Origin of the sequence: Pseudoalteromonas sp. SR45-6 (genome assembly GCF_014163545.1) — a bacterium.
Lineage (GTDB): Bacteria > Pseudomonadota > Gammaproteobacteria > Enterobacterales > Alteromonadaceae > Pseudoalteromonas > Pseudoalteromonas rhizosphaerae.
The window spans coordinates 1-47821 of the sequence record NZ_JACJDM010000039.1 but is presented as its reverse complement, the minus strand read 5'-3'; the positions used below and the strand labels follow the sequence as shown (position 1 = coordinate 47821).

The following is a 47821-nucleotide window of genomic DNA, read 5'->3' as shown; positions in this document are numbered from 1 at the left end:
CGCTTACCGCTTACCGCTTACCGCTTACCCATCATAACGTTATGATATAACAAATAAAAACAATGTAACTTTTAATTTTTATGTAACATAAAGTCACTTTTTAAGTAACAAAACCTACCTAATATTATGCTCTCATTACTACAGACATTCTTGACCAAATCGTATCAATGGAACTTAAAAATGAAAATTAATAAAATTGCGACTGCAATTGGTTTAACACTGGCGTTGTCAGCGGGTGCTAATGCAGGTGTGTTACCTGATAACCAAATGAAAAGTGATTGGTATAGCGCTGCACAGGCTAAATTAACCTCTAAAGAAACGATGGCTAATGCAACACCAGCCACTAAAGCAAAGAACGTAATTCTATTTGTTGGTGATGGCATGGGTATATCAACCCTCACCGCAGCACGTATCCTTGCAGGCCAAAAACAAGGCGCTTTAGGAGAAGAGGGCTTTTTGAGCTTTGAAGAATTTCCGTATTCGGCACAAATAAAAACGTATAACGTCGATGCGCAAACACCGGATTCAGCAGGCACCATGACGGCTATTATCTCAGGTGTTAAAACGGATGTTGGTGTTATTGGTGTTAACGAAGACATTGAACGTGGCAAATGTGCAACTGTAGCAGGTAATGAATTAATTACAGCTACAGAGCTTGCAGAAATTAAAGGCCTAGCCACAGGTATTATTTCTACTGCACGGATCACCCACGCAACGCCAGCTGCAACGTATGCAAAATCAGCTGATCGTAATTGGGAAGACATTTCCGACATGCCTGCAGATGCAGTCACTGCAGGTTGTGAAGATATTGCGTCGCAATTAGTTAATTTCGAAAAAAATCTTGAAGCGCGCTTTGCGGGTGTTGATGTTGATGGTCTAGAAGTGGTGATGGGTGGCGGCCGTCGTCATTTCTTACCAAAAGATGCTGCATTTAACTCTAATGATGCTATGAGTGCAGTCGAAGGTGATCGTACTGATGAACGTGATTTAACAGCGCAATGGCAGCAAATGTATAGCGATGGTAAATACATTACTGATCAGGCCGGCTTTGACGCAATAAATGGCGATACCAAACGCGTATTTGGATTATTTAATGAATCGCATATGCAATATGAAGCGGATCGCAGTAATGATATTGCAGGTGAGCCTTCATTAACGCAAATGACGACTAAAGCGATTGATATATTAAAGAATAATGAAAAAGGGTTTTTCCTAACGGTTGAATCGGGTCGTATCGATCACGCCCACCATGCCGGTAATGCTTACAACGCATTAAATGACACAATTGAATTTGCCAATGCGGTAAAAGCAGCAGTAGAAAATACCGATCCGAATGAAACACTTATTTTAGTCACTGCGGATCACAGCCATGTATTTACCATTGCTGGCTATCCAAAACGCGGTAACCCAATTTTGGGTCAAGTTGTAGCAGTAGGTCGCGATACTCCAACCCTTGCAGCTGACGGTATGCCTTATACCACAGTCGGTTACGCAAATGGCTTGGGCTTTAGAGATTTAGGTGATGAAACAGATGCAGACGCTTCATATTTAGCCGCAGCCGTTGCTGGGCGTGTTGAATTAAGTGGTGTTGATACCTTAACACCGGGCTTTCATCAAGAAGCAGCAGTCCCACTTAGCTCGGAAACTCATGCAGGTGAGGATATTTCATTGCATGCTAAGGGCCCTGGGGCACAGTTGGCACAAGGCGTTGTGGAGCAAAATGTTATTTTCCACATTATCAGTCAAGCGCTCGAACTAATAGAAGAATAATGGTGATTACAATGAAAAAACTTAACTTAATATCTCTTGCTGTGGTTGTTGCGTTAGCGGGTTGCTCTGATGATGACGATAAAATTGAGTCAATGACGGTTAAAAATACGCTTGCAGTTGGCTCTGAGCAATGTATCAATGGTGGCATTGAGACCCTAACAGGTGACGACAGCAATCAAAATGGTGAGCTGGATGCAGATGAAGTAACTACAACCACTGTAGTGTGTAACGATGCTGAAACTTCATTGAATCCACAACAGTTAGCGCCGCTTACTACCAATACTTGGTATAAAGAAGCACACACTAAATTAGCTAGTAGCCAAGATAATATTGCTAATATTGTTAAAGAGTCTGGCAAAGCGAAAAACGTCATTTTGTTTGTTGGCGACGGTATGGGGATTTCAACAGTAACAGCTGCGCGTATTTTAGCGGGTCAGTTACAGGGCAAAATGGGTGAAGAACATCAGTTAAGCTTTGAAACACTACCGTTTTCAGGGTTTGCTAAAACTTATAATGTTGATGCACAAACACCTGATTCTGCCGGTACGATGACAGCAATGGCATCAGGCGTAAAAACTGATGTCGGTGTTATTGGTATTGATGAAGCAGTGGTTAATGGTAATTGTTTGTCAGGTAAAGGCCATGAATTAGTAACGTCATTAGAGCTTGCGGAAATTGCAGGTAAATCAACGGGACTTATTTCAACGGCACGTATTACCCATGCCACACCAGCTGCAACGTATGCAAAAGCGGCAAACCGCAATTGGGAAGATGTTTCAGATATGCCTGAGTCGGAAGCGGCTAATTGTGAAGATATTGCATCGCAACTGGTTAACTTTGAAAAGAACTTAGAAGCGCGTTTTGCTGGGATCGATGTTGATGGTCTTGAAGTGGTAATGGGTGGCGGTCGTCGTCATTTCTTACCAAAAGACGCAGCATATAATTCAGCTGATGCAGTAAGCTCGGTAGAAGGCGATCGTACTGATGGCCGTGATTTAACTGCTGAATGGCAAGCTCAGTATCCAAATGGTCAATACGTAATGGATCAAGCAGGTTTTAATGCGATTGATGTGACTAACACTAAACAAATTTTTGGCTTGTTTAATGAATCTCACATGCAATACGAAGCTGACCGTGGCAATGATATTGCAGGTGAACCATCGTTATCAGAGATGACAGCAAAAGCACTGGATGTATTGGATAACAACGAGAAAGGCTTTTTCTTGACGGTTGAAGCTGGACGAATTGACCATGCTCACCATGCGGGCAATGCCTATAACGCTTTAAGTGATACCATTGAGTTATCAAAAGCGGTGCAAGTGGCGCTTGATAAAACCAGCATTGAAGATACGCTGATTATTGTTACTGCCGATCACAGCCATGTATTTACTATCGCAGGCTACCCAAAACGCGGTAATCCAATTTTAGGTAAAGTGGTTGCCGTGGGTGAAACCGAGCCAACACTTGCTGCCGATAATATGCCATACACCACCGTAGGTTATGCTAATGGTGGCGGCTTTAGAGATTTAGGTCAGGAAACGGATGCTGAAGTAGGTTACGACTTTGCCCCAGTAACCGGCCGTGTTGATTTAACCGATGTGGATACGCAAAGTCCAGGTTTCCACCAAGAAGCACTTGTGCCGCTGTCATCTGAAACTCATGCTGGTGAAGATGTTGGTGTTTATGCAATTGGCCCTGGTGCGCATTTAGTAACAGGTACTAACGAGCAGAGCTTTATTTTTCACGTGATGGATTATGCAGCTGACTTAGTAAAACAAGCGGATGCTAAAGTTACAAATTAAGTAATTGTCATGTAATACGCTTTACTAAAGAGCAACTCAAAACTGAGTTGCTCTTTGTCATTAATCTGCAAAATAAACACATTACAGTGACCCACGGTATTAAATCGAAAAGAGAATCCAGTGAAAAAAATTATCCTATCTTTAGCGTTAATAAGTCCATTGGCCAGTGCCACGCAGTGCGCGTTGGACAGTCAATATGTGCAAGCAAGCTATCAGGTTAGTAAGCAAGTTGCGGGCAAAGCTGTGGCTGAATCTCAACAGTTTACATTATGGCGAACACCCCATCAGGTTGCAGAGCAAGGCCTTGAATTAGTTGAAGTGTGGCAACAGTTGAGTAATCAGCAAATTCGGCCAATTCGTTACTTTCAAACACCGCAGCGTGGTATTGAATATCAACCTTCAGAGGTGCAAGGTCAGCAAGATTGGAGTACTAAATATCAATTAGTTAGTGATGATTTTATTGCCAAGATGACTTTAACCGATGAGCAAGGTGATGGCTGCGAGAAAATACAGCATTATCAATTAGTGCAAGGTGATACTACGATTGAGCTTGCATGGTTGGTAAATCAAAAGCTGGTAAGCGCAATGAGTATTGGTAAACCGCAACTTACTCAAACATTAACGTTGGGCACTGTGGACTTTAAAAAAGCTCCGATACAGCAGCAATTTGCCCTGTGGGATGCTTATCAAACGACTGACTATGCGGATATCGGTGATAACGAAGGCGACCCATTTTTAGCCAAAATGATTAACTTAGGATTTATCGAGCATGGTGCGTCTGGCTTTTATGATGCTAATGGTAAAGCGCTTGGTGGTGGGCACAGCCACTAAAAAGGGCCGGTGAATGCTCTTTTAAAGTCTCGATTTGGGTGTTAAAAGGCCAAATTTCAGCTTTATAAATTAGCATGTGGCCAGTGCCCGCAAAAGTATCGATTCGTTTAACCGTAATAAGTGATATTACACTATCGCAGCTGTATTTAGGTCGGGTTCAAATCATTCGTTGTTTGTTTTGCTATAAAGATCACCTTACGATACAAATAAAATTGGCTAAAATGGCTTTCCTCTTTTAACTTTAGTAGATGTACTATTTAAGGAGATTGAATCGTGAGTGACACACAAAGTAATCACCCCCACGGGGTTTTCTGTTGGTCAGAGTTATGTACATCTAACTGGAAAAGCGGCAAAGCTTTTTACACTGAGTTATTTGCTTGGGGGGCTGATGATCAACCCATTGGTGATGGTCTTTATTACACTATGTTACAAAAGCAAGGTGATGATATTGCTGCCATGTATCAAATGCTGAACGAACAAAAAAACGCAGCGACATCAAGTCATTGGTTAGCCTATATTGCAGTAGATAATATTGATGAAGTAGCTGAAAAAGCCAAACAATTAGGTGCTGATATTATCGCCGGTCCTCATGATGTAATGGACGCGGGTCGCATGGTGTTGCTAAATGAGCCTGGTGGTGCATTATTTGCCTTATGGCAAGGTAATCAACATAAAGGTTGCAAACGTTTAGGTGAACTTAATACTCCCTATTGGCATGAACTGGCAACCCGCAACAGTGCTGCAAGCCGTGAGTTTTATTGCCAGTTATTGGGTTGGCAGAGCGTTGAAAAACCTATGCAAGGAATGAGCTACACATTATTCACTGTTGCTGACCAACCCGTTGCAGGGATGATTGAGATGACCGATGAATGGCCTGCAGAAATTCCTGCTCACTGGATGATTTATTTTGCTGTCGATGATTGTGATAACTATGTCGCAACGGCTCAGCAACTTGGCGGTGAAGTGTGTGTGGCACCAACCGATATTCCCGAGGTGGGCCGCTTTAGTGTGATCACCGATCCACAAGGCGCAGTGTTTTCAATTATGACCTCCGCTATGAATGATGTGAAATGTAACTAGTTATGCTTAATTTAATTAACTAAAAAAGCACTTAGGTGCTTTTTTTATTTTTGTTTGCCCCAAGCTCTCAGTTATAGAGTGTATATAGAATGGGAGTAAAAGTATGACAAAGCATGTGGTAATTACAGGCGCAAATCGTGGCATCGGTCTTAATTTATGTCAGCAATATTTAGCAAAGGGATATCAGGTAACTGCAGTGGTACGAAGCCCTAGTGCCGAACTTAAAGCGTTAGATGTAACTGTGATAAGTAATATTGATGTTGCCAATGCAGCAGATATCGAAACACTTGAAAACCAGTTACATGGGCATAAGATAGATCTGCTTATTAACAATGCCGGTATTTTCCATAATGAAAGTATGGCAGAGATGGATTTTGATACCATTAATCAACAGATAGCCATCAATGCTGTAGCACCAATTCGAGTTACCCATGCGTTAATACACTGCTTAGGTATTGACGCTAAAGTTGCCATGATCAGCAGTCGCTTAGGGTCGATTGCTGATAATGACTCAGGTGGTTATATTGGTTATCGTATGTCAAAGGCTGCACTTAACGCGGCATCAGTCAGTTTAGCTCATGAGCTAAAAAGCAAAAAAATTGCGGTTGGTTTATTTCATCCGGGCTTTGTGCAAACACAAATGGTTAATTATGCCGGAGACATTTCGCCTGAATTATCTGCAGAGCTTTTAGCACAACGTATTGATGAACTAAACCTAAGCAATAGTGGTGGTTTTTGGCATTCAAATGGTGAAACCCTACCTTGGTAAATAATATTTAATGTAGGTTATCTTTAATAGCTAAACAGGCTGTAAATCAGCAGTCAGTTTAGCTAAATTTAATTAATTTTTGCTATAATACTGTCATATTAACGATTTTAGTATTTGAGAGCAGCACATGGAATTAGAGCAAGATAGTAGTTTAACACTTCCGTTATTTCTTTTTGATGAGACCTTAAATGAGCGAGATTTATCGACCCCTGATCTCTCAATAAGCGTACTTTTAGATGACGACTTACTGACCCAGCTTTGTCAAAATCCAGCACCGGATAGCAGCATTGCTATTACTATTTCAGATTATATTGTAGAAGCCCATAACCCGGCGTTTGCAGACTTAGCAAGCAATGCACATCAAGCACAGCTAACTTTAACGCGTGGACCATTATTGAGCGCAGTACTCGATACCCAATCAGAGCAAACATTTGTGTCCCCACAAATGGATATGATGCCGACGTTTGACTTGGGCGATGAGGACGAATAATTCGATGAGAAAGTCTTTTTTGCTGAGTGCACTAATTGTTGTGCTCAGTGGCTGCGCTTATTTAGGTGCCGCTCATTACAATGAGCTATTCGGGCCAGAGCAAACACAGCAGCGTATGGTTGAACATAACTCAGGTAGCGGTGCTGAGTTTTTACAGCATGTACAACCTGTGCTCGAGAGTCGTTGTGTGGTTTGTCATGGCTGCTATGATGCACCATGCCAACTGAAACTTTCATCTCCAGAAGGAATTGACCGCGGCCTAAGTAAGGAACGTGTTTACAATGGTACTCGTTTATTAGCATCGACTCCCAGCCGCTTACTTTTTGATGCAACGAATACTAGCCAGTGGCGTGATAAAGACTTTACCCCAGTATTGAATGAACGAGCGCAAACAGAGCAAGCAAATCTTGCCGGTAGCGTGTTGTACAACAGTTTAGTGTTAAAAATGAGCTCACCGCTACCAAATGATGAGATCTTAGGTGATGAGTTTGATTTTTCTTTAGATCGCTCGCAAAGCTGCGCCACTATAGGAGAATTTGACAGCCTTGCCAACAGCCAACCTCATTCCGGGATGCCATATGGATTACCTGGTATTTCGCGTACTGAATTTAAGCACCTTGAAAAGTGGCTTAAAGAGGGCGGTAAAATGGCGCATATTAAACCGCCAAGCAAAGCTGCTTTAGCTCAAGCACAACGCTGGGAGAGCTTTTTAAATCAAGACGATTTAAAGTATCAATTAACAGCACGTTATGTGTTTGAACATTGGTATTTAGCACATATTTATTTTGTTCAAGATGATGAAAAAAGCTTTTTTAAATTGGTGCGTTCGAGTACCCCACCAGGGCAGGACATTGAGTTAATAAATACCCGCCGCCCTTACGATGACCCTAAAGTGGAGCGGGTGTATTATCGCTTAATGCATGATCGTTCGACTATTTTGGCAAAAACGCATTTACCACTGGCACTGAATGACAGTAAATTAGCGCGCTTGTACAGCCAGTTTATTGCGCCAGATTATCACGTTGACAGCATGCCAAGTTACTTGCCAGAAATAGCATCCAACCCATTTAAAGTGTTTGCCGCCATGCCGGTTAAATCTAAATATCAATTTATGTTAGATGAAGCTGAATTAATCATTATGGGCTTTATTAAAGGGCCTGTTTGTCGTGGTCAAATAGCGTTAAATGTTATTAATGATCATTTTTGGGTGGCATTTGCTGATCCAGCTAAAGCGGCAACGCCAGAAGTGGGTGAAATGCTGCTACAACATGAAGATGCCTTGGCATTGCCAGCGGCTGAAGAAAGCAACGCTTTACCTATTTCTAGCTGGGTCAAATATGCCAAACGTCAGAATACTTACCTTAAAGCCAAGGCAACGTTGGCAAATAGCATGTTCAAAAATGGTGAAAATCTAACCACCGACCTATTATGGCGTGGTGACGAGGTGAATGATAATGCTGCTCTGACTATTTTCCGCCATTTTGATAGTGCGACTGTGGTTAAAGGTTTTATTGGCCAAGAGCCAAAAACCATGTGGGTATTAGATTACGCACTGTTTGAGCGGATACATTATTTATTAGTTGCCGGGTTTGATGTCTACGGTAATGTTGGCCATCAGTTGATCACTCGTTTATACATGGATTTTTTGCGTCTAGAAGGCGAGCAAAACTTTTTAGCACTGTTACCTAAGCCTCAGCGTAAAGAGTTAAAAGCAAACTGGTATCGTAAAGCACCACCGAGTTTAACTAATTTCTTTGAAAGTGGTGATGAGTTTAGTCAGCCAACAGGGATTGACTACAAAACACAGGATCAACAACACGAGTTATATGGCTTAATTAAACAAACGCTAAAACCGGTGTTAAGTCCGCGCTTTGATTACACACAAGTACCAGAGCCGTTACAGCAGTTAAATAATATGCCTGCAAAAGCAATTAATTTACTGCCGCAAATCTCGTTTATATTAGTGAAAGACGGTGCTGCAGAGCATCAAGCGTATACCATGATCCATCACAATGCCCATTATAATATTTCTAGTTTATTGAACGAGGAAGGGCAGCGCGCTTATGCAGAAGATACCGTCACCATTGTGCCTGGTTTCATTGGTGATTACCCTGAAACAATTTGGTATTTGAATAATCCACAACAACTTGCATCATTTGCCGAGCAACTACCATTGATGCAAATAGAAGCCGATTACAGAGCATTAAAGAGTCAGTTTGCAATTCGCCGAACACATCCGCAATTTTGGCAATACAGTGATATTTTGCACAAAGTTGCCAAACAATACGGTGGTGTTGAATACGGTTTGTTTGATTATAATCGTTTAGAAAATCGGTAATTATTAAACCAAAACTGATAAACCCCGCATTTAAGCGGGGTTTATTTTTTTAATAATATCATTGCGTAAAGTGTCACTTTATCCCCTTTGGTCTACACTTATTAAAAAATAATAGGGCCTATTATGATTCAAATTATTGCTAATATTCGGTCGCGCTATCGTTGGGCGTTATTAGCGATAGCGATTCTCTCGAGCGCGAGTGCTTTGCTTATTCAGTTTATGTTTTTTGTGCAAAAAGACGATGCTCATATTATCAATGTTGCAGGTAAGCAGCGGATGTTGTCACAAAAAATCGCTTGGCATAGTAATGCCATGGTTACTGAGATTGGTAGCAATATTAAATTACATCGTAATGTATTAGCTAAAGCGAGCGCAGAGTTTAGAGCAGGGCATGAATTTTTAGTGCAACAGCATTCTAATGGCGATTATTTATATTTAGACGACGAGTTGGTTGCTTATTATTTTTCGTCACCGATTAATCTTGCGCAAACGTCGCTAGCGTATTTGGCTAAAGTGCAGCAACTGTTAAATGATCCTAGTGTAAGCAAAGTAGAAAAGCGATTTACAGTTGCAGAGGTTGAACGCTTGCTCAAGGAGCTTGATGGTGCAGTCTCGCTATTTGAACAACAAGCAAAGTTCAAAACCCGAGTGCTGTCCAACCTAGAGCTGGCTTTTTGGCTATTAACTTTAGTGTTGCTATTCATTGAGCTGAAATTTATATTTCAGCCTATGGAGCTGCAAATTATCGCTGCGATTAATAAATACCAACAACAAAAGTTGCGAGCAGAGCAGATAAGCACTTATAAAGAGCGCTTTATCGCACGGGCAAGTCATGAATTTAGAACACCGCTACAAGGGCTGATAGACTCGATTGAGCAACTTCAGCTATCAGAATCTCAGCAAGCATTGCAAAAACAAGCAAAATATTGTGCCAGCAGGATTGTAAGTATGCTGGATGAGTTACATGAACTACAGCAGTTTAATACTGGGCAATGGCAGTTAAAATTTATCAAGCGTAATTTAATAACCACGCTTGAGTCGGCTATTACACCTTTTCAGTTTGCCTGTGATAACAAACAGTTAAAGTTTGAAGTAAAACTCAGTCCTGAGTTAGATCGCTATACAGAGTTTGATCATTTACGATTGCAGCAAATCATTACCGAGCTACTTAGTAATGCCATTAAATTTACTAGCACTGGGCAGGTTTCAATATCCGTTAGTTACCAAGATGGCCATATTAAAATAGTGGTCGCTGATAGCGGCGTTGGTTTTGCTCAATGCTATCCATATTTAAATCATCATAGTATAGAACAGAGCAATGACTTTCAGGGCTTACAAACCGGTTTGGCACGTGTGCAACATATTGTCAGTGCTATGCAAGGCGGCGTTGAGTTTAAAGATGTCATACCGCATGGTGCACAGATTAAGATCCGTTTGCCATTATCTAAAGCTGCACTACTAACGAATCAAGGCAACTTACCCGCACAACTGCATTGCTTAATTGTGGAAGACAATTTATTAAACGCAACAATTTTATCACGAATTTTAACCGAGCTTAATTACACCGTTGAAGTGGCTGAAAACGGTTTAATAGCAACACAAAAAATTGCTGAAAGTGAGTTTAATGTGATTTTTATGGATTTGAACATGCCGGTTATGGATGGCTTTCAAGCGATAGATATCATTCGCAAAGAATTAAATTCAACGGTTCCGATCATTGTGATCACCGCCAACACTGCGCCAAGTGATTTAGAGCGAACTTATGAACTTGGCTCTAATGTACATGTTTATAAACCATTTTCGGTTGCGGATATTAAAAAAGCCCTCATGAATGTATTTAACGAGGGCTGATAATTTTTAGTGGCTGATTTTAATATCGCCTACACCGACTTCAACGTTAATGCGGTATTGGCCGCCACCGTTATATTTACTAGTTGAGGTGACCAGCTTACGGCTATGTTTAGCATCATTTTTCATGCCTGCTATTTTGGTGTCGCCAACACCACTATCTAGGGTGATCGTTTGATAGTCAGCTAACGCGCTGCTGATCCGTACTGCGCCCACACCGACATCGATGCTGGCAGTATTAGCAAAATTATTTACTTCAATATCGCCAACACCTAGCTCTAAATCTATCGCCATGGTTGTTGGTATACTTACCAGCCAGCTTTGTTGCACATCGTCATTATCAATCGAGAGGCTCAGCTTATCGCTACTTTGTTGATGTTTTAAAGTGATATCTTCAAGTGCAACATCATCACTAAACCAATTATCATTTTTCGCTTTTAGCTCAATCGACACGGTTACTTGGTTGCCTTGATGGGTGCTAAGTTCTAGGCTGCCAACGGGCACGTTGATCGCCAATGCCTGCTTGGCAGTGACATCAAAGATCTGTTCAATTTTTTGCTCAGCATGAGCAGCTAAACTACTGGTTAATAAGATTACGGCTAAACTAGAGATACTAAGTGTATTCATTATTTTTACTCGTTGTTAATGGCTTTATAGATTAGACGTTAGCAGATTTAAAAAGGTTTAAACCGCGTGAATTTTATTCTATAGCCATGCTAATAAAAGTCATGTATTTTCAAACTAATTAATTTAAGAGCTAAAAAGGATCGCTGTGCAGTCAATTAAACTCAATAATGTGACGGCTAACCTTGGTACCAATGAACGCGAAAGTTTTCTCGTAAGTAAGCTAACTTGGCAGGTTGAGAGCGCTCAGCATTGGGTGCTACTTGGCGGTAACGGAGCAGGAAAATCAGCCATAACAGCAGTATTACTCGATCAAGCTAATATTGTCAGTGGTACACGACGTTGTGATTTTAAGCGTACAGAAATAGTCTCTTCAGATCTGCAAAAGCAATTGATTACCGCTGAGTTATTAGCTGATCAAGACGACATCACCGATGGTAAAACTAGCCCTAAATTGGTGTCAGAGCTGATTTATCAGCAATCAAGCCCATGTTTTGATCAACAGCTATGCCAGCAGTTAATTACAGGGTTTGCTTTTGAGACATTGCTTAAGCAACGTTTGCGCGCACTCTCAACCGGGGAAACACGTAAACTAATGTTAATTAAAGCACTGAGTAATCGGCCCGAACTGATTGTGCTTGATGAACCGTTTGACGGTTTGGATGTACAAAGCGTTGAGCTATTACGTAGCGTATTAATCGAACTAAGTGCCAGCATTACCATGGTCTTTGTGGTTAATCGGTTAGATGAAATCCCCGTATTTATTACGCATTATGGTTATGTGAAAAATGGCGAATTACAACAGCAACTAGCAACTCCTGACCTTAAGCAGCGCGATGATTTATTTAAATTATTACACCTACAACAAACTGATTTAACGATTCCTAGCAAAGACGTGGCACACAGTGCCCCAGAGTTTAATGAGCCTGAGTTAGTAAGATTGCGAAATGCTATGGTCAGTTACAGTGGCAAGGTTATTTTTAGCCACTTAAATTGGACAATCAAAGCACGACAGCATTGGCAGCTCAGTGGTCAAAACGGCTCCGGCAAAACCTGCCTGCTTAACTTAATCACTGGCGATAATCCGCAGTGTTATAACAATGATATTAAAGTGTTTGGCTATCAACGCGGCAGTGGTGAGAGTATTTGGCAAATTAAGCAGCATATTGGCTATATTTCGAATGCTTTGCATATGGAATATCGGGTTAGTATTTCGGCGCTCAATACCATAGTGTCAGGCTTTTACGACAGCATTGGCTTGTATCAAAAGCCAACTCAAATTCAGCTTGATATCGCCATACAATGGTTAGCATTATTAGGTTTGAGTGAGTTAAAAAACACCCCATTTACACAACTGTCTTTTGGTGACCAACGCATGCTATTGATTGCCCGCGCTATGGTAAAACACCCTACATTACTGATTTTAGACGAGCCATGTTTGGGGCTTGATGAAGCCAATCGGCAGCGTGTTTTACTGTTAATCGAAAAAATATGCGCTGCCGGCAGTAGCACAGTGATTTATGTCAATCATCATGCGAAAGATAAAATTACCGGGATAGAGCACTATTTAGATATGGCAGATTTTAGGTAAGGAAAAGGTTCTAGGTTTTAGAGGCCAGGCGCTAGGAAAAACCAGAGCAGCTCGGGGTTAAGTTTATCGCCGTAGGTTGTGGTTGAGTAAAACGAAACCCAACAGACACTCTTGCGAAGTAACGCCTTGATATTAAGCACCAGATAAATGCTTAATTCTGCATCAAGAGGTGGTTTGGGTATATGGATAGCAAACAGTTACATAATTTGTTATTAATGAGTAATGTAAATAAGAGAACGCGCCTTTTGTATAAAAGAGGAACGTGCTCTTTGATTAAATTTTTATATGACAAGGATAGCTCAATGGAAGTAGCAGCTCAGGTTACATTTATCAAAATTGATAGACCATCTCATGCATTCATGCATTCATGCATTCAGGTATTTTGGTGATAATTGCTGGCCAAGAATATAATATTCACCTGATTTAGATGCTAGTAGTAGAATAATTTTGTGGAAGAACGTCACAAAACTGCTTGTTGTAAGTGTTATGTGTTACTACAAACTAAGGAGTATGAATGAGCTTCAAATCTTGGTTAAGCTATTCTGACTTTTCTAAAAAAGCGTGCTCTAAGTTGCACTACACTTTAGATCATGAGTCGAGTGAATTTCTAAATTCAATTAATGACACTTGTAATGACAGGATTAAAACCTTGAAATCTGGTTCTGTGGTATGGCGTGCACAAACTGGATGCGATAAGGAAAAGGCTACTGATAGTGCAGAACAAGAGTTCCATGTTGATAAGCGTATTCCTTATTCATTCAAGCGAATGAAACCCTTGAGCAATAGCCCCTCAGAGGGGAGAGCGAACTTAAAAGGGAACCCTTGTTTATATGTAGCAGCAGATGCAGAAACTGCGGTACACGAAGTGAGGCCTTGGCCTGGATTACCCGTAACAATCGCTAAATTGCATTTGACAAAGGATATGAAGTTGATAGATTTTTCGGAGACTGCTGAGGCCGAGCAGTACCCATATTTTTACATCGACGAACCTTCTATTGAGCAGAAAATTGACGCTGTGTGGGCTGCGATGGATATTGCTTTTTCTTGGCCTGTAACGGAATCTAATTCCAAATCAGAATATGCGCCGACGCAAATAATATCAGAGTTTATTAAATCGAAAGGGTATGACGGGATTATTTATAAAAGCTCTTTAACTAAAGGGCATAATTATGTCCTTTTTAATTTAAATGATGCGGCAGTTGTTCAGTGTGACTTGTTTGTCGTATCTAAGGTTAAATATGACTTCGAGAGGTTGGATGAAAGCTCATCTTTGACAGCGGAGCGTGGCAACACATAACACATATGAGCCTTAACTCTGGCAATAGTGTTCTTTTTGACTGTTTTTATATAATGATGGTCAATTCTAAATCAATAAACAAATTCGTTTACTTCCTCTAAAGTGCAGGCCTCTTAACCTTATTGTGAATAATTCACTAATTTTTTTGCACAAAGAGTAATGAATGAGCAGTAAATGAGGGGGGAGCAAAATAGCTACTCGGTTATGGTTGAACCATCAATAACAATAAATTAAAAACGAGTGATTCTACAGCTCGCCTCCATTAAAAATGGGGGAATTACCGTTTGTCTGTTAAAAACACCGATCTATAGGGAAATTATTTTTGTATAATAGCGCCTCTAAAATAAGCCATATCAGTCTTCGGGATATTATATAAAATATAGACCCCCAGTTCCTTAGCGCACAGTGAATATGTTATATACAAAGGATAGAGTACGTAACCATGGCACGAAAAAGAAAAACACTTCCCAAGAATTTTGATGAGCTGATCAAAAAAGAAAATCTCTCGACTCTTATCACTATTTTTGACAAATGCGAGCTGGATGCTTACAGCGGCTACGGTAAGGTATCGGCACTAGGGTTTAGTCATTGTCCCGATGAGTTGTCAAAGTGGCTTGTTGATAGTGGCGCGGATTTGCATTATTTAAATACCTATGGCAATACGCCGCTACACCTTAGAGCAGGCGCTATACACTCGAACTTGGACGTTCTTATTCAAATGGGAGCGGACGTAAATTTTCAAAGTAAAGCGGGCAATACGCCACTGCATAGCGCAGTAACCTTTCATAACGTCCACAATGCGGCAGTATTGCTTGCGGCCGGTGCGGATATTAACGTTAAAAATGAATATGACTTAACACCATTAGAATACAGCTTGCAGCGCTGCGGCAATTTGGATATTCCCAGTATGGTTGATATGACAGAGCTATTCGTTCGTTATGGCGTAGAAATTACGCCTAAAATGCAAGAATTGGTGACCGCTATTGGCGATAAGTTCGAGTTTATGCGAGAAGACTTTAATAAAGATAGTGTAGATGAGTACAGTCACGCCTTAAATAATTTGTATCGCTTATATGGTGTAACGCCTGTGGCAACGCGTTTGCTTCACGACGGACAGTCAGCTATTGAGTTAGTTGGTGATACTTGGGAGCAAACATACGATAACCTTTGGGATTATTTAGTCCCGCCTAAAGGCGCAGCATTAACCGTACAAGGTGAAGTTATTCGTATCGCAGGGCGAGTGACTGATGAGCTGTATGGTAATGGTGGTGTTAATTGGGATCGCGCATACCGGCAAATGTGCAATGCTTATCTTAAGCATATTGCTTCACACAATTCATTGGAAGAAAAAGAAATTGCTGCATTAAGTAATCTAGTTTCCGATATGGAGCTGTTAATGGATGAGACCACTCAGCTGCAACAATATGCTGTTAAGTGGATTTCAAAAAACACTCATCCAATTAAATTAGAAACCCCCAGCTATAAACGTTAAAGTATTTATTACTGAGGCCATCTGCTATGTGCTTTTTATTTGCTCTATGCAAGGTATTTTAATTACTAGTGTCATCAGTTATTGATGAGACTCCATCTGTATTATTTAAATAGGAAAATTAAGTGAACGAAGAACAATTACTCGAAATTATTACTAATCCGATCCCCGATAACTATTTTCCAGTCCAGTTTCTTGAAGAATGCAAAGCGTTGAAAGAGTTAGACTATATTTCACCGGTTGTATTAAAAGAGGAAGTAGTATCTCGATGTAAAACGATTATTTCACCGCAATGGCATTCTTGGATTGAAGCCTATTTCCAGCTTGTTTCGAGCGGCAAGTTTCCGTTTTTATGGCCTTTTAGACAGGATATGATTGGTTTTAACTTCAGAGAAGAGTTGGATGACTTTGAACGTGACGATGAGTTATTTTCATTAGGCTCTGACCCAGTTGGTGATTGGTTTGTGATGACCAACAGTAGCGGATCACAAGTGTTTTTATCAGATCATCATATTTATGATTTATATGACGGTTGGAAAAACCCCAATCATCTAGTGGCTTGGGCGTTACGCTCTGCATTGGCTGATGAACATGGGTTGGCTGTTGCAGATATTATGAATGCTTGGGAACAACGAAATGATAAAGTTGAACTCGATGCTCTCAAGCGGATCATATCGGATCTTAACTAAACCGAACATGTCGTCGGTTGAATATGGGGGAAACGCTTTATTCTGACGTTACCCCATACATCTTTAACGTTATGGTTTTTAACTATTCTTATGTACAGCAGTAGCCAGTACGTTAGGCAAATAAACTCAAAAAAGAGTAAGTTAATGTCCAAATGGCAGTTATTTAAAAGCGGTATATGAGAAGAATTTAAGACCCCATTTCAATATGGAATATTTTTTCGTTTAATTAGAAAATTCAATCATTTGAGTGGCGCATAGGCGGCTTGTTAGCAAAGAGTTTAGTTGCAACTGATAATCTACACAGGGGCATGGTGCTGTAGCATAGCCAGTATCACATGAGGGGATTGTGAACATTTAAATGGCAAACGACAGGTAAATGTCAGTAATTCGAAAAATACGAATTTTCGGTCATTCACATTTTGAAATCAATTATGGTAATAGCGATCAAAGTAGAAAATCAGCAAACGATTGAATCAAAATAGCAACTCGGCTATGGTTGAGAAATAAATAAAAATAAAATTGCGTTATTCTACAAGTTCGTTAACTACTTGAAATAGGGTTATCCTGAATGAAAACTAATGTCGAAAATACAGAACAGCTGGCTACTGTAAATCAGAAAGTAGTTAAGGACGGGGAGGTTTTACCTTCAGTTCATTTAAAAGATGGGAGTCGGGTTCAGACAGGAACCGTGGCAACAATGTTATATAACATTAATCTTTATAATGCTGGCGAGCGAGAGCTAGTAGAGAAAGAGCTAGAACTTGCTGTGCCAACGCTTGTGAAAGTCGGCCTATTTGATCTTTTTCCCATTGAGGACTGGATTGCTGGCACTAATCCTGGCCGGCGTTTCGTCGGTGAATGTGCAAGAAACTATTTATCTCGATTAGGTAGCTAATAAGTGATTATTTGACACTGACTGCGTGACGTGGGCATGAAGATAATTACAATGAAAAATTTCGAACTGTTTATTAAAAGCTTCGCGTTAAGAGCCTATGAGCAATAAATTACGAAAATATAAAATGTCAGGATTTTTGCGGGCATCGGTATTACCAGACTACGACATCGATCCTAATGGGTATGCTGCATATAAAAATGCACAACTCATATTAGACTCATTCTGTGAGTTAAAAGATGAATCTGTATTTCTACCTTTTGGGGTATTTAGTCGAGTTTACAATTTTTTGGGCCAAGAACTAACGCTTGATCACGATTCGGATGCAGGCGATGTAACGTTTATCCCAAAAACTGATGTGCAATTAGAGGGCTTACTATCACTACTGATAACCGAACATGGCTACGAAGTCAGCCCTTAACAAGTTTAGGCTGTATATTTGAAATTTAAGTTTGCATGCCTGTTTGCTTTAATATTCAGCAGTAATGCGGTTTTGCATGCTGATGAATTAGATTTTTCTCAGTATAAAGGAAAAAGCTATGAAGTAGTTAAACGTGAGTTTTTAAACAGTGGTTGGCAGCTAGTGCCAAACCAAGAAGGTGAAACTTCCATCAGCGAACAATATCCTGAAGTGACATGTGGCTTAGGTAGTATGGCTATTTGTTCTGTTGGTTTCACAAGTAAGCAAAACTCGGTTGCTTTCATAGTCGTAAAATCGCAAAGTGAATTAATTATTTCTGGTGAATATTGAGTTAGCCACTAATACATATGAGCTCAGCTATGGTTGATACATCAATGGCAATAAATTTAAAACGAGCAATTTTACAGGCTTGTTATATTTAGGGAAAATTAGGGAGAGGTTATGGATACTCAAGCAATTAAAAAAGAAAGCGAAACTATTGTTTCAAGTTTTGATGGGGAAATTTGTGATTGGCTTCCTGTCTATGATATCTCACAGATGAGATCAGATAGTGAGATCATAAATAGAGCACTGATTATGAATGCAATGATCAATATTGCATTCAACGCCCCAATTGACTTCATAAAAAACTATATCGATGAAAACCAACTAGCTGAACACTTGTCAGACGTTGAGAAAACTATTCTTACACAATCCCAAGAAAACATAAGTGAGCAAGATAAAATCAATTTACATTGGTATCTTGAGTCACTCTGGGCGTTGATTTGGGTTATGAATAAATTCGATGACCTCAGTTTTCCATACCCAATACCGGACGATATGATCGACTACTGCCCGGATCTACAGCAAGAAGAAGGCCCAGAAAAGTTTACGAAAGATATTAAAATCCGCTCGTTTGAAGAAATATATAAAATGAGAGATGTATATTATCGAGCTATGTGGAGTTGTAGGCATTACCAACTTAATAATGACCCCCATGATAATTTTAATATGAGCATAATCATGGAGCGCCGTCGAGCGCTAAGCTGGTGTCTTGATAAACAATTAGATTGGGATGATGTCCCTCAAGACACATAAAAAATATAGCAGGGTGATCACCCGAGGTCAGCTAATTGGCGGGTGATGGCGCTATTGGAGATAAATATGAGATACATTGATGTCGAGTGGATACATGACCTTGAAGATGAGCCGTTTCGTCTCGTATCCGAAATTGGTGATGATAATTTTGAACTCCGCAAGCTTGAGTTTTGTCGTAATGGAAAGCTTGGATTTGCTTCGGGTGAAACCCACACCGAAAATACGATGCTCGGTATTGTTGAAGTGCCGCAACTAGAGGAGATAAACTCTGATGTTGAATTTCAGGGAATAAGTATCTCAAAACAAGAATTTGAGCAGCTATGGCAGAAATATGTACCATAGCTGCTTGAGGCATCAATAATATGCAAGAATATAAAGTGTCTCATAAACAGGGAAGCTCAAAGAAGCATATCGAGTTTTTTTCACCGCCAGAGTCTGCTGATTTTAGAGCTGCATGTGAATCTGCTTTTTCTAAGCATAGCTTCACTATCGAATTTGATGGAAATTATTTATGTGTAACACATTCAGATAAATCGTCACGGTTGTCAGATATAAGTATTTAGTCTGATGAGTGGGGAGTTATTTGGGGTGAGGCATCTCAATGGGGATCGGATGAAGAGAGCCATAGTGCAATAGAATTATTTGAAAAAATACTTGCATAAAGTGGTGAGTTTATTGCTAAATAAATGCCATAACAGCTTTTTAAGTAAGAGTTTTTTGCAAAAGCTTGTCAAAAATTATAGCCGCTTTTGCATTGATACCTATAACCGCTTGGCTATTACTAGCCAAGCAGGTGAGTTGTCTTTTCGTGAGTAATTACAGGCGAGTTACTGTAAAACCTTGGTTTTTAAACTGCTTTAATAAACCGTGTTGTTCTGGCAAATGCAGGGCGCCTACGGCGATAAATAGTTTTTCTTTACCAATGCGAGGTGTGAGCTCTTTTATCCAGTTATTGTTACGTTCAATCAGCATAACTTGTTCGCTGATCTCACCGTAGTTGCTGTCGTCAAAGCTTTCATTGTAGTACTTAGTTAAGGTGGCCATATCGCCATTTTTCCATGCATTAACTAAGGTTATAAAGTAGGTTTCAACATCGGCAAGCTGTTCAAACGTTTCTTCAATCATTTCGTTACTTAACAACGATAGATTATTAAACATCTCCATTTGATATTCGAGAGTTTCTAATTCGCCAACCGGTATATTGTTCGCTTTTGTATAGGCAAGCACTTGTTTATCAATGCCATATTGATCAGAAAAACCAATATTTTGAAATTCCATTTGCAGCATAGTAACCATTACGGCCCATGGGGCTAGGTTATTAAACATCGCTATATCAATTGATTTGTTGCTGAAGTATTGCTGAAGCTTTTTATAGTTTTGCTCAGATAATTCGCTTTGTAGAGTATTACCGTTTTTTAGCATCATAAATGGCATAGAGCGGCGCTGCATTTCCATCGGGCTGATTGCACTAACATCGACTTCAACAATTACTTGATCGCTGGCATCAAGCGCGTCGGTTACTTTTTTAGGTAGCCCTTTCATAGTGGCATCACCGACATGCACAGTGCCAAACAAATATGATTTAACGCCATTTTTTTCTATTTGCCACAACCCAGGTTCACTGTGGCTAGCAAAACTAATACACAGTAAAAGGGATAAAATAAAGTAACTGCTAATACGCTGAGTGAGGTTCATAATTGTCCTTATTGGTTGGGTATATATCCATATTAAACCAATACGCTTAATTGGGTAACGTTAAAATTAATGCTAAGCGAGAGTTTGGCTTGTTTTTTGCGCTGATGGTAAAGTTGTTGAGATTACATAAACTGTTAACTATCGCTAGCCCCAAGCCGTGGCGTTGGTTATTCGTTCGTGAGCTATCAAGCTGGTAAAGGGGATCAAAAATAGCCTCAAGTTGTTGTTCACTTAAAGGCTTAGCTAAAGCGTTGCATAGCGTGATTGTGGTGTGATATTTAGTTTGTTTGACCTGTAAGTTGATAGGTTGGGTGCTAAGCCCATAAAACAATGCGTTATCGAGCAAGTTAGATAAAATGGTATGCAGGCAAAATCGGTCAGCGGTGAGCATCAGCTCAGTTGCAACATCTAGCTGTAAGCGCTGCTCAATATCGGCATGTTTAAACTGCAGTTCATTGCTTAATTGCGTAATAAAGTCACTTAAATTAACGCTTTCTAAATTGAGCTCTACAGCGCTACTACCTGCGCGTTGTAATAGCAGTAAGTTATTGACGATGGTTTTCATACGCTGTGATATAGCCAAAATGTCGCTGGTATATGTGGCGCTAATACGCTCATCATCAGGGTAACGCAGTGCCACTTCCGACAAGCTGATCAGCTCAGAAATTGGTGTTTTTAATTCATGTGCGATGTCGCTGGTTAGGCGTTTTTCATTTTGATAGAGCTGTTGATTGGTGGTAATAAATTTATTCAGCTCATTACGAATAGGTTCAATTTCCTCTACTTGAAAGTCGCTTTTGATAGTTTGTGAGGCGCCAGTGATATCGAGTAATTTTATTTGTTCATTTAAGTTGTTCAGTGGAAAGAGGCCACGGTTAACGATTCGAGTGACTAAATAACGTACTCCAAAAACTGCGATAATGCAGGTCAGAATAAAAACCACATCAATGATCAGTAATACTTTATTTAATGATGAAATAGGAGCGGCGATAGTTAAAACCATGGTCTTAAAATGACCGCTGCCGCGCGCTGCTTCATTTTCTTGCTGGGCAATGAAGTGGCTGATCATAGCGCGACCCTCTTCACCGTTAGGCAGAGTGTAATCAATAATTTTAAATTCGTTAATGGGGATAGCTAAATTGGGTAAATCAATATTTTGATATAGTTGCAATGAATCTGATTTTTCAAACGTCAGTTGTTCGTGCCATAGCTGATAAAATTCGCTGGCATTGGCCTGCTCATATTCAGACATAAACTCGCCAGCAAAATCAAATTCTAGTTTGCCATTATGATCTTTTACTAAGGTTTTTAAATAATTAGATTTATTAGTTAAAGATTGATTAAATTGATTTTCAACCCAAGAATCAACACTCAAATCGACGGTTAAAAAAATAGTAACCAGAATAATCGATAGTACGGCACTAATATTATTGACTAGTTTACGCTTGATAGAGTGACGTTTAGTTTTTGGCAGCTCAGTTTTGAGAGGCGACATAACCAAATCCACGTTTATTTTTAATTGGTAGTTCGCCGCCGAGCAGCCGTACTTTTTTGCGGATCGCTGAAATATGCGCTTCTAGCGCATTTTTTGACAGCATATCAAATTGGCCGACCACGGCTTCGCTGATCATCTCAAGGCCTAATACCCGTTCTTTGGCACTAAATAAGCACTCAATGATTTTATATTCGTTGCGAGTAAGGTTTATAGGCTGCTGCTGATAATGCAGTGTTTTTAAGCTCAAATCTAACACGCATTCTCCTACACAGAGTGTGTTTTGCTGGTTTTGTAATTGGCCTCGCCGAGACAGCGCCAGTACTCTGGCATGTAGTTCTTCAAACGAAAACGGTTTCGTTAGATAATCATCAGCACCTTTCATTAAGCCGTTTATTTTGTCTTGTGCTTCAGAGCGAGCAGATAAAATTAATACCCGAGTTTGACTCGAGCTGCTACGCAGTGCCTTGAGAATACTCATGCCATCAACACTTGGTAGCATTAAGTCGAGAATGATTAAATCATAGTCGCCACACAGTGCCATGCTTAAACCGTGTGAACCATCACCGGTACCGTCCACGGTAAAACCGAGATTATTAAGGCCTACATCTAGGCTGCGTCTAAGCGGTTCAGAATCTTCGATTACGAGTATCTTCATGATCTTAACTCAATTAAATAACATGTTCGCTTTGCTACTTTAGCAAGGCTTATAGATTAATGATACCAACTCTTTTGATAGGCTAAATTACCTAAATTGGCATGTGCCAATGCTTTTTTCACCAATTGTGGGTCGTTGCTGGTGGGCACTAATTTATCTTGTGTGTATATATAAGTGGTTGCTGGTTTTTGTGGTTGTAAAATTACGACCTTATTACCTTGGCCACTATTACCGGTTATGTAGGCAAAGTTTTTATCGTATTGCATCATTGCGCGTTGTTTATTATCTGCGATTGGCTGCGTAAGATCGCGACCTATCATCGGATGTTCACCACTGGCTCCAATCAATGATAATAATGTCGTCGGAATATCAAGTTGGCTAGCCAACTGATGATCACGCTTGGCATTGATACCTTTACCAAAAATAACCGCAGGAATACGAAAGTGATCAATTGGTACTAAACTTGCCCCCGATACGCGCGAGTCATGATCAGCAATCACTATAAAGACGGTATCGTCCCAGTAACTTGATTGCTTTGCTTTTTCGATAAAGGTGCCTAGCGCATAATCGGCATATTTTGCTGCATTATTGCGAGTTTGTTTTTCATTATCGTAAAGTGCAATTTTATTATCAGGGAACTCATACGGGCTATGGTTAGAGCTGGAAAATACTAAGCTAAAAAATGGCTGCCCTTGCTGCTGCAACTTGGTGAGTTCTATATCTGCTTGGTTGTATAAGTCTTCATCCGATGCACCCCATGACCCATTAAAATCAATATTGGCAAAGTCATTACTATCTACAATGTGTTGAAAACCATTACCCAAAAAGAAGCTTTGCATATTATCAAAGTGGCTTTCACCACCGTAAATAAACTGGGTTTGGTAATCTTGTTTGCTTAAAAAGTCAGCAATGGTAAAAAAATCACGTTGCGATTTATCAAGCTTTACTACTGCGCGAGAAGGGGTGGGGGTAAATCCAGTAATAACCGCTTCTATACCGCGAACTGAGCGTGTGCCCGTGGCGTATAGATTATCAAACCCCCAACCTCGCTGATAAAGTTTATCTATATTAGGGGTTAAAGGTAAGCCGCCTAAAGTACCCACATAACGTGTTCCTAAACTTTCTTGCAAAATGATAACTAAGTTTTTGGGCTTCCCTTGATACGCCGCTTGATGAAAGGTTTTGGTTGGTGCGCTGGCATCGTTAAAAACAGCTTGCTCATTTTGCATACTCGCGCGTACTAAGGCTAATAATTCCTCTTCGGCCATGGTGCCATAAAAGTCTTGGCTTGATTTTTCATTACTGAGTTGTTTAATTGCAAAGGCTACGCTATACAACGAGTTAAGACTAAGATCATTAAGTAAATGATCAGTTGAGAATGCCACCATTGCAGGGTTTAACGGTCGATGACCTAGTGAGTTACGTGCACCTAGAACGGTTAAGCACAGTAAGCTAATCACCAATAAGGAGTGTTTTATGATTGGCAACTGACAGTGGCTACGCCATTGGCTGGTAAAAACTTTTGTAGCCAGTTTTACCCCAACGATCAAGAATAATAAAGTGGTGAATACCTCTATTTTATACCCCGCAAAAATCATGCGAGAGACTTCTTTTGGGTATATTAAGTATTCAATAAATAAGCGGTTTGGACGCAAATCATATTCACTAATAAAGGTCGCAGTGATCACTTCAAAGAAGATCAGCAACGCGGTCATTAGCAATAAATAGTATTTAATGATGCCACGAATAAGCTGCTGTTTAGAGACTAATGTGCTGATAATTATCAACAACAATGCCGGCATTAAAATATAACTTAAGGTAGCCGTATCAACGCGCAAGCCGCCAACAAAAATATTTAGCCAAGCATGAGAGCTAAATACTCGCTCACCTTGCCATACACTTAAGCTAAAACGAGCCAGGGTTAACATAGTTAGCGATAAACTAAAAAATGTTAGCAATACCCAATATGGACCGAGTCTATTTTGTAGTTGCGCAAGACTAAATTTATCAGTTATGCCCATAAAATAGCCCACCAAACCAGTGTGCTAATCATCATTGCTATAAATACACTGGCAGAGGCAATATCTTTAGCCAGCCCAGAGAGTTCATGATGTTCTGTACCAATACGATCAACCACCACTTCAATCGCGGTATTGACTAACTCGGCGAATAGTACAAACAGCAAGCTGGCAATTAAAATAAGTTTATCGCTGGTGGGAATATTCGCCAGCCACGCAAACACTCCAAGTAATAAAAATAGCGCGAGTTCTTGCTGAAATGCAGCTTCAAATCGCGTCATCCATTTTAAGCCATTGAAAGTATGGCGTAAGGTAAATAAAAGGCGTAGTAGTCCTTGGCGTTTGAGTACCGTTTTCGAATTATTCATTATTGTTTTTCACTTTTTTATTAATTGCTTTACAGTTACTTACTAAATCTAAAGACTGTTCATAGGCTTTACTTTTGATGCCTATTAGACTTATTAATGTATGGAAGATATTGTCGTGAGAAGCAGCTTGTTGTTGATCAACACTCTTTAAGCAACTTTCTGTAATACGTTGGTTGCCTTTGGCAGCCCACATATACATAGGGACATGGGTTTGGCCACTAGGAGCAAAGCTATACGGAAAGCCATGTAAGTAGGCGCCATTTTCGCCGAGCGACTCACCGTGATCTGAAATATATACAAAGGTTTTATCAATATTGTCAGGTAAGTTATTTAGTTCGGTTAACATTAATGAATTTACGTAGTCGCTATACGCTATGGTGTTGTCATAAGTATTAACTAACTGCTCAGTGCTACAGTTTTGTATATCACTGCGGTCGCAGGTTGGTGTGAATTGCTTAAATTGATCTGGGTAGCGCTGAAAGTAAGTGGGTCCATGAGAGCCCATCATATGCAATACAATGACCGTATTAGCTTGGCTTAAATTAGCTAGTTTACGTTTAAGTGGTGCTAGTAACGCTTCGTCATAGCAATGCTGTTGTTCACAAAGTGCAGAGTTATCTACCTTGATGGTAATGTTGGTAACGCGATTACAGACATTTTTACAGCCACTGTTATTATCAACCCACAACACATCAGCGCCAGCACTTTGAGCTATGTCGAGAATATTTTGCTGGTTATCAGCTTCGTTACGTGAGAACTCAGCTTGGTTTTGTTGTGAGAACATACAAGGGACCGATACCGCTGTTGCGGTTCCACAGGACGCTACATTGTTCAGGTACGTTACTTTGAAAGGTCGAGTGAAACGGTTGGTATCGCGTGTATAGCCTTGGTAAGTAAAGTTTTCAGCACGTGCTGTTTCACCTACCACGATAACGGTTACTTGCGTGTGTTGTGATGCACTTAGTACTGGTGCTGGGTCTAAAATTTGAAATGGTTCGTCAGAGACCAGCCATTGATCGCGAATATATTTATAGCCACTGCTTAAATATTGGAATGGAATTAACTCTTTCTTTAATAATTGATTGTTACGTCCGGTAGCGGCATAGTCGGCATAAAAACTCAATACAATTACGGCGATTAAGGCAAAGCAGCCCAGCAGCAGTTTACTCCGGCTCACCAATTCATTGGTAACCAGACGAAAACGAACCTTAGTTTTAATTAAAATCAATAGCGGCAGTAAGGCGAACAAACAAAAGAATATAATAAATTGCAAGTTAAGATAGCTTGCTGCTTCATGACCGTCAGTTTCAAAAGTGTTTTGAATCATAGAATAGTCAAATACCACTCCATAATTTAAAGTGCCGTAAAGAACGGCGCACGAGCTTAACAATAATATGTAATTAATTGGTTTGAGTAGCCAGCGGCTAGATAATATTGAAAAGAAAATAATTAATAAGCACAGCAACAGTAACGGCACTGAGAGTAAAAATAACCACGAAAAAGAGGGCAATGTGGTGATTGCGTTAAATGCACCATGCATAAAAGGGATATTGATGATTAAGCAGTAATAACATGCTAATGCGATGATAAAAGTATTGGCGCTACAGGTAATGTAGAAGCGCTTTTTAAAACCTGTGCTGAGAAATTGGCTTACCAACATAAATTGAGAACTCAATAATAATAATTTAATACCTGCATGGTAGAGTCCAAGACTTAAGAAACACTTAAGGGTAACTAGTCATTTCCTGAATGAGGTGATTTAAAAAAGAATGATTTATTGTGATTTCGTCAAAAATTAATCAAACCAGTAATTGGTTATAACGAGGTATGAAATATCAATAGCTTCATATATTAGGAAAATTAATCTATTTAGGCTTACATATTGGATTTTTATGCCTTTAAAATTGATTGGTGAGTGTTTTTTTAGATTGATTTTAAGGTTGACTTAGCACTCCCATCGCGGTACTAATATAAAAAGACAGCGGGGGAGTTGCAATTCCTTCGTAAATTAACAAATTTTGGTATTTATTACATGCTTACAAACGCACTAAACCTAGTCCTTATTAACGTCGTGGTGATTATTATTACCGCGGGGGCTACTTAGTGCTTTAAAAATACGTAAAGCATTATAAAAGCCCCCCGCACTTAACCAGTCGGGGGGCTTTTTAGTTTCAGGGTTTAGCAATAGTTAAGTATAGATATGTCACTGAGGAATGAGGATTATTTAATGACAGGCGCAGAGTTAACAATTGATTTATTAGCCAAACACGGCGTAAAAGAAGTATTTGGTTACCCTGGTGGGGCAATCATGCCAATTTACGATGCGCTGTATGGTGCGCCGGTTAAACATTATCTCACTCGTCATGAGCAAGGTGCGGGTTTTGCTGCTGTTGGTTTTGCTCGTAGCACGGGTAAACTTGGGGTGTGTTTTGCGACTTCAGGCCCTGGGGCTACTAACTTAATCACCGCGCTTGCTGATGCGATGATGGACTCAGTACCATTACTTGCGATCACAGGCCAAGTACCAACTGCTGCCATTGGCTCTGATGCGTTTCAAGAGATTGATGTATTAGGTATGTCATTATCCTGCACTAAGCACAGTTATATGGTTGAACGTCCTGAAGATTTAGCCGAAATACTGCAAGAAGCCATGCATTTAGCGCAATCAGGTCGTCCAGGCCCTGTGTTAGTAGATATACCAAAAGATATTCAAATGGCGCAAGTGCCTTTTCATCCTTGGCTTGCGGCTGATGATTACTTACCGATGTTAGATTTAAAGCAAGTGGCTATTGCTAACCAACTATTAAGCGAAGCCAAACGGCCTGTTGCCTATGTTGGCGGCGGTGTACAGGCGGCTGATGCGCAAGTGCAGCTAATGCAATTTTTAGAAAAAACCCAAATGCCTGCGGTTTCAACGCTAAAAGCATTAGGCAGTGTATTACCTGATTACGAATATAACTTAGGTATGTTAGGTATGCATGGCGGCCAAGCTGCAAATTTAGCGGTACAAGAGTGTGATGTTCTAGTATGCATCGGTGCGCGCTTTGATGACCGTGTAACAGGCAATTTAGGCAAGTTTGCGGCTAAAGCAAAAGTGATCCATTTAGATATAGATGCTGCTGAAATTGGTAAGCGTAAACCAGTTAAAGCATCATTAGTTGCTGATTTAAAAACCTCATTGCCGCAATTAGAGTGCTTTGTAACTGAACAAGCATGGCGTGATCATGCCAAAGAGATGATGATTGAACATGCATGGCGTTATGACTATCCGGGCGAAAAAGTATATGCCCCGTATTTATTAAGCCAACTAAGCCAGCGGATGCCAAGTACAGGCGTTGTGTGTTGTGATGTTGGTCAGCACCAAATGTGGGTGGCACAACATATGAAGTTTAGTCATCCAAGCAACCATTTAAGTAGTGGTGGCGCAGGCACTATGGGCTTTGGTTTACCTGCGGCCATTGGTGCGCAAGTCGCTCGACCAAATGATTTTGTGATCACTGTTTCTGGTGATGGTTCAATCATGATGAACATTCAAGAGTTAGCCACTATTCGTCGTAACAATTTACCGGTAAAAATATTAATTTTGGATAACCAACGTTTAGGTATGGTTCGTCAATGGCAAGAGTTATTTTTTGAAGGGCGTTATTCTGAAACTGATTTATCAGATAACCCTGATTTTGTGCAATTGGCTGCCGTATTTGGTATTGCTGGGCAAACGATCACCCACGCTAACCAAGTTGATGATGCAATTACAGCATTAGTAAATAGTAAAGGTCCTTATATAGTACATGCCTGTATTGACGATAAAGAAAATGTTTGGCCGCTAGTACCGCCGGGTGCCGCGAATGACGAAATGATGACGGAGAGTGGAAAATGAAACACAGTTTAACAGTCGCTTTAAAAAATCAAAGTATCGCCGTTGAGCGCTTTTTGCGTGTAGTTCGTCATCGTGGTTTTGATTTAACCCATTTTCAATTGAATATGGATGATGGTCATTACCATGTGGCTATGACGGTCGACAGTGATAAGCCAATTCACTTATTAACCACACAGCTCAATAAGCTGGTGGACGTTAAGCAAGTAACGCTAGAAAATTTACAACAGCAAGCAATGTAGTTTGCTGTAAAAACTAAATCAACAGGGCTATTGGGTCTTTTCCCCTTAGCAATAAAAATTTAAGAATGAGGATGTCAGTTACATATTAAAAGTAACTGCAAACACTGAGGTAACTATGGCTAAATTAAGAAGTGCAACAACAACTGAAGGTCGAAAGCGCGCAGGTGCTCGTGCATTATGGCGTGCAACAGGAATGACAGATAGCGATTTTGGCAAACCGATTATTGCGGTTGTAAACTCGTTCACGCAATTTGTACCGGGTCATGTGCATCTTAACCAACTCAGTGAGCTTATGGCAGAAACCATCACTCAAGCGGGTGGTGTGCCAAAAGAATTTAATACTATTGCCATTGATGATGGTATTGCCATGGGCCACGGCGGTATGCTGTATTCATTACCATCGCGCGACTTAATTGCTGACTCAGTTGAATACATGGTAAATGGTCACTGCGCCGATGCAATGATCTGTATTTCTAACTGCGACAAAATCACCCCTGGGATGATGCTGGCGGCACTTCGTTTAGACATTCCAGTAATCTTTGTGTCTGGCGGCCCAATGGAAGCCGGTAAAACTAAGCTTGCTAATATTGATATCAAACTAGATTTAGTGGATGCCATGGTAAAAGGTGCTGATGAATCAGTAAGTGATGCTGACTCAGAGCAAGTAGAGCGCTCAGCGTGTCCTACCTGTGGCTCGTGTTCGGGCATGTTTACCGCCAACTCAATGAACTGTTTATTAGAAGCAATTGGCCTCGCACTACCTGGTAACGGCACTACACTTGCGACTCATAAAGATCGTAAACAACTGTATGTTGAAGCCGGTGCACGAATTGTTGATTTATGCCGTGAGTATTACCAAAAAGATAATAAAGAAGTCTTGCCGCGTGCTATCGCTAATAAAACCGCGTTTATGAATGCCATGGTGGTTGATATTGCTATGGGTGGCTCGTCAAATACCGTATTGCATTTACTTGCCGCTGCGCAAGAAGCCGGTGTTGATTTTGATATGTCGCACATTGATGCGTTATCTCGTAAAACACCTTTCTTATGTAAAGTAGCGCCTGCAACCGCGCAATACCATATTGAAGATGTGCATCGTGCTGGTGGCATGATGGCAATAATTCGCGAGCTTGGCAAAGCTGGCTTAGTGGATCTGTCGGTAAACCATGTTGCTGGCATGACTATGGCAGAGCTAGTTAAAAAATGGGATGCCACTGATCCAAACAACGAAGCAGCACAAAAGTTTTACCGAGCGGGACCTGCGGGCATTCGTACCACCAAAGCAATGAGCCAAGAATGTCGTTGGGATGAAGGCGATAATGACCGTGAACATGGTTGTATTCGTAGCGTTGAACATGCGTTTCGCCAAGATGGCGGCTTAGCCGTACTATCGGGTAATTTAGCTGTTGATGGTTGTATTGTGAAAAGCGCGGGTGTGGTTGATGAAATGCTACACTTTGAAGGCACCGCCGTGGTGTATGAATCACAAGATGATTCAGTTGAAGGCATTTTAAATGACGAAGTAAAAGCCGGTGACGTAGTCGTTATTCGCTACGAAGGACCGAAAGGCGGACCTGGCATGCAGGAAATGCTTTATCCAACCAGTTACTTAAAATCAAAAGGTTTGGCTGAGCAGTGCGCACTTATAACCGATGGTCGCTTCTCGGGCGGTACGTCAGGTTTATCAATTGGCCACGTTTCACCAGAAGCTGCCAGTGGCGGTGCCATTGCTTACGTTGAAAACGGCGATAAAATTATTATCGATATCGCTACCCGCGAAATCACGTTAGCGTTAACAGATGAAGAACTTGAAGCGCGTAAGCAAAAGCAACTTGCTCGTGGTAAACAAGCTTACAAACCACTCGATCGTGAACGTTATGTATCATCTGCGCTAAAAGCGTATGCGCTACTTGCAACCAGTGCTGATAAAGGCGCGGTGCGTGATTTAGCCAAACTGGAGGAGCTTAGTTAATTATGGTTTCTCAAGAGCTCGATTATTTTCGCGCTATTATCCAGGCTAATATGGAACCACTGGCAAAAGTTACTGAGGTTAGCGAAATGGCTGAACTCAGTGCTCGTCTTGGTAATCAAGTATGGCTAAAGCGCGAAGATCAGCAGCCAGTTTATTCGTTTAAACTGCGTGGTGCATACAACAAACTGGCTAAACTGCCAGCCGGTTCAGTGGTGATCACTGCCTCAGCTGGTAATCATGCTCAAGGGGTGGCGCTCAGTGCGTCACACTTAGGGCATCAAGCAACGATTGTAATGCCAGTGACGACCCCTGAAATCAAAGTCAATGCGGTACGTGCGCTTGGTGGCGAAGTGGTTTTACATGGCCATCATTTTGATGCTGCCAAAGCTTATGCACTAGAACTTACTGAGCAGCGCGACGGCATATTTGTTCCTCCATTTGATGATCCTGATGTAATTGTAGGGCAAGGCACGGTTGCACGTGAATTAATGCAGCAGCTTAATCAACTTGATGCGGTATTTATTCCAGTTGGTGGTGGTGGCTTACTTGCTGGTATGGCCGTGTATATAAAGTCATTGCGCCCAGATATAAAAGTAATCGGTGTAGAAGCTGATGAAAGTGCCTGTTTACAAGCGGCACTTGCAGCAGGCAAGCCCGTCGAGCTTGAACGGGTTGGCAGTTTTGCCGATGGTGTTGCGGTAAAAATTATTGGTACCGAAACCTTTCGTTTAGCGCAAAAGTTTTGTGATGAAGTAGTCACTGTAACCGGTGATGAAATATGTGCGGCGATGCAAGATATTTTTGTTTCAACCCGTGCGATTGCTGAGCCATCAGGTGCGCTGGCAACGGCTGGGCTGAAAAAATGGTGTCAGCAAACAGGCCAAAAAGGGCTGCATTTAGCAGCTGTGTTATCTGGCGCAAACTTAAACTTTGACCGCTTACGTTATGTGGCTGAGCGTACTGCGCTGGGAGAGAAAAACGAAGCGTTGTTAGCAGTAACCATCAATGAAGAAAAAGGCAGCTTTAAACAGTTTTGCGCCTCATTAGGTGGTCGCGCAATTACTGAATTTAACTACCGTTACGCAGGCCCTGGTGAAGCGCAAATATTTGTTGGTGTTGCACTGCGCCAAGGTCAGCAAGAGTTAGATGAACTGACAGCTGATTTAACCACCAATGGCTATCAATTTTGTGATTTATCAGATAACGAACTGGCTAAATTACATGTTCGTTATATGGTTGGTGGTAAAGCACCTGAGCAGATGCATGAGCGGTTATTACGCTTTGAGTTTCCTGAATATCCAGGCGCACTAGCGCGCTTTTTAGATACCTTAGGTAGCAATTGGAATATTACTTTGTTTCATTATCGTAATCATGGTGGTTCGATGGGTAATGTATTAGCAGGGTTTGCGATTGAGCCTAGTCAGTATGAGGTATTCAACGAGCATTTAAATCGCTTAGGTTACAGTGTGCAAGATGAAACACTGAATCCATGTTTTACCCAATTTTTAACTACTCAACGTCCCATTGATAGGGTGAAAGCGGTTAATAATTAAATATATACTAAAACCACCTCAAGATACGAATTCTGTAGCTTGAGGTGGTTTTAGTATAAGCAAGCACCTCAATTGAGGTGCTTTTTTGTCTCTTTGCAAACTCAATGTCTTGGGTTTATAGTTATAGCAATATTAGCCAACTAATTAGATTACGATTTGTCATTAAAAGGACTGAAATTTCAGCTTTATGCTACTTTGCTTATACTCAGCGGGCAAAGTGTTGCGGCAGCGGATGTGACTTTACAACTAAAGTGGACGCATCAATTTCAATTTTCTGGTTACTATATGGCTCAGCAACAAGGCTTTTACAAAGCGGCAGGGCTAAACGTCACTATTTTACCGGCAGATCCTGAGAACCCAGATACCTTTAGTAAAGTGTTGGCTGGCCAAGCTCACTTCGGGGTCGGGCACTCAGGTATTTTACAGCAACGGATCGCAGGTAAACCCTTGGTGGCAATGGCTGCTATTTTACAATTTTCTCCTTATTGTTGGATGGTAAAAAAAAGCTCCGATATTTTTCATCCTCGGGATTTTGTCAATAAGCGTCTTAGCAGTATCAGCCGCAAAGAAAATGCCGAATTATTGGTAATGCTCGAACGCAGTGGTATCCAAACAAATAATTTACCTTCTTATGAAAGTGGTAACAGCATTACGGATTGGTTAGCTGGGAGTATTGATGCGATGCAAGTGTACGTGACTAATGAGCCGTATATAATGCGTGAGCAAGGCATCGACTATAGACTTATTTGCCCGCAGAAGTATGGAATTAATGTTTATAGCGATATTCTTTACACCACAGAAAATATGCTCGAACAACATCCGCAAACAGTTGAAGCATTTTATCAGGCCAGCTTAAAGGGCTGGCGCTATGCAATGATGCATATGGATGAAACAATTGCATTAACTCAACACCAATACGCACCTGATAAAAGCTTTTCTCAGCTTGCCTATGAAGCTGAAGTATTGAGTGATTATATTTTACCACCTGGCACTAATTTAGGATCTATGTCGATAGCGAAATGGCGGTTGATTGCTGATCTATACGGGATTGAGCAAGATGCCTTTAATCAGGCGCAAGATGGCTTTATTTACCAGTATGTTGAACCTGAAAAAATTAAAATGTCGTGGATGCTTATTACAGCAATTATAATTAGTTTGTTATCGATACCACTTTATTTACGCTTGATGTTCAGAAAAAGCGTATAATGCATAAATGAAATGACCATCGCTAAAATCACATGAGCCTTGCTGAGCAGTTTACAGCCCTAGATAACTTATTACATAGTACTCGCCACTATTGGCAATGCACTGCATTCGATTTTGATCAGCTGCCATGGCCTGAATTAGAACAACCATTAACGCTGTTGAGCGATCAACAAGTTGCTGAACTCGATAGCAATCAAGATGCCTTGTATCAATTTTTTAGCCCGTATATTCCCGTAGTCAATAACTTAGCTACATTGTGTGACTTACCTCAAGCCTCCACTACGCGTTGCGAATATCCGTTTTGGATCAGCAATGGTATTAAAGGGCGCAAGTTTGCACAGCTGCAAGATTTTGTCTGTGCGCTTGGCCAAGAATCACAATTACCTGTATTAGAATGGTGTGCAGGGAAAGGCCATTTAGGACGTATGCTGGCATTTAACCGTGCGCCGAGTGTGCACAGCATCGAACTGCAACAACATTTATGTGAACAAGGTCAGCAAAGTGCTCTGCAACAAGGGTTAGCCATGCACTTTAGCCAAGCAGATGTACTTAAAGATGATGTAACTGAGTATTTTCAACAAGCACAACATGCCGTAGCGCTGCATGCTTGCGGAGCGTTACATCAGACGTTTATGAGTAACGCGGCTAGCGCGCAAACGCAAAAAATCAGTCTATCGCCGTGTTGCTATCACTTATTCACCCCGAATGATTATCAAGCTATGAGCGATGCCGGTAAGCGTAGTCAACTGCAGTTAACGCATCGTGATTTAAAATTAGCACTACAAGAGACGGTGACAGCGCCTTCTCGGGTAGATAAAGTTCGTAAAACTGAAGTGCAATGGCGATTGGGTTTTGATGCTTTACGCAAAAGTCTCACCAGCGAACAAAACTACGTCAGTGTGCCCTCAGTTAACAAAGCTATTTTTTCAGATTCATTTAAAGCTTTTTGTGCATGGGCCGCGGAGAAAAAGGCGCTAGATATACCGCAAGGTATTGATTATGAATCCTTTTTAAAAAAAGGCGAAATGCGCAAAAAAGTCACTGAACGTATCGAACTGGTCCGTCATGTGTTTAGAAGAGCAATTGAGGTTTGGCTTGTGCTCGATCGTGCTTTATATTTGCAACAACAAGGTTATCAAGTCAGTGTGCAGACGTTTTGCGAAAAACAATTAACGCCACGTAATATCTTGATCCAAGCTACCGTCAAAGACAGAAAAGAGATGTAATGAGAAAATTAAAAAACTTATTTGAAAACAATAAACGCTGGGCTGAACGAACGTGTAAAGATGATCCAGAATTTTTTAAAATTCTATCCATGCAGCAAAACCCAGAATACCTGTGGATTGGTTGTTCGGACTCTCGCGTACCGGCTAATGAAATCGTTGATCTAATGCCGGGTGAGCTATTTGTTCATCGTAATGTGGCGAATGTGGTGGTGCATACCGATCATAACTGCTTATCAGTGATGCAGTACGCCGTTGAAGTGTTAAAAGTTAAACATATCATGGTTGTTGGTCACTATGGCTGTGGTGGTGTTCAGGCAGTACTCAAAGATGCTAAGTTTGGTTTAATTGATAACTGGCTTCGTCACGTCGGTGATGTAAAAGAAAAATACACCTCAAAGATCAATGCACTCGCAGAAAAAGATCGTCTCAATAGCTTGATTGAATTGAATGTGATTGAGCAAGTACGCAATGTATGCCGTACTAATATCGTCCAAGAAGCATGGCAGCGTGGTCAGGAGTTAACTATTCATGGTTGGGTTTATGGTCTAGCAAACGGTCACTTACACGACTTAGAGTCAGTAGTTACTTGTGCCGATGAAGTTGATGTTAACTATAAAAGTGCTGGGCTTAAAGTGTTTGAACGTTACGTAGTAGAATAAGCACGTAACCTAAGCACTGCGTCTTATCTGGGCGCGGGCTAACTTCAGTAATTGTAATCTTAGTTTAAAGGCTAAGTCGATGTGTTTTTTGTGTGATGAAAACACCCTCTATACTTTCGGTGTTTTTCGCTTGCGATATTGCCGTGGTGTTTCAAAAGTAAAATTATGAAAGGCATGACAAAAGTGAGCATGATCATAATAGCCACATTGCAAGGCTATATCTGTTATCGGTGTTTGGCTGTCAGCTAGAAGCGTGCGTGCGGCTTTTAGTCGGTAAAATTGCTGTAATTGAGCTGGACTAACCCCGGCTTCTTTTTTCAAGCGACGCTCAAGAGTACGACGTGTCAAGCCAAGTTGCTTGCCTACACAGCTGGTGGAATTATTGAGTTGAATAAGCTGCTTGATCACTTTAATTGTATTGCTTGTTACGAGTTGATTGCTAATTGCTTGGCTGAGTAACCACTGCTCGAGTAAATACAGTTGGCTGGTTAGTGGACTGCTTTGCATTTGTTCAACACATGCTATTAAACTGTGATACCAGCTTGGGGTAAAATCTTCCCCGAGTAGATAATTTCCTTCAGCTAATTCGTGTAGCGTTATACCTAATAAGTGATAAGCACCAGTAGGCGCAAAACGAATACTAACTAAATAATCCTGATTGCTGAAAGTTATTGCCTGCGTTTGACGATTAAATGCGAAGGTAATAACGGGTGTCGCGTTGCTAAAATCAATTGTTAGGCTTGCGCCAGCATCAGGGTAGAGCTTTTCTGTAAATAACTGTGTTGTTTGTGTAGTGGTTGAACCTATTTTCCAATAACACTGCACCCAATCAGCTAAGCGTTGATCGGGTGCGAATTTTTGAAAGCTCAAATGGGGCAATGGATCATTTACTAATAAAATGGCCATGGTGTTAACCTGACTTATACCGTCGCAATAGCGATTTCTTCTTCGCGTAAAGTCAGTACTTCATAGCCGTCAGCGGTGACGACTATGGTGTGCTCCCACTGCGCAGAAAGCTTTTTATCACGAGTAACCACAGTCCAGCCATCCGGTTTAGTTTTTACTTTTGCCGCCCCTTGGTTGATCATCGGCTCAATGGTAAAGGTCATGCCTTCTTTAAGTTCAATGCCGGTATTGCGTTTACCATAATGTAAAACTTGCGGCTCTTCGTGCATTTTCTCACCAATACCATGTCCGCAGTATTCACGTACAACGCTATAGCCATTAGTATGGGCAAAATTAGCGATAGCGTTGCCAATATCGCCTAACCTCACTCCCGGTTTTACGAGCTTGATGCCTTGCCACATTGCTTGATAAGTTTTTTCGACTAAGCGCTTGGCCAGCGGTGACACTTCACCAAGCATATACATTTTACTTGAATCGGCAATAAAGCCATTTTTCTCAAGGGTAATATCTAAATTGACGATATCGCCTGATTTTAACGCGCGTTTAGGGTCTGGAAAACCATGACAGACTACTTCATTTACTGAGCTGTTTAACACATAAGGATAATCGTACTGGCCTTTGCTGGCAGGACGCGCAGCAAGCTCATCAACAATATAGCGCTCTACTAAATCATTGATCTCCATGGTGGTGATGCCGATTTTGACCTGTTTATCTAAATAGGCAAATACCTTTGCCAGTAGGCGACCAGACTCACGCATTAGCTCTATTTGTGCGGGAGTTTTAATAATTATTTCACTCATGCAAAGATTCTCCTGCTGTTACATCGGCTTGTGCAAGTTGCTGTTTGATTATTTCGGCGTAGGTCATGGTTGGATTAAGCTCAGCTAGCATGCCTATCTTTATCCAGTATTCAGATTGAGAGTTTATAGAACGTACCATAGTGGTACTGGCTTTGCGGATCTCTTCGTGCAGTTGGTCGCTGATTTTTACGATACCCATAACAGTGCCTATATATAAAACGTATACGTATCGTATATAGATGTTGATCTGTATGCAAGGCGTAAAACAAATCAAGCAGCCGAAGCTGCCTGAAGTAATAACTAAAACGGTATTATTCTGGTTGCTCGCTTTGCTTATTGCTACTGAGTTGTTGCTCAAGTAGTGCAACTTTCGCTTCTAATGCAACGAGCTTTTCGCGGGTGCGAATTAGTACTTGGCTTTGTACATCAAATTCTTCACGGCTGACAAAGTCCATCTCAGCAAGCTTATTTTGAATAGCTTGTTTGGTTTTCGCTTCAAACGTATCGGCAAGGTTTTTAACGCCTTGCGGCATGTTACTGGAAATCTGTTTGGCAATTTCTTCAAGTTTTGCTGGGTTGATCATGTCTGTCCCTTACTGTCGCGTAAATGATAATGGCTAATGTTACCTTATTGGCTAGGCGTATTGTAGTGATTACGTTAAAATTGCCCGTCTTTAATGCAATCTCTTTGGTCGATATGAAACTCAATCCTAAACAAGATGAAGCGGTAAAATATATTAGTGGTCCATGCCTAGTGCTGGCGGGGGCGGGATCAGGAAAAACTCGTGTAATTACTAATAAAATCGCTTACTTAGTACAAAAATGTGAGTATCAAGCACGTAATATTGCCGCGGTGACCTTTACTAATAAAGCGGCGAAAGAGATGCGCGAGCGAGTTTTTCAAACGTTAGGTAAAAAAGAGTCAAAAGGCTTGTGGGTATCTACCTTTCATACCTTAGGCCTTGAGATCATTAAAAAAGAACTAACAACGCTGGGTTTTAAACCTGGCTTTTCATTATTTGATGATCAAGATACTGGGCAATTAATTGCTGACTTAACTGAAGAAGAGCTAAAAAAAGACAAAGATTTACTCAATCTATTAAAAATGCAAATAGGCAGCTGGAAGAACGAGCTTATTTTACCAGAGCAAGCGATTCGCGAAGCGCGAGAGCCACAAAAAGCGCTATTTGCGCAATTGTATGCGCGTTATCAAACCCAGTTACGCGCCTATAATGCTTTGGATTTTGATGACTTGATCATGATCCCCACCTTATTACTGATCAATAATGCAACCTCGCGTGAGCGTTGGCAACAACGTTTCCGTTACCTGCTGGTGGATGAATATCAAGATACCAATACCAGTCAATATCAATTAGTTAAGTTGCTTGTGGGTGAGCGTGCGCGTTTTACCGTGGTAGGTGATGACGACCAATCAATCTATTCATGGCGCGGTGCTCGACCACAAAACTTAGTGTTATTAAGCAAAGACTTTCCAGGTTTACGGCTCATTAAGCTTGAGCAAAACTATCGCAGTGTGAAGCGTATTTTAAAAGCTGCTAATATCTTGATTGCCAATAACCCTCATGAATTTGATAAAAAACTGTTTAGTGAGTTAGAAAATGGCGAGCCGATCAAAGTGATTGGCTGTCGTGATGAAGAGCATGAATCAGAGCGGGTCGTCGCCGAGATCATCTCGCATAAATTTATGAAGCGCACCAGTTATAAAGATTACGCTATTTTATACCGTGGTAATCACCAAGCGCGTGGCTTTGAAAAGTCGTTAATGAGTAACCGAATACCTTACAAGATCAGTGGCGGAATGTCGTTTTTCTCACGCTCTGAGATCAAAGATATAATGGCGTACTTGCGCTTATTGGTGAATCAAGATGACGATAATGCGTTTCTACGTATTGTGAATACTCCGCGCCGTGAAATAGGCACAGTTACGCTGGAAAAGTTGGGTACCTTAGCCAATGAAAAACATGCCAGTTTATTTGCCACCTGTTTTGATAACGACTTAGGTTATCGCTTAAAAGGTCGTGGTTTAAACTCGTTGGCCGGATTTGCACGTTGGGTAGTTGAGCTGTCAGATAATGCGGTACGTGGTGATACCCTTGAAGCGGTAAAAGATTTAGTCAGACAAATAAATTACGAAGCTTATTTATACGAGTCATCACCGAGTGCGAAAGCCGCAGAAATGCGCATGAAGAATGTTTCTGAGTTGTACCGTTGGATCACAGATATGCTCACAGGTGATGCGGATAATCCGCCGTTGACGCTTGCTGAAGTGGTGAGTAAGTTAACGTTGCGTGACATGTTAGAACGTAACGAAGAAGAAGATGAAGCCGATGCGGTGCAATTACTCACGTTACATGCCTCTAAAGGCTTGGAGTATCCTTACGTATTTATGGTCGGCATGGAAGAGGGCTTATTACCGCATCAAGTAAGTATTGATGAAGAAAACGTTGATGAAGAGCGTCGCTTAGCCTATGTGGGGATCACTCGTGCTCAGCAAGAGCTGACCATGACCTATGCAAAAATTCGTCGTCAATTTGGCGAAACATCACAAACCGAGTTGAGCCGCTTTATACAAGAGCTACCGCAAGATGATTTAGCATTTGAAAATAAAAAAGCGCCAAATACGCAAGCCGAACGAATGGAAAAGGGCCAAGCCAGAGTCGCTAATTTACGTGCCATGCTGAAAAAGCCTGAGTAGTTCATCTAAACTGCGGATAATAAACTGGTTATCCGCGACGCATATCGTTAATTTAAAATTTGCTCGTTCGAAGAGTCAGCTGGGAGTGTTGCTGTGGAACTAATTGCATGCTGCCTACCAATAAATAGCGATAAACCATGAGTGTCGAGTAAGGCTCTATAATTTAATATTGAAGGGCCTTTCGCGATTACTTTTATTTGTTTTATCTTAGTTATTGCTAGTACACCTTGTAGTTGTAAATCAAAGCTTTGTTGTTGTAACACTCGCTTACTAAAGGTAGAGCTAAGTAATAAATAATCGAAATTAAGATCGCAAAGTAAATTAAGTTCGCAGCGATCTTTAGCAAAATCATTTAAGCCAATCGAATAGCCTTGTTCACTTAGCATTTTTAAATTACTAATTTGCCCCCCTGAAGCGTAACGGATCTCTTGTTCGTTAAATAATAAACAAATTTGTTTTGTTATGCTGTGCTTTTGCATTGTTAAGCATAACGCCTGAAATTCATTTTTCTCCAGTAATAAACCCGAGCAAGGGAATAACACCATTTGCAGTTGTGCCGTTTTGATCTGCTGGCACGCCTTGGTTAATAACTGTAATTCCACTTCCAGCTGTTGTGCTTTATCAGCGGCAAACTTCTTTAATATTTCAAAACTGGTGCTGCCAAGTACTGGGTGTTCGCCAAATGCCTCAAGCAATGATTCTGATTGATGCTGTTCATCAAGTGTAATAATTTCAGAGCAGCGAAAATGCATTGGTAAAGAGTCTAAGTGATGACTGGTTTCCAACTCATATGGGCTTGTGCCGGCACTAAGCAGTGGATGGTAAAACTCAAACCGGCTGCGACCAGCATTTTTTGCATAATACATGGCAGCATCAGCATCACGAATAATTTCATCCGTGTGCTTGTAGTTTGTTTTTGAGTAGGTAATACCGACACTGGCACCACTTTGTACACAAATACCTTTCATACAAAATGGTTTTTTCATCAGTTCAATTAATCGCTTAGCAACATCTTCTGCTTGTTGGCGATCGGTTAAGTGCGTTAATAAAATTACAAACTCATCGCCACCTAAGCGCGCAAGTAAATCGTGCTCCCGAATACATTGTGAAAAAGACTCACTGACGCTAATTAAAAACTGATCACCGGCTTGATGACCAAGTTGATCGTTAATATCCTTAAACTTGTCTAAATCAATAAACAGCACAGCAAACTGTTGTTCAGGGTAACGTTGATAATGCTGTAGAGTTTTTTCTAATTGGGTTAAAAACAGACTGCGATTAGGCAAGCCAGTAAGTGGATCGTGGTGGGCATCATGATAAAGCTGTTGCTCTATTTTTTTGCGCTCTTCAATTTGCATTTGTAAATGCATATTGGTTTGGAGGATCTCTTTGGTTTTTTCAGCAACTCGAAACTCTAATTGTTGATGGCTTTGTTTTAAGGCTTGAGCAGCTAAATGTGCTTGTAATACAGTCGCTATTTGATGCGATACAAAGGTAATTAATTCAAAGTCGTCTTGATTAAAAATATGCTTATGATTGTAGGCTTGGCAAGTTATTAAGCCAATCACACCTTGCGCTGTTTTTAATGGCGCACCTAACCAGCTAGTTGCTGAGTTTGAAGTGTTGACTTGCCCTGGTCTTTCTACTTCACCGGATTTGAGCAGTTTTTGTGCTCGGGTACAATCAATGAGTTGAGTTTGTTCGGTACGTAACACTAATTCGCTATAACCTTTGGCGAAAGGGCGCGGTTGAGTGTTATCTCTATATTCATCCACACAGTACGGAAAGTTTAACCAACCCGTTTCGCGATCATACAATGCAATGTATAAATTCTCAGCGTAAGTTATTGATTTTATTATTTCATGTACTTGTTGATATACTTCATCAATATGCTTTGTTTGCGTCGCTAGCTCTGAAATTTTAAACAGAATATGTTGCCGTGCGAGGGTTTTTTTATGTTGTTCTACTTCGAGGTTAAGTGCTTCATTACTTTGCGTTAATGCGCGAGTTCTTATTTTTACTTCAGACTCTAATAGTTCGCGTTTTTTTACCCGCTCGATAGCCGTTGATAAGTAGAGCGACATTACTTCTAATAGCTCGATTTGTTGCTCAGAGTAGTTTTGTTGTTTATCGTAACTTTGTGCGACAAGCACCCCAATAATGCTTTGTTCTCGGTATACCGGCACGCCTACCCAATGTTCTGCTGGTGTGCCAAGTAATTTAAATAACCCCTTGTTGGCAGCAGCCTGCATTTCATCACCTTGGAAGTAGGTGGTTTTACCTTGTTTAAAAACATACCCAGTGACACCTTGGATAAAATTATTATCTTGATTAAGTGGCACAGAGATACCATCTTTTTCATCAGCAAAGTAAGAGAGTTCAAGGGTGTTACTAAATTGATTTAACAGCACCACGTAAAAACTTTTACTTGGCATATAATCTTGCAAAATATCATGAATAGCAGGGTAAAGTAGCGTTAATTCGGCAACAGAACTAGCTTGCTCTGATAATTGGATCAGGGCATTTTGTAAGTGGTGGGATTGCTTATACTTTTGGACTAGAGCTTTTAAACGATTATTTTTATGCTCCAGCTTATGTAGTAAAGCTGTTATATCTTCCAGTGACATTAAACCGATTTTTATTATTGTATATTTATTGGACTTATATTTTCACTTTTTTGCTGAATCGTCAAGCGGCCAATAGTATTAGAAAATGATAATAATAAATAGTGATAAAGGTGTGGGGATATTTATTTTAATAATAAAAAAGGCTGAAAAAAATCAGCCTTAATAAAAAAACAGTACAGAATTAAGTATTATTTTTTGCTCATAAAATCAATAGCTGCGCTTATTTCATCATCTGAGCAATCCATGCATGTACCGCGTGGTGGCATTGCATTAAAACCATTAATTGCATGACTTAATAGAGTGTCAGCGCCTTTCGCTAAGCGTGGAGCCCAGTCATCTGCTGATTTTGGTGCACCAAGTGCGCCAGTACCATGACATGCAAAGCACGCACCTTGGTAAACTTGTTCACCGGTACGAGGACCTGTTGGCACTTCAGCAACTGCTGCTTTATCGCCTTCAAAGTAAACGGCACCTATAGGCGCGATACGTTTTTTGATCGCATCTTCAGTCATAGAGGTATCATATGGCTGTGCGTATGCGGTGGTTGCTAGCAATAATAATGCTGCTGATAGTTTTTTCATTTTGCCTTGCTCACTTCGATTTGAACGTGATCAATCACGATAGATGACGGAATTTAGAACGATTATAACGCTAAGCCGCAATTTATAAAACGCTACGATGTATTTTTCTTATGAAAAAACACTATTTTTTTGCGCCAGCGCAACAAAGCAGCTACTTTAGAATGACTGATTTGCGGTTTTTTTAGCACCTAATTAGCTCATTTTCAAAAGCGCAGCGACTAGTTTTTCAATACCTGCATCAGCATCTAAAATTGATTGCGCTAACATGTAAGCTGGAGTGCTTACGAGTTTATGTTGCTCATCAATTACAATATCATCTACTGCACAATTAATGTGTTGAGCGCCTAAACTTTGTAGTGCGTTGGCAGTATCAACATCATTACCAATAGTGGTTTTTACGCCAGCACTGTAGATCAATGGGATCATTGCTGGAGCAATGCACATATATCCTGCTGGTTTTTTGGCATTCGCAAATGCTTTAGCAGCACGGAGCATTTCAGGGTTTAATTGTGCTTGCGCACCATTGATCGCAAAATCACACAGGTTTTTAGCCGCGCCAAATCCACCAGGCACAATCAAAGCATCAAAGTCATTAGCATCTAACAGTGTTAACGCTTTGATATCGCCACGGGCAATGCGTGCCGCTTCGACTAATACGTTCCGGTTAGGGGTCATTTGTTCCCCATTCAGGTGATTGATCGTGTGCAATTGCTCAATATCAGGGGCAAAACACTGGTAGCTTGCTCCGGCTTTGGCAATATGTAATAACGTTAATACGGCTTCGTTGATTTCTGCACCGTCATAAACTCCACAACCTGCTAAAATTACAGCTATTTTTTTCATATACTATGCCCTTATTTATTATTCATAAAGTCAGTTTAGCATGACTTTTGCTGACTGTTATGGCCTTATTAAGATCATTTTGTGATCATCAATAATGATGAGTTAAAGATTATTTTTATTTGATCAATCCACTCGAGGCAGAGCAAAAACGCGCTATATGCTTTTTTTTAAGTTGGCTAATAGGAAAAAATTATAAAGGATCGCTATGATCTTTGATCCATTGTGATAGAATGCTCGTCCGGTTATTTATAAGGAATGAATTAACCGTTTTTTAGTTGTAAAAAGCCACAATCAAGCAAAGCAATAAAATGTTTTTCCACATTGTGATAAAAATAATAAAAAAAGAACCTCGTATTATCTTTTTAAAACAAAACATACACTTAACTTGTTTCTAAGTAGTTTTAAATTACTTTGGAGGAATAGCTTGTGGGTGTTATCTACATAGTTATCCACAACTTACTCTTATTTAACGGTTTAAACAAAGCTTAATTCACAGTCGTTTTATGCGTGCCCTTATGGCATGCTTACAGATATTTCGTTTTCTCTCATTTAGGATCCAATTACATCATGGCTCAGATCCCTGAAAATCCACTTATTTTAGTCGATGGCTCTTCCTACTTATTCCGTGCATATCATTCACCACCGCATTTAACTAACTCAAAAGGTGAAGCAACAGGCGCTATTTATGGCGTTGTTAACATGATGAAAAGCCTGATCAAACAGTATGATCCAAGCCATATGGTGGTGGTTTTTGATGCTAAAGGTAAAACTTTCCGTAATGATATGTACAGTGAGTACAAAGCCAACCGCCCGCCAATGCCCGATGATTTGCGCACGCAAATAGCGCCACTGCACGATATTATTAGGGCGATGGGTTTTCCGCTTATTAGTATTGAGGGTGTTGAAGCGGATGACGTGATTGGTACATTTGCCCGTATTGCTTCAGAGCAGCAGCGCCATGTATTGATCTCAACCGGTGATAAAGACATGGCTCAGTTAGTGAATGAGCATGTCACTTTGATCAATACCATGACCGACAGTATTTCTGATCCAGACACTGTGGTTGAAAAATTTGGCGTTGGTCCTGAACTGATCATCGATTACTTAGCTTTGATGGGCGATAAAGTAGATAACATCCCAGGTGTCGATGGATGCGGCCCTAAAACGGCGGTTAAGTGGTTACAAAAATACGGATCATTACAAGGTGTGCTTGATCATGCTGATGAGATCAAAGGTAAGATCGGCGAAAAGCTTGCCGCCGCAGTCGATCATTTACCGCTAAGTTATGAACTTGCTACCATTAAATGCGATGTTGAAGTTGAATCAGACTTAGATACCTTTAAATTGCAAGAGCCAAATCGCGATGAACTGATTGCCTTGTATGGCGAGTGTGAGTTCCGTCGCTGGTTAGCTGAGTTATTAGATAATCCAAAAGATGCAGACACTCACTTGGCTGTCCCCAGTGAAGCGAATGAATTACCGCAAGTGGCTGATGCTCACTATGAAACAATCCTGACAACAGAGCAATTAGATACTTTAGTCGAGCAATTAAATGCCGCTGAACTATTTGCCTTTGATACTGAAACAACCAGCCTTGATTACATGCAAGCTAAACTTGTCGGGATGAGTTTTGCTGTTAAAGCTGGCGAAGCCGTGTATTTACCGGTTGCCCATGATTATCCTGGCGCGCCCGAACAGTTAAGTTTAGAGACGGTGATGGCGAAGATCGGGCCAATTTTAGCTGATGAAAACAAAGCAAAAGTTGGTCAAAATTTAAAATATGATAAGAGTGTATTGGCTAATGCCGGTTTTGAGCTAAAGGGTATTAAATTCGATACTATGCTTGAATCTTACGTATTTAATAGTGTTGGTACTCGCCATGATATGGACTCGTTGGCGCTAAAATATTTAGGCCATAAAAATATCAGTTTTGAAGACATTGCTGGTAAAGGTAAAAAGCAGCTGACATTTAATCAAATCGAACTTGATAAAGCGGCACCTTATGCCGCAGAAGATGCGGATATTACGCTTCGTTTACACCAAGTATTATGGCCGAAACTTGCAGCCGATGAAAAGCTTAAATCGGTATTTGAAGATATAGAGATGCCGCTTGTCAGCGTTATTTCAGATATTGAGCGTACCGGTGTTGCGATTGATAGCAAAATGCTTGCCGCGCACAGCCAGCGTTTGGGTGAGCGTTTAATTGAGCTGGAAAAAGAAGCGCATGAGATTGCTGGTGAACCATTTAACTTAAGCTCACCAAAGCAATTACAAGTATTGTTGTTTGAAAAACTTGAACTGCCAGTTATTAAAAAAACGCCAAAAGGCGCACCTTCTACAGCTGAAGAAGTACTACAAGAGTTGGCTCACGATTACCCGCTGCCTAAAGTTATTATTGAGCACCGAGGTTTATCTAAGCTTAAATCAACCTACACTGATAAATTACCACTGATAGTGAATGAGCAAACGAAGCGTGTGCATACTTCTTATCATCAAGCGGTAACGGCAACTGGCCGATTAAGTTCAAGCGATCCTAATCTGCAAAATATTCCTATTCGTTCAGAAGAAGGACGCCGTATTCGTGAGGCTTTTATTGCTGCAGATGGCTATAAAATAGTGGCTGCCGATTACAGCCAAATCGAACTACGTATCATGGCGCACTTATCGCAAGATAAAGGCTTGTTAAATGCGTTTGCCAATGGTCTTGATGTACACAGTGCAACTGCTGCGGAAGTGTTTGGTGTTGAGTTAGAAGATGTAACCACGGATATGCGCCGTAAAGCTAAAGCGGTTAACTTTGGTTTAATTTATGGGATGTCGGCATTTGGTTTGGCACGTCAACTTGATGTTCCGCGCCATGAAGCGCAACATTACATTGATAAGTATTTTGAACGTTTCCCTGGTGTGCTTGAGTACATGGAATCAACCCGTGAGAAAGCTGCTGAAAATGGCTATGTTGAAACTATTTTTGGTCGTCGCTTACATTTACCAGAGATCAACGCCCGTAATGGCGCGCGCCGTAAAGGAGCCGAACGTGCTGCGATTAATGCACCAATGCAAGGCACCGCTGCTGATATCATCAAAAAAGCCATGCTAACAGTCAACAAATGGGTGTATGAACAAGCACCGAATACGGTTAAATTACTGATGCAAGTACACGATGAATTGGTATTTGAAATCAAAACTGAGTGTGTTGAGCAATACACCGCAGAAATTTGCCGGTTAATGTCTGATGCTGCGAAATTAGATGTGCCATTAGTGGTTGAAGCTGATAGCGGAGATAATTGGCAACAAGCCCATTAATCACTGAGCTTTTTAAATCATATAAGCGCGGCTGCATTGAGTGAAGCCGCGCTTTTTTATGTCTGTGAATAGGG

At 40.7% G+C, this 47821-nt stretch carries 40 protein-coding genes; 26 read left to right on the top strand and 14 right to left on the bottom strand.

Annotation, left to right across the window (positions count from 1 at the left end):
• Nucleotides 1–180 precede the first annotated feature (180 nt).
• From H5158_RS15835 to H5158_RS15800, 8 genes are all read left to right on the top strand, one after another.
• Nucleotides 181–1770, top strand: coding sequence for an alkaline phosphatase (locus H5158_RS15835; protein ID WP_145238328.1), 1590 nt, complete (start codon nucleotides 181–183; stop codon nucleotides 1768–1770).
• An 11-nt stretch (nucleotides 1771–1781) separates the two neighbouring features.
• A complete protein-coding gene (locus H5158_RS15830; RefSeq protein WP_182740408.1) occupies nucleotides 1782–3572 on the top strand; it encodes an alkaline phosphatase in 1791 nt (596 codons plus the stop codon).
• Nucleotides 3573–3692: 120 nt separating this feature from the next.
• Nucleotides 3693–4403 carry a hypothetical protein gene (locus tag H5158_RS15825; protein ID WP_182740407.1) on the top strand — a complete coding sequence of 237 codons (711 nt, stop codon included), beginning with the start codon at nucleotides 3693–3695 and terminating at the stop codon, nucleotides 4401–4403.
• 273 nt (nucleotides 4404–4676) lie between these two features.
• A complete protein-coding gene (locus tag H5158_RS15820; protein WP_182740406.1) occupies nucleotides 4677–5483 on the top strand; it encodes a VOC family protein in 807 nt (268 codons plus the stop codon).
• A 103-nt stretch (nucleotides 5484–5586) separates the two neighbouring features.
• Nucleotides 5587–6252, top strand: coding sequence for an SDR family oxidoreductase (locus H5158_RS15815; protein ID WP_182740405.1), 666 nt, complete (start codon nucleotides 5587–5589; stop codon nucleotides 6250–6252).
• Nucleotides 6253–6379: 127 nt separating this feature from the next.
• Nucleotides 6380–6742, top strand: a complete 363-nt coding sequence (locus H5158_RS15810; RefSeq protein WP_145238340.1) for a hypothetical protein — start codon at nucleotides 6380–6382, stop codon at nucleotides 6740–6742.
• Nucleotides 6743–6746: 4 nt separating this feature from the next.
• Entirely contained in the window at nucleotides 6747–9080 is a 2334-nt protein-coding gene (locus tag H5158_RS15805; RefSeq protein WP_182740404.1) for a fatty acid cis/trans isomerase, read from the top strand.
• A 123-nt stretch (nucleotides 9081–9203) separates the two neighbouring features.
• Nucleotides 9204–10931 carry a response regulator gene (locus tag H5158_RS15800; protein ID WP_182740403.1) on the top strand — a complete coding sequence of 576 codons (1728 nt, stop codon included), beginning with the start codon at nucleotides 9204–9206 and terminating at the stop codon, nucleotides 10929–10931.
• A gap of 6 nt (nucleotides 10932–10937) precedes the next feature.
• On the opposite strand, the gene H5158_RS15795 is transcribed toward H5158_RS15800, so the two are convergent.
• Nucleotides 10938–11555 (bottom strand): hypothetical protein, encoded by a 618-nt coding sequence (locus H5158_RS15795; RefSeq protein WP_182740402.1) that lies wholly within the window; start codon nucleotides 11553–11555, stop codon nucleotides 10938–10940.
• Nucleotides 11556–11700: 145 nt separating this feature from the next.
• Here H5158_RS15795 and modF point away from each other — a divergent pair, with 145 nt between their 5' ends.
• The 9 genes from modF to H5158_RS15750 all read left to right on the top strand — a co-directional run bounded on the left by modF (nucleotide 11701) and on the right by H5158_RS15750 (nucleotide 19350).
• Nucleotides 11701–13143 (top strand): molybdate ABC transporter ATP-binding protein ModF, encoded by a 1443-nt coding sequence (gene modF, locus H5158_RS15790; protein ID WP_182740401.1) that lies wholly within the window; start codon nucleotides 11701–11703, stop codon nucleotides 13141–13143.
• A gap of 514 nt (nucleotides 13144–13657) precedes the next feature.
• Complete coding sequence (locus H5158_RS15785; RefSeq protein ID WP_220491332.1) at nucleotides 13658–14440, top strand: RES family NAD+ phosphorylase; 783 nt, start codon at nucleotides 13658–13660, stop codon at nucleotides 14438–14440.
• Nucleotides 14441–14882: 442 nt separating this feature from the next.
• On the top strand, nucleotides 14883–15932 hold the full coding sequence (locus tag H5158_RS15780; protein ID WP_182717659.1) for an ankyrin repeat domain-containing protein: 1050 nt from the start codon (nucleotides 14883–14885) through the stop codon (nucleotides 15930–15932).
• Between the two features lie 122 nt (nucleotides 15933–16054).
• Entirely contained in the window at nucleotides 16055–16618 is a 564-nt protein-coding gene (locus tag H5158_RS15775) for a hypothetical protein (protein ID WP_182717660.1), read from the top strand.
• A 568-nt stretch (nucleotides 16619–17186) separates the two neighbouring features.
• A complete protein-coding gene (locus tag H5158_RS15770) occupies nucleotides 17187–17513 on the top strand; it encodes a hypothetical protein (protein WP_149982583.1) in 327 nt (108 codons plus the stop codon).
• Between the two features lie 97 nt (nucleotides 17514–17610).
• Nucleotides 17611–17931 carry a hypothetical protein gene (locus H5158_RS15765; protein ID WP_149982584.1) on the top strand — a complete coding sequence of 107 codons (321 nt, stop codon included), beginning with the start codon at nucleotides 17611–17613 and terminating at the stop codon, nucleotides 17929–17931.
• Nucleotides 17932–17949: 18 nt separating this feature from the next.
• Entirely contained in the window at nucleotides 17950–18261 is a 312-nt protein-coding gene (locus tag H5158_RS15760) for a hypothetical protein (protein WP_182740400.1), read from the top strand.
• Between the two features lie 111 nt (nucleotides 18262–18372).
• Complete coding sequence (locus H5158_RS15755) at nucleotides 18373–19008, top strand: DUF4272 domain-containing protein (RefSeq protein WP_182717662.1); 636 nt, start codon at nucleotides 18373–18375, stop codon at nucleotides 19006–19008.
• A 66-nt stretch (nucleotides 19009–19074) separates the two neighbouring features.
• Nucleotides 19075–19350: a DUF6881 domain-containing protein gene (locus H5158_RS15750; protein WP_182740399.1), complete on the top strand. Its 276-nt coding sequence runs from the start codon at nucleotides 19075–19077 to the stop codon at nucleotides 19348–19350.
• A 474-nt stretch (nucleotides 19351–19824) separates the two neighbouring features.
• Here H5158_RS15750 and H5158_RS15745 read toward each other — a convergent pair whose 3' ends face one another.
• Genes H5158_RS15745 through H5158_RS15720 form a run of 6 tightly spaced genes read right to left on the bottom strand, consistent with a single transcriptional unit; the run spans nucleotide 19825 to nucleotide 26899 of the window.
• On the bottom strand, nucleotides 19825–20703 hold the full coding sequence (locus tag H5158_RS15745; RefSeq protein WP_182717664.1) for a TraB/GumN family protein: 879 nt from the start codon (nucleotides 20701–20703) through the stop codon (nucleotides 19825–19827).
• 46 nt (nucleotides 20704–20749) lie between these two features.
• Nucleotides 20750–22198 (bottom strand): sensor histidine kinase KdpD, encoded by a 1449-nt coding sequence (locus tag H5158_RS15740; protein ID WP_182740398.1) that lies wholly within the window; start codon nucleotides 22196–22198, stop codon nucleotides 20750–20752.
• The gene (locus tag H5158_RS15735) at nucleotides 22179–22853 is read right to left on the bottom strand and encodes a response regulator transcription factor (protein WP_182717666.1); all 675 of its coding nucleotides are present in this window, start codon (nucleotides 22851–22853) and stop codon (nucleotides 22179–22181) included. The genes H5158_RS15740 and H5158_RS15735 overlap by 20 nt, the downstream gene beginning before the upstream one ends.
• A 56-nt stretch (nucleotides 22854–22909) precedes the next feature.
• A complete protein-coding gene (locus tag H5158_RS15730; protein ID WP_182740397.1) occupies nucleotides 22910–24874 on the bottom strand; it encodes an LTA synthase family protein in 1965 nt (654 codons plus the stop codon).
• Nucleotides 24865–25239 (bottom strand): diacylglycerol kinase, encoded by a 375-nt coding sequence (locus H5158_RS15725; protein ID WP_182717668.1) that lies wholly within the window; start codon nucleotides 25237–25239, stop codon nucleotides 24865–24867. Before H5158_RS15725 ends, H5158_RS15730 begins: the two co-directional genes overlap by 10 nt.
• The gene (locus tag H5158_RS15720) at nucleotides 25232–26899 is read right to left on the bottom strand and encodes a phosphoethanolamine transferase (protein WP_182740396.1); all 1668 of its coding nucleotides are present in this window, start codon (nucleotides 26897–26899) and stop codon (nucleotides 25232–25234) included. Before H5158_RS15720 ends, H5158_RS15725 begins: the two co-directional genes overlap by 8 nt.
• Before the next feature lie 567 nt (nucleotides 26900–27466).
• On the opposite strand from H5158_RS15720, the gene ilvG reads away from it, so the two are divergent.
• The 7 genes from ilvG to can all read left to right on the top strand — a co-directional run bounded on the left by ilvG (nucleotide 27467) and on the right by can (nucleotide 35971).
• On the top strand, nucleotides 27467–29116 hold the full coding sequence (ilvG, locus tag H5158_RS15715) for an acetolactate synthase 2 catalytic subunit (RefSeq protein WP_182740395.1): 1650 nt from the start codon (nucleotides 27467–27469) through the stop codon (nucleotides 29114–29116).
• Complete coding sequence (gene ilvM / locus H5158_RS15710; RefSeq protein WP_145238377.1) at nucleotides 29113–29355, top strand: acetolactate synthase 2 small subunit; 243 nt, start codon at nucleotides 29113–29115, stop codon at nucleotides 29353–29355. Before ilvG ends, ilvM begins: the two co-directional genes overlap by 4 nt.
• Nucleotides 29356–29470: 115 nt before the next feature.
• Nucleotides 29471–31327 carry a dihydroxy-acid dehydratase gene (gene ilvD, locus H5158_RS15705; RefSeq protein WP_145238380.1) on the top strand — a complete coding sequence of 619 codons (1857 nt, stop codon included), beginning with the start codon at nucleotides 29471–29473 and terminating at the stop codon, nucleotides 31325–31327.
• A 2-nt stretch (nucleotides 31328–31329) separates the two neighbouring features.
• A complete protein-coding gene (gene ilvA / locus H5158_RS15700; RefSeq protein WP_182717671.1) occupies nucleotides 31330–32880 on the top strand; it encodes a threonine ammonia-lyase, biosynthetic in 1551 nt (516 codons plus the stop codon).
• A 156-nt stretch (nucleotides 32881–33036) separates the two neighbouring features.
• Nucleotides 33037–34086, top strand: coding sequence for an ABC transporter substrate-binding protein (locus tag H5158_RS15695; protein WP_182740394.1), 1050 nt, complete (start codon nucleotides 33037–33039; stop codon nucleotides 34084–34086).
• Between the two features lie 32 nt (nucleotides 34087–34118).
• Nucleotides 34119–35312 (top strand): methyltransferase, encoded by a 1194-nt coding sequence (locus H5158_RS15690; RefSeq protein ID WP_182717673.1) that lies wholly within the window; start codon nucleotides 34119–34121, stop codon nucleotides 35310–35312.
• Nucleotides 35312–35971 carry a carbonate dehydratase gene (gene can, locus H5158_RS15685; protein ID WP_145238393.1) on the top strand — a complete coding sequence of 220 codons (660 nt, stop codon included), beginning with the start codon at nucleotides 35312–35314 and terminating at the stop codon, nucleotides 35969–35971. The genes H5158_RS15690 and can overlap by 1 nt, the downstream gene beginning before the upstream one ends.
• A 108-nt stretch (nucleotides 35972–36079) precedes the next feature.
• Here can and H5158_RS15680 read toward each other — a convergent pair whose 3' ends face one another.
• From H5158_RS15680 to ubiK, 4 genes are all read right to left on the bottom strand, one after another.
• Complete coding sequence (locus H5158_RS15680; RefSeq protein ID WP_182740393.1) at nucleotides 36080–36877, bottom strand: AraC family transcriptional regulator; 798 nt, start codon at nucleotides 36875–36877, stop codon at nucleotides 36080–36082.
• A 14-nt stretch (nucleotides 36878–36891) separates the two neighbouring features.
• Complete coding sequence (gene map, locus H5158_RS15675) at nucleotides 36892–37677, bottom strand: type I methionyl aminopeptidase (protein WP_182740392.1); 786 nt, start codon at nucleotides 37675–37677, stop codon at nucleotides 36892–36894.
• Complete coding sequence (locus tag H5158_RS15670; RefSeq protein ID WP_149982600.1) at nucleotides 37670–37876, bottom strand: ParD-like family protein; 207 nt, start codon at nucleotides 37874–37876, stop codon at nucleotides 37670–37672. The genes map and H5158_RS15670 overlap by 8 nt, the downstream gene beginning before the upstream one ends.
• A gap of 112 nt (nucleotides 37877–37988) precedes the next feature.
• A complete protein-coding gene (ubiK, locus tag H5158_RS15665; protein WP_145238407.1) occupies nucleotides 37989–38261 on the bottom strand; it encodes a ubiquinone biosynthesis accessory factor UbiK in 273 nt (90 codons plus the stop codon).
• Nucleotides 38262–38374: 113 nt separating this feature from the next.
• Here ubiK and rep point away from each other — a divergent pair, with 113 nt between their 5' ends.
• On the top strand, nucleotides 38375–40393 hold the full coding sequence (gene rep / locus H5158_RS15660; RefSeq protein ID WP_145238754.1) for a DNA helicase Rep: 2019 nt from the start codon (nucleotides 38375–38377) through the stop codon (nucleotides 40391–40393).
• 47 nt (nucleotides 40394–40440) lie between these two features.
• On the opposite strand, the gene H5158_RS15655 is transcribed toward rep, so the two are convergent.
• The 3 genes from H5158_RS15655 to elbB form a co-directional block, all read right to left on the bottom strand.
• Nucleotides 40441–43020 (bottom strand): diguanylate cyclase domain-containing protein, encoded by a 2580-nt coding sequence (locus H5158_RS15655; RefSeq protein ID WP_182740391.1) that lies wholly within the window; start codon nucleotides 43018–43020, stop codon nucleotides 40441–40443.
• 188 nt (nucleotides 43021–43208) lie between these two features.
• Nucleotides 43209–43601, bottom strand: a complete 393-nt coding sequence (locus H5158_RS15650) for a cytochrome c5 family protein (RefSeq protein ID WP_182740390.1) — start codon at nucleotides 43599–43601, stop codon at nucleotides 43209–43211.
• 192 nt (nucleotides 43602–43793) lie between these two features.
• Nucleotides 43794–44444, bottom strand: a complete 651-nt coding sequence (gene elbB, locus H5158_RS15645; RefSeq protein ID WP_149982603.1) for an isoprenoid biosynthesis glyoxalase ElbB — start codon at nucleotides 44442–44444, stop codon at nucleotides 43794–43796.
• Between the two features lie 567 nt (nucleotides 44445–45011).
• On the opposite strand from elbB, the gene polA reads away from it, so the two are divergent.
• A complete protein-coding gene (polA, locus tag H5158_RS15640) occupies nucleotides 45012–47747 on the top strand; it encodes a DNA polymerase I (RefSeq protein ID WP_182717677.1) in 2736 nt (911 codons plus the stop codon).
• Nucleotides 47748–47821: the final 74 nt, after the last annotated feature.

Bases quoted from the DNA above. Each gene is read 5' to 3' on its own strand.
- H5158_RS15835 (WP_145238328.1), top strand. From the start codon at position 181: ATGAAAATTAATAAAATTGCGACTGCAATTGGTTTAACACTGGCGTTG.
- H5158_RS15830 (WP_182740408.1), top strand. From the start codon at position 1,782: ATGAAAAAACTTAACTTAATATCTCTTGCTGTGGTTGTTGCGTTAGCG.
- H5158_RS15815 (WP_182740405.1), top strand. From the start codon at position 5,587: ATGACAAAGCATGTGGTAATTACAGGCGCAAATCGTGGCATCGGTCTT.
- H5158_RS15810 (WP_145238340.1), top strand. From the start codon at position 6,380: ATGGAATTAGAGCAAGATAGTAGTTTAACACTTCCGTTATTTCTTTTT.
- H5158_RS15805 (WP_182740404.1), top strand. From the start codon at position 6,747: ATGAGAAAGTCTTTTTTGCTGAGTGCACTAATTGTTGTGCTCAGTGGC.
- H5158_RS15800 (WP_182740403.1), top strand. From the start codon at position 9,204: ATGATTCAAATTATTGCTAATATTCGGTCGCGCTATCGTTGGGCGTTA.
- H5158_RS15795 (WP_182740402.1), bottom strand. From the start codon at position 11,555: ATGAATACACTTAGTATCTCTAGTTTAGCCGTAATCTTATTAACCAGT.
- H5158_RS15785 (WP_220491332.1), top strand. From the start codon at position 13,658: ATGAGCTTCAAATCTTGGTTAAGCTATTCTGACTTTTCTAAAAAAGCG.
- H5158_RS15780 (WP_182717659.1), top strand. From the start codon at position 14,883: ATGGCACGAAAAAGAAAAACACTTCCCAAGAATTTTGATGAGCTGATC.
- H5158_RS15770 (WP_149982583.1), top strand. From the start codon at position 17,187: ATGAAAACTAATGTCGAAAATACAGAACAGCTGGCTACTGTAAATCAG.
- H5158_RS15765 (WP_149982584.1), top strand. From the start codon at position 17,611: ATGAGCAATAAATTACGAAAATATAAAATGTCAGGATTTTTGCGGGCA.
- H5158_RS15755 (WP_182717662.1), top strand. From the start codon at position 18,373: ATGGATACTCAAGCAATTAAAAAAGAAAGCGAAACTATTGTTTCAAGT.
- H5158_RS15750 (WP_182740399.1), top strand. From the start codon at position 19,075: ATGAGATACATTGATGTCGAGTGGATACATGACCTTGAAGATGAGCCG.
- H5158_RS15745 (WP_182717664.1), bottom strand. From the start codon at position 20,703: ATGAACCTCACTCAGCGTATTAGCAGTTACTTTATTTTATCCCTTTTA.
- H5158_RS15740 (WP_182740398.1), bottom strand. From the start codon at position 22,198: ATGTCGCCTCTCAAAACTGAGCTGCCAAAAACTAAACGTCACTCTATC.
- H5158_RS15735 (WP_182717666.1), bottom strand. From the start codon at position 22,853: ATGAAGATACTCGTAATCGAAGATTCTGAACCGCTTAGACGCAGCCTA.
- H5158_RS15730 (WP_182740397.1), bottom strand. From the start codon at position 24,874: ATGGGCATAACTGATAAATTTAGTCTTGCGCAACTACAAAATAGACTC.
- H5158_RS15725 (WP_182717668.1), bottom strand. From the start codon at position 25,239: ATGAATAATTCGAAAACGGTACTCAAACGCCAAGGACTACTACGCCTT.
- H5158_RS15720 (WP_182740396.1), bottom strand. From the start codon at position 26,899: ATGTTGGTAAGCCAATTTCTCAGCACAGGTTTTAAAAAGCGCTTCTAC.
- ilvG (WP_182740395.1), top strand. From the start codon at position 27,467: ATGACAGGCGCAGAGTTAACAATTGATTTATTAGCCAAACACGGCGTA.
- ilvM (WP_145238377.1), top strand. From the start codon at position 29,113: ATGAAACACAGTTTAACAGTCGCTTTAAAAAATCAAAGTATCGCCGTT.
- ilvD (WP_145238380.1), top strand. From the start codon at position 29,471: ATGGCTAAATTAAGAAGTGCAACAACAACTGAAGGTCGAAAGCGCGCA.
- ilvA (WP_182717671.1), top strand. From the start codon at position 31,330: ATGGTTTCTCAAGAGCTCGATTATTTTCGCGCTATTATCCAGGCTAAT.
- H5158_RS15690 (WP_182717673.1), top strand. From the start codon at position 34,119: ATGAGCCTTGCTGAGCAGTTTACAGCCCTAGATAACTTATTACATAGT.
- can (WP_145238393.1), top strand. From the start codon at position 35,312: ATGAGAAAATTAAAAAACTTATTTGAAAACAATAAACGCTGGGCTGAA.
- H5158_RS15680 (WP_182740393.1), bottom strand. From the start codon at position 36,877: ATGGCCATTTTATTAGTAAATGATCCATTGCCCCATTTGAGCTTTCAA.
- map (WP_182740392.1), bottom strand. From the start codon at position 37,677: ATGAGTGAAATAATTATTAAAACTCCCGCACAAATAGAGCTAATGCGT.
- H5158_RS15670 (WP_149982600.1), bottom strand. From the start codon at position 37,876: ATGGGTATCGTAAAAATCAGCGACCAACTGCACGAAGAGATCCGCAAA.
- ubiK (WP_145238407.1), bottom strand. From the start codon at position 38,261: ATGATCAACCCAGCAAAACTTGAAGAAATTGCCAAACAGATTTCCAGT.
- rep (WP_145238754.1), top strand. From the start codon at position 38,375: ATGAAACTCAATCCTAAACAAGATGAAGCGGTAAAATATATTAGTGGT.
- H5158_RS15655 (WP_182740391.1), bottom strand. From the start codon at position 43,020: ATGTCACTGGAAGATATAACAGCTTTACTACATAAGCTGGAGCATAAA.
- H5158_RS15650 (WP_182740390.1), bottom strand. From the start codon at position 43,601: ATGAAAAAACTATCAGCAGCATTATTATTGCTAGCAACCACCGCATAC.
- elbB (WP_149982603.1), bottom strand. From the start codon at position 44,444: ATGAAAAAAATAGCTGTAATTTTAGCAGGTTGTGGAGTTTATGACGGT.
- polA (WP_182717677.1), top strand. From the start codon at position 45,012: ATGGCTCAGATCCCTGAAAATCCACTTATTTTAGTCGATGGCTCTTCC.